We start from the raw sequence: 57671 nt of genomic DNA, 5'->3' as shown, positions 1-57671 counted from the left end.
AAATACCGGGACAAAGAAAATCGCTAAAATCGTCGCAGAAATCATGCCTCCAAATACACCTGTTCCTAATGCATGTTGAGTTTCAGAACTTGCACCTGATGCAATCACCAAAGGAATCACACCACAGGTAAACGCCAGTGAAGTCATAAGAATAGGGCGTAAACGGAGTTTAGCTGCTGCAACTGTGGCTTCAATTAAACTCATGCCTTCTTCTTTGAGCATCTTGGCAAATTCAACAATCAAAATGGCATTCTTTGCCGACAAACCGATAATGGTGATTAAGCCAATTTTAAAGAACACATCATTCATCATCCCTCTCGACATGATCGCAACAATTGCTCCAAAAATGCCCAAAGGAACCACCAACATGACAGAAAGCGGGATCGCCCAACTTTCATAAAGTGCAGCCAATACAAGGAACACGACCAACATTGAAAGTACCAGTAAAAATGCCATTTGAGACTCGGTTTGTTTTTCCTGTAAAGAAATACCCGTCCATTCATAGCCTATACCTTTGGGCAATTTAGCAATCAATTGTTCCATTTCTCGCATTGCATCACCTGAGGAAGTGTCGAAGTTTGGAATACCTGCGATACTTAAAGATGGTCGTCCGTTATAGCGATTATATTGTTGCGGTGCTTTACTCCATTGAGGTGTGACCACTTCAGACAGAGAAACCAATTGTCCGCTTGCGCCTGCTACCTTGAGACTTAAAATATCTTTTAATTGCATCCGTGATTTGGCATCCACTTGAACAATGACTTGTTGCATCCGTCCTTGATTAGGAAAGTCATTGATATACATTGAACCCATTGAGGTTGAAATAATGTCAGAGACATCAGAAAACTTCACGCCCAAAGCATTGAGTTTCTCACGATCAATTTTTAAAGAAATATTGTCCCCTTGTGGTAAACCTTCATTCCAGACCATATAGAACTTTTTATTTTTGGCTGCCATTGCCATCAGCTCGTCTTGAGCTGCCAGTAATGCAGGCATACCTAAATTTCCACGGTCTTGTAAACGTAAACTAAAACCTGAAAACGTACCTAATTCATCAATGGCAGGAGGTAACACCGCCATGGTTGCGCCTTCTTTGCTATTCGCCATGAAAGCGTTGACTGAATTGGTCATCTCTGTCGCCGTAGAAGTACGGTCTTTGAAATCCGTAAGCGTAGTAAATGCCATCGCAACGTTTTGACCAGCACCACTAAAGCCCCAACCTAAGATTGCTGTATTGCTTTTTACATTGGGATTGCCTTTTAGATGCTGTTCAAATTCATTGACAACGTTGCGAGTACGTTCTGCTGTTGCATCTGAAGGAAGTTGGAAGGAGGTCAGAAACCAGCCTTGATCTTCTTCTGGCATAAATGCGGTAGGCCAATATTTCATGCCTGCAAAGGTGATTGCTGTGATCACCACAAAGATCACCATCATTGGAATGGTATGTTTAATGACTTTGAGTAACAGTAATTCATATTTTTTGGTGACTTTATCAAAACTCCGATCAAACCATGCAAAAAAGCCTTTCTTTTGATGGTGACCATCAATTGGTTTTAGAATCGTGGCACATAGGGCAGGTGTTAAGATCAATGCCAAGAGTGCAGAGAATAAAATCGACACAGACATGGTCAGTGTAAATTGCTGATAGATAATACCGACAGAGCCACTGGCAAAGGCCATTGGTAAAAATACCGCAGCTAGCACCAGTGTTATCCCAATGATTGGGCTGGTGATTTCTTTCATTGCTTTAGAGGTAGCTTCTTTGGGTGGCAAGCCTTCTGTCGCCATAATCCGTTCGACATTTTCAACCACCACAATTGCATCATCGACAATAATCCCGATAGCAAGCACCATCCCGAACATGGTCAAAACGTTGATGGAAAAGCCCAAAAGGAGCATCACTGCGAAAGTCCCGAGTAGGGCAATAGGTGCAACGATGGCTGGAATCAAGGTATAACGGACATTGTGTAAGAATAAATACATCACAATAAACACCAAAACCATGGCTTCAAGTAATGTATGAATCACTTTTTCAATCGAAATTTTAACAAAAGGCGCAGTGTCATACGGGATGCTATACTGCATACCTTCAGGTAAATTCAATTTTAATTCTTCAATTTTGGCTCTCACACCTTCAGCAGTTTTGACTGCATTCGCACCAGGACTGAGCTGAATTGCAGCTGCTGTAGCAGGTTGACCATCTTCTAAAATGGCAAAGTTGTAGGCTTGTGAACCCATTTCAACCTCTGCAACATCTGAAAGCTTAATCACGCTACCACTGGTTTTACTTTTTAAACTGATATTTTTAAATTGCTCTACATTGCCCAATTGACCTTGAGCTGACAAAGGAACGGTAATCAATTGTCCTTTTGTCGCTGGAAGATCTCCAAGGCGTCCAGGTGCAATTTCAATATTGTTTTCACGAATTGCCGTATTTACATCGCTGATCGATAAACCATAAGAAATTAATTTATTTGGATCAACCCAGATCCGCATGGCTTTTTCAGCACCAAAAGATTGAACTTTACCAACACCTTCAACACGCTTGAGTTCTTCAACCACATTACGTACCAGATAATCACTCAAATCAACTTCTGAGTATTGTCCATTGGGTGAGTTGATACCGACCAGCATTAAAAAGCCTGATGAAGAAGCTTCTACTTGTAAACCTTGTTGACGAACAACTTGTGGTAACCGCGCTTCCACCGCCTTGATTTTGTTCTGTACATCCACTTGAGCCATTTCAACGTCAGTACCCGGTTTGAACGTTGCAGAAATTTCAGCTGTACCCGAGGTATCGGTTGTTGAACTATAGTAAAGCAGGTTCTTGACTCCCGATAATTCTCGCTCAATCAAAGTGACGACACTATCATTGATGGTTTGGGCAGTAGCCCCTGGGTAGGTCGCACTGATATTGACTTGCGGCGGAGCAACACTTGGAAAGCGTGCAATCGGCAATTTAGGAATACTCAGTACCCCAAATAGAATAATGAAAATCGCTATCACCCATGCAAACACAGGGCGGCGTATGAAAAATTGTGACATCATCATTGAGCTCCTTGTGTTGCAGCTGATTTGGCATGTACAGAGGTATTCGCTGTTGTATTGACAGGAACTTTCCATACGCTTAGCTCAAGTTTTTGGTTAGGTTGGATACGCTCAATACCCTCAACCACCACTTTATCCCCGGCTTTTAAACCTTTATTGGCAATGTAATATTGCTCATATTGTTGTCCCAGCTCGATTGGGCGAATATCTGCTGTACCTTTGGCATTGATCACATAGACTTGCGGTTCGCCGTTGATATTACGTTGAATGGCTTGAGCAGGAATCAGTAAAGCTTGTGGAACAGAAGCGCGGTTAATGTCTACACGAACATACATGCCAGGGAGTAACTTTCTTTCAGGATTATTGACCTCGATACGAATAGTGACATCACCTGTTTCCGGATCTACATTAATGTCTTCAAACAACATTCTTGCTGTAACGTTATAGGGTTGACCATGACTGTTGGAAATTCGGAAAGTCTTTTGATCATTTGCAGACAGTTCACCATTTTGCAATGCAGTTTGTAAGCGTTCATATTCACTGATCGACTGTTTAATATCGACATAGACTTTATCAATCTGCTGTACTGTAGCCATTTTATTGCTATCACCTTGACCAACCAAGGCTCCTTCTGTGACAAAGGATTGTCCGATTCGACCTGAAATCGGTGCGCGAACAGTGGCATATTGTAAATTGAGATTTTGACGTGTGAGTAAGGCTTTCATTTGTGCTACATCTGCAAGTGCCTGTCGATATTCTGCTTGAGCATTACTGACTTCTTGCTTACTGATGGCATTGCTCGGTAGCAATTGTTGATAGCGTTCTAACTGGACTTTTAAACGTGCCACTTCCGCTTCTGCTTTATTGAGCGATGCACGATTGCTGTTTACATCTGCTTGGAATGTTTCCGAATTAATTTTATAGAGCGCTTGTCCTGCCTTTACTTCACTGCCTTGAGTGAATAACACTTTTTCAATAATACCGCCGACTTGGGGACGAATTTCAGCCGTACGGAATGCTTGTACACGTGCTGGGAGATTCTCACTGAAATTGACTGATTGAGGTTGAATGTTGAGTACACTGACTTTTGCAGGTGGTGTTTCTGGTTGAGCTGCCTCCTTGGAGCCACAGCCTTGCATCAGCAGCCCGATGGATAAAAATAATGGAAGTAATAGATGCTTTTGCATTCTGTCCAAGCCTTGGGAGTTTTTGATGTTCACATTATTTTTGATGTTTGTGTAACCTTGATCAGCAAAGTGTGGAAAAAGTGTGGAGAAAAGCAGATAAATCAGCGTATCATGCAGATTGACAGAAATTATTTGATGATTCATTCATGTTTGAAGCCTCATTTTCTTTTGATTGCCGCGATAAACAGATCCTTGTTGTTGAGGATGAATATGATATTGGCGATATTATTGAGCGTTATTTAAAACGTGAAGGAATGCGGGTAATTCGAGCGATGAATGGGCGGCATGCAATAGAAATCCATTCAGCTCAACCGATCGATTTAATTCTTTTAGATATTAAATTACCGGAAATGAATGGTTGGGAAGTACTGAGTAAAATTCGTCAAAAGGCGCAAACCCCTGTCATTATGCTAACAGCATTAGATCAAGATATTGATAAGGTGATGGCACTACGGATTGGCGCTGATGATTTTGTGGTTAAACCATTCAATCCCAATGAAGTGGTTGCTCGGGTGCAAGCAGTGTTGAGACGGACGCAACAGAATGTTTCAGTTCAAAATAGCCACCTCGTTTATAAAAATATAGAGATCAATGCTGAGATTCATAGTGCCTATGTCTATCAACAAGATCAACGCGTTTTACTCAATCTGACCTTAACTGAATATAAGATTCTCAGTTTGATGATTCACCATCCGCACAAAGTCTTTACCCGCAGTGAATTGATGAATCATTGTTTGCCTGACAGTGATGCATTGGAACGAACGGTAGATAGCCATGTCAGCAAGTTAAGGAAAAAACTTGACGAACTTGGGTTGCAACAGATGTTGATCAATGTTCGTGGAGTAGGTTACCGACTAGATCAGCCCTCAGCATCTACCTATTTTGAATCTTGATTGGTTTAATTCAGGTCATTTGATTTTCTGGTGTCGATGTTTAAATGTTGAATATACACGTTTAAATTTGTGTTTCATGCTGTGCCAATATTCTTTACCGAATAAGGCAATGACAATCAATAAGAGAATTTCACCACCAATTGCCATGACTGTCATCACCCAAGCTTTATGAGGAATCTCCAAGAACGGAATGATAGGAAAGGCAATCCAATACGCTACGACAATCGCTAAAAGTATAAAACCGATTTTCTTGCGTAGATTTAGCTTTTGTTTAATCATCTCACTTAACTCTATAACATTTGGTCCTGTTATTGTTTGCAAGGTTTGCGGAGAAATGATCTTTAAAGTGTGGAAAAAGTGTGTAAGATCAGAAAAAATGAACCTAAGATATGGATCAAAACGTGGTGAATAAAGCTGGAAAGCTTATGAAGAATAAGTCAGGAATCAGTAAGCAGCTGTTCATTGCACTCAGTATTGTGAATTTGAGCGTAACATTATTCTCGGTTTTGCTGGGTTATATTATTTATAACTATGCCATTGATGTCGGTTGGATTACTTTAAGTTCATTGCAAGGGGAATGGACCGACTTTCATTTTGTCGATTGGATCTGGTTGTCTACGGTTGTTTTTTGCGGGTCGGTGATTTCATTGATTATCGGGATGCATCTTGCGCAACGATTTATTAAGCCGATTAATTTTTTAGCAGAAGCCGCTGAGAAAATAAGCCAAGGTGACCTTTCAGCACGAGCAGATGACCGCCAGATACATTCTGCTGAAATTTCTGAATTGATGCATAACTTTAATCATATGGCACAAAAACTTGAGCTTTCAGTTAAAAATGCTCAGGTTTGGAATGCTGCAATTGCGCATGAACTTAGAACGCCAATGACGATTTTACAAGGTCGCTTACAAGGCATTATCGATGGTGTTTTTGAACCCAATGTGGTCTTATTTAAAAGCCTGTTAAATCAAGTTGAAGGTTTATCTCATTTAGTTGAAGACTTACGCACATTGAGTTTGGTCGAAAATCAGCAGTTAAGATTAAATTATGAATGGGTCAATACACAGGAAAGTATTGAACGTGTAATTAAACTGTTTGATGATCGTTTGGCTCAAGCCCAACTTATTCCTCAGCTGGATTTGACCACAACACCTGTATATTGCGATCGACGTCGTATTGAGCAAGTTTTAATGGCATTGATTGATAATGCAGTACGATATGCACATGCAGGTCAATTGACTATTTCTTCAAAAGTGATTGATCATAACTGGATTTTACAGATTGGTGACCAAGGACCAGGCATTGCACAAGAGTATCAAGACCATTTGTTCGATCCATTTTTTAGATTAGAACAGTCGAGAAATAAAGAGTTTGGTGGAACTGGTTTAGGGCTGGCTGTGGTACACGCGATTGTGATTGCTCATCAGGGCACGATTAGATATCAAAATAAAGATTCGAATAGTGTTTTTACCATCCAAATTGAGCGCCATGAATAAGCGACGCTGAGCAAAAGTATTGCTAGAAATTGATTGATTTCTGGCAAGGATAAATTAACCTGAGTTAGATAAAAATCCTTGATGAAAGATGATACAGTCAAACCGCCTGACTATTCATACAAGTGATTTGGATGATTCATTTATTTTGTACTTTTTGAATCATAGATGGTCTTGCGATCGTGAGGCGACATGGATGTCGCCATGTTGAGCGGGGGTAAAGGATGTACCCCTCGCTCAACGAAAGATTTTTGTCACTTTTCATCTCTGAAAAGTTAGGCATCGCCTACGCAAAAGAATTTAAACTTTAGCACTAAAGCGTGGCAGTGCAAGCTTTAGATCATCAAACAATCTATTGATCGCCTTCATTTTATTGATCAGAGCAATGAAACTATATTGATGGTTGCGCTTACGGAGCTTCGCTCCTCATCCAAAATCGGATGAAAATCCAGCAAAAATCCACATAGATTTATTATCTTTCAATGAGTTGAAGATTTAATTGCATCGAATTCACGTTAAATTAATTTAAAGGCATACGGTACTCAATCACCCCAGGTTTCTCTGCTACCCAGTCATACAGTTTTTGTGCTGTATGATTACTTTGTTGAGTGTGCCAATACAGGCGTGCGCATCGGGATTTTTGAGCTTGTTGTTTAACATATTCAATCAAATGTTTACCGATCTGTTGACCTCTGGATTTTGGTGAAACATAGAGATCTTCAAGATAACAATAATCCTGCTCAGCCCATGTCGAGCGGTGAATGACATAGTGAACAAAGCCAAATACAGTGTCTCCATGTTTTGCCACAGCACAATAAACAGGTTCGGCATCATTAAAAAACCGTTGCCAAGTGGTTTGAGTGACTGTACTTGGTAAACTGACTTGATAAAATTCTTGATAGGCTAACCAATACGCTAACCACTGCGTGTAGTCCACTTGCGTGATAGGTACAATTTGAATTGATAAATTTTCCACAGATATTCTCCAGTCGGTATAAGTTTGAAAGCAGAGAAAGTAGTGTAATTTTGCTGTGGTATCTTCATAAGATACAGTTTTGATATTTTTGAGAGTACCAGTTTCTTTGAGATGTAAAAAAGGGAGTCTTAGTCTCCCTTGTTTTGGTCAGGTATGTAATAGAATTCCATACTGTCTAAATCACATCTATGGCGAATAGTGGGTATGATAAAAGTGTAATCGTAAAACAATGGCTTATCTTTTAAATTTTCCATTTAAGATCGCATAGGACATTAATCCAATAACTAGTCCCCAAAAAGCCCCTCCAATCCCCAACAGGTGAATATTTGCAGCAGTGGCTAAAAAGGTGATCAGTGCAGACTCACGTGTGTCCTGATCATGCATTGCATTTGTCAAACTTCCTGCAATCGTTCCCAGTAAAGCAAGTCCAGCCAACGTTGCAATAAAAACACTCGGGAAAGCACTAAAGAGGCTTGCAAGCGTTAGCCCAAATATTCCAACCAAAATATAAAATATACCTGCAGCAATACCTGCAATCCAGCGTTTAGATGGATCAGTATGAGATGCTTTCCCTGTACAAATCGCAGCAGTGATTGCGGCAAGATTAAATGCATGAGAACCAAAAGGAGCCATTAAAAAAGAGCCCAAACCAGTGATCGTAAATATCGGTTTTAAACTGGTTTGATAACCATCATTTCTAAGTACCAAGATGCCCGGCATATATTGACCTGTGAGTGTGATTAAAAATAAAGGCAGTGCCACACTCAAAAGTGCATTGACTGAAAATGCAGGTACGGTAAAGACAGGCGCAGCCAATTGCAGTTCAAATGCTGAGAAGTCAATACGGGATTGTAAAATTAAAAATATCAAACCTAGCCCAAGTACACTGACAACAGCATAGCGAGCAGAAATTCGTTTAGTCAGCATGTAAACAAATAGCATACTGATCGCTAAGACGGGATCAATACTGATATTGGAAAATGCAGAAATGCCGAATTGTAATAAGATTCCAGCGAGCAGACCTGAACAAATGCTTGGAGGGATATAAGCAATCAGTTTTTCAAAATATCCCGTCATGCCTAAAATCACAAAAGCCAGTGCAGAAATCAAATAAGCTCCGATGGCTTCCGCATAAGGAATGGTGAGCAATGCTGTAATCAAAAAGGCGGCTGCTGGTGTTGACCATGCCGTAATAATTGGTTCTCGACTGATCCAACTTAGTAGAATGCCTGAAATCCCAACACCAATGGAAATAGACCAAACCCATGAAGCAGTCAGTTCAGCACTTAATCCTGCTGCTTGAGCAGCTTGAAAGATTAGAATAAAAGTACCACCATAGTTGACAATCACCGAAATCAATCCTGCGACAACAGGATGAATCAGATCAGAAGAAAATACTCGAAATGGGCGCCGTTGAGCGTGCATAAGTCAACCCCAAAGATTTTTAATCATGTGTTTAGAGCCCAATCACTTGAGTAAAAGATGTCTTTTTTCTCAATGATTTGGAATGGTCCGATTAAGTGTAGTTTTGATTGTGGTATTTTTATAAGGTACACTTTTGATATTTTTGACAGTACCAGTTTTCTTATGCGTTCACCATCTTCAGCTGTTTTTCCACATTTGATTTTGCCAGAAGGACAGATCAAAGATGGCTTATATCGTGTTTTGCGTGATGCTATCTTGGATGGACGTTTGCGGGCAGGAAGCAAACTACCTTCAAGCCGTGCTTTGGCAGAGATGATGTCTATTTCTAGAAACTCAGTTCTGGCTGCGATAGAACGTTTACTGGATGAAGGTTATTTGCAGACCAAACCGAGTTCTGGAACCTATGTTGTTGAAATTATCCCTGATCATTTGATCAATTTACCCTTGGATACAAATTCGACTTCAGTCCAGCCTCCTCAGCAATTAAAGGTTAATCCGCACATCGCAAATTTGTTGCCCGCATGGCAAAAACAAAATGTTTCTGGACAGGGAGAGAAAATCTTTCATGTCGGTGTGGGCTGTACTGATTTATTTCCACACCGACTCTGGGGAAAGTTGCTGGGAAAAGCATGGCGTCAGTCTTACCGACAGTTGGGGCAGTTTCATGATTGTCGAGGCTATTTACCTTTACGCCAAGCCATTTGTGACTATGTCCGTTCGACTCGAGGACTCAACTGCCATGAACAGCAGATTATTGTGGTCAATGGCACACAGCAGGCGATTCATTTGGCTGCATATGTTTTATTGCAAGCGCAAGACCAAGTCTGTTTGGATGAGCCTGGTTATGATGCAGCATTGAATATTTTCCGCAGCTTTGGCATGACTGTAAATCCAATAGCGAGTGACGATGATGGAATGAAGATCAATGAAATCATTCAACATTATCCAGACAGTCAGCTTATTTATACGGCACCATCACATCAGTTTCCACTTGGAGGAACTTTAGGTTTGAGTCGCCGATTGACGTTGCTGGAATGGGCAGTGAGTCAGCAAAAATGGATTTTTGAGGATGATTATAACAGTGAGTTCAGATATGGCACGCATCCTATTCAGGCTTTACAAGGTTTAGATCAACATCAACGAGTGATTTATTCTGGAACATTTTCAAAAATGATGTTTCCAGAGTTCCGTTTAGGATTCATGGTCGTTCCAGAAGCATTGATTGAGACATTTAGTCTCGCCAAATACTACACCGATACACGAAGTGCTTATCTGGAACAAGCTGCTTTGGCATTGTTTATTCAAGAGGGGCATTATGCGAGGCATGTACGAAAAGTACGCAAAGCTTGTTATGAACGACAGCAGGTGCTTATTGCAGAAATCCAACAACGACTTGCGAATGTCTTGACTGTACAACCGACAGATTCCGGGATTCATTTGGTGTGTTGGCTCAATCAAGGATGGACAGAACAAGATTTCCTAAAAATATGTGCAGAAGTTGATTTAGCTGTACAGCCTTTATCTCGTTACTGCCAAAGTCCTCCTCAAAAAGCAGCAGTTTTATTTGGCTATGCCGCGCATAGCCCTGAGGAAATCCGCTTTAATATTCAACGCTTAGCACAGCATATTGAATCATATTGATGTTATACAGGTCAGGTCAAAGTAGTTTTAAAAAACGATCACGGTGTTGGCTTTCCTGTGGCAATAATTCCAGTACTCGTTGTATGGCGTCAATTCGTTCTGGCATATGGCGAATAATTTTGAGTAATGGATCAATATCTTGCATTTGATAGATCAAATGACTTAAACGAGCATCGAAACAATCTCGCCATGTGGTCAATAATGGACTTTCTGATTTTGCGAGGAAACTACCTTTGTACAATGAAAATGTGCTGGCTAGAAAACCAGCATTGAGTGATTGTTCTGCTCGGATAAAGTCAGTTTGAATTTCACAAATCAGTTTGTAGGGACGCGATAAAATACAATTCGGAAGCAAGGTTCTGAGTTGTGACATTTCTGCCTTTAATGTTTTTTCGCTGATGTCACGATCGCCATACAGTGCATAATGCAATTCATCTAAATTTATTCCATCCGGATGCAAAATGAGAATGCACAAAATTTCAATTTGTCTGTGAGTCAGGGTTAGAAGTTGTTGATTGAACTGTACTTTAGGTGTACCAAAAACTTTCAGATACAGCATATTTTTTTGTTCAAACTGGATTGCGCGTTGAACCAATTCGGCACATCGCTCGACAGCCAATACACCAAGCGAGGTATGTTTTTTATATTTGGTGGATAAATTAATAATGCCGTGAAATTGACCAGAAACAGGGTCAACGATTGGCGCTGCATAACAAACCCAATCTTGTACGCTATTCATTTGATTTTCATGAGAATACACACAGCTGGAAATATGATTATTCAGCGCTAGACCGATTGCATTGGTACCAACAGCTTGAGTTGACCAATGACCCCCTTCAACAAAATGGACTTGTTCTGCGGACGAAAGCATAGAACGGCTACTCCATGTCCATAATAATGTTCCATGATGGTCAGTGATCCCAATCGCCATTTCTGAGTCATCTGCAATTTTCAATAAATCTGCATAGTTATGTTGGATTGAACGGCGAAATAATGATTGTTCCTGCTCCATGGGCAGGCTTAAAAGTGGCGCAGCATTCATTGGCGCGATATTGAATAAATGTGTGGTTTGTAATGTTGATGTTTGATTACGCGATTGATTCAATAGCTTCATATCATATTCCTTTATGATGCGCGGTTATCGCCATTAATATGTTGTATTCATTGTATAGTTTGGTTTTGACATCACATTTAAGACATATTAAACCCAGTAAAATGATGGCATTAAAATTCAGGTATTTTTGTCTTGATCTACATCCACTTTAAAATGTCAGAGCTCAATTTAAAATGAGTTTTCTGCGCATAAATGTTAAATAAAGTTACCCATCCAAAGCTATTCAACTTTGATCAAAGATGCTGAGTTTTAGCCACTTTTTAAGATATTTTCACGTTTAAATGGCTGAGGAACAGGCTCGCCTTTATATTGACGATCGGCAAAGTAACTCGAACGCACCATAGGTGCACTCCAGATATTTTTAAATCCTAATAATTGTCCATGTGTCTGATAATGTTCAAACTCTTTCAACGACACAAAACGGTGAATGGGGGCATGGGACTTTGACGGCTGTAAATACTGACCAATCGTCACATAATCAACCAAATGATCACTGAGATCATTGAGTAGAACAATGACTTCTGCTTCTACCTCTCCCAATCCCACCATCAAACCACATTTAGTCGCGATATCAGGACGCAAATGTTTAAACTTTTTAAGCAACTCAAGAGAATGTTGATAGTCAGAGCCTGGACGCATTGCCCGATATAAGCGTGATACAGTTTCAATATTATGATTAAATACATCTGGTGGTGTTTCACTAAGAATTTCAAGTGCAAGATCTAGCCTGCCACGAAAGTCAGGAACTAAAATTTCAATCAATGTATCTGGGCTACTTTGGCGAATTTCTTTAATACAGTCGACAAAATGTTGCGCGCCACCATCTTTAAGATCATCTCGATCTACAGAGGTAATCACCACATATTTCAAATTTAAGTTTTTAACAGTTTCCGCCAAATGTTTGGGTTCATCAGGATCTAAAGTATTTGGGCGACCATGCGCAACATCACAAAAAGGACATCGGCGTGTACAGATGTCTCCCATAATCATAAATGTTGCTGTTCCACCTCCGAAGCATTGCGGTAGGTTGGGACAAGCGGCTTCTTCGCAGACAGTATGCAACTTTTGTTGGCGTAATAAGTCTTTAATGCGTTGTATTTCTTCTGGATGGCTGATTTTGGCACGAATCCATTCTGGTTTCTGAGGGATTTGTTCTGTAGTGATGATTTTAACTGGAATACGTGCCAGTTTATCAGCACCTCGTAATTTTTCACCTGTGGTGATTGAACGTTTTAAATCCATTTTAAATAGTCCATTAAATAAAATAATAAATATAAAGTGACATTTTTATTTAATATGTCAATTATATTTATAATATTTTAACTGTGAATAAATATATGCAAAATGCTAATATTATAAAATAAAGGTTGGTTAAAGGTTTGGTTTTTTAAGTTTTTGAAAATTATAAAAAATTACAAATATTTTTTGTTTTGCAAGTCATTGTTTTTAATGTTTTTAGTGTTGGTTTTAAACTGATATTTTTTTAGTCTAATATTAATTTTTATTGAAATAATTTTATATAAATATACAGGTTTTAAATACCGATGTTTAATTTTAAATATCTGGTTTTTTACTTCTAGACGTGAACATTAAGGATTAAGGATATGCAATTAACGGAAGAGCAATTGCTAGCAGCATACCGACGGATGCGAGATATTCGTGAGTTTGAGGATCGACTGCATGATGAAAACAATACAGGTGATATTCCCGGCTTTATCCATCTTTACAGTGGTGAAGAAGCTGTAGCCGTTGGAATATGTGAAAACTTGATGGACAAAGATTTTATTACCTCTACACATCGTGGTCACGGGCATTGTATTGCTAAAGGCTGTGATATCCACGGGATGATGTTGGAAATTTTCGGTAAGGATGACGGACTTTGTCGAGGTAAGGGCGGTTCAATGCATATTGCCGATTTGGACAAAGGCATGCTTGGCGCCAATGGTATTGTGGGCGGAGGACCTCCTTTGGCAATTGGTGCAGCTTTGACTGCTAAAACTTTAAAAACGGGTGGAATCGGTTTGTCTTTTACAGGTGATGGAGGCTCTAACCAAGGTTTAACTTTTGAAGCCATGAATATGGCAGTGGTCTTAAAATTACCTGTTATTTTTGTTTTTGAAAACAATGGTTTTGGTGAAGGCACGGCACATGACTATGCCGTTGGCAGCAAGGATATTGCGGGTCGTGCAGCTGCTTTTGGGATGCCGGCTGAAAAAGTAGATGGGACAGATTTCTTTGCTGTTTATGAAGTCGCTCAAAAAGCCATTGAGCGTGCACGTCGTGGCGAAGGTCCGAGTGTGATCGAAACCATCACCAATCGTTTTTACGGGCACTTTGAAGGTGATCCTGGATTAATTCGTTCAAAAGAAGAACTTGATTATGTCAAAGAACATAAAGACCCACTGAAAATTTTTCGTGAAAAAGTCAAAGGAAAAATTGAGGACGCCAAACTGGATGCGATTGATGCAGAGTCAAAAGCCAATGTGGATGCAGCGGTAGCAAAAGCACGTGCAGCCAATTATCCAGAAGCTTCTCAACTTCTCACCGACGTTTACGTCTCTTACTAAAGGAATAGTAAAGCAATGCCAAATAAAAGTTATCGAAACGCGATTAAAGAAGCGATTGAATCAGAAATGCGTCGTGATCCCACGGTGATTGTGGTAGGTGAAGACGTACGTGGTGGTCATGGTGGCAAAAACACAGATGACAATAAACTTGAAGGTTTTGGTGGTGTGTTGGGTGTCACCAAAGGTTTATGGACTGAGTTTGGTTCAGAACGTGTAATTGATACGCCAATCACTGAGTCAGCCATTATTGGAATGGCAGCAGGTGCAGCAGCAACAGGTTTGCGCCCAGTAGCAGATCTGATGTTTATGGATTTTTATGGCGTTTGTCATGACATGTTATATAACCAAGCCGCTAAATTCCGTTATATGTTTGGTGGAAAAGCCAAAGCACCCTTAGTGGTAAGAGGCATGATCGGAGCCGGTTTTTCTGCGGCTGCTCAACATTCACAATCACCTTACAACGTGTTTGCCGCTGTGCCGGGTTTAAAAGTGGTTGTACCATCCAGTGCCTATGATGTGAAAGGCTTGCTGATTCAAGCCATTCGGGATGATGATCCAGTGGTTTTCTGTGAACATAAGTTGCTTTATGACATCAAGGGAGAAGTGCCAGACGAGTCATATAGCATTCCATTTGGTGTAGCCAACTACACACGTGAAGGGACGGATATTACCATTATTGCATTGAGTTTAATGGTACATCGCGCCAATGAGGTTGCTGATAAATTAGCAAAAGAAGGCATTTCTGTTGAAGTCGTTGATCCACGTACGATTTCACCTTTGGATGAGGATGGGATTTTAGAGTCAGTCGCGTCTACAGGTCGCGTGGTCATTGTGGACGAGTCGGCTGCGCGCTGTGGTTTTGGGCATGATGTTGCCGCATTGATTGCGCAAAAAGGTTTTCATTATTTGAAAGCACCGATTGAGTTGGTAACACCACCACATTCTCCTGTACCTTTCTCACCCGTTTTAGAAAAAGAATGGTTACCAAGTGTAGAGCGTATCGAACAGGCTGTACGTAAAACGTTGGAGGCTTAGGATGAGCGAAATCAAAACTTTAGAAATCCCAAAATGGGGTTTGTCCATGGAAGAAGGGACAATTGCGCAATGGCTGATTCAAGAGGGGGCGCAATTTAGCAAAGGACAAGAAATTTGTGAAATTGAAACCACCAAAATCGTCAATGTGCTTGAAGCGCCCTTTGATAGTACCTTGCGTAAAATCATTGCCAAAGCAGGCGATACTTTGCTGGTGGGCGGATTAATTGCGATTTGTGCTGATTCACAAGTTTCAGATGCAGAAATTGATGCTTTTGCCCAATCTTTAACGGGCACATCGACAGTCAGTGAAAAGCAAACCGATACAAATGCATCAGAAAGAACATTAGAAAAAGTATCTGCGACTCAGGTTGAAACAACAGTCGCTACTGTGACTCAACAGAACTCAGCTCCTCAACAGAGTAGTGTTGTAAATACTCAGAAATCTGTTGATCAAGGTGGTTATTCAATTCCCATCGTATTGCAGGGTTATCAACAGCGTGACGAGATTTTTGCGACACCGCATGCTTTGAAACTGGCTGAAAAGCATCAGGTCAATTTGGCAAAAATTACTGGTACAGGACGACAAGGGCGTATCAGTGTCCATGATATTCAACAAGCCGTTCAAGCTGCTGGAGGTTCATGGCCAGATATTCGCCAGCAAGTCAGTGCTAAAGTAGCAAAATCTAAAGCAGATGACAGTCTAGTGTTAGCAACACCTGTTGCACGCCGTTTAGCCAAACAATGGGGCATAAATCTGCATGATTGTCGCGCATCAGGCACCAGAGGTCGAGTCTGTAAAGAAGATGTAGAAGCCGTTTATCAGCGTGAAAACCCTGTACAGACACAACAATGCGATCAGGACAATACAACGCAATCAGCAAAACCTACCACAATTGCCATGAACGGTATGCGTAAAGCCATTGCATCACGACTACAGGAAGCAAAACGTAATGCACCACATTTCCGTTTAACTGTAGATCTCAATGTTGAAGCAATCCAAGCATTACGCCAGCAAATCAATAGCACTGTCCCCCAAGTGAAGTTGTCGATTAACGATATGCTGATTAAAGCCGCTGCCGCTGCTTTGATGAAAGTACCGCAAGTCAATGTACAATATGATGAAAAGAATCAACAGATTTTACAGTTTGCACAAGCCGATATTTCTGTTGCAGTGGCGATCGAGAATGGATTGATCACACCGATTATTAAAGCGGCCGATAGTAAGTCTTTGGCACAAATTTCAAATGCAATGCGTGATTTGGCGACACGTGCCAAAACTGGAAAATTAGCGCCTGATGAATTTCAGGGGGGGAGTTTCAGCATTTCTAATTTAGGCATGCTCGGCATTCAGCAATTCGATGCCATTATCAATCCACCTCAAGGTGCAATATTGGCGTTAGGTGCAGCAGAAAAACGTGCGGTCATTGAACAAGACTCGATTGTGATTCGTCAAATGGTTACAGCAACAATGTCTTGTGATCACCGTGTGATTGATGGTGCATTGGGGGCGCAATTCTTGGCAGCATTTAAGCAGTTTGTTGAAAATCCTGCATTGATTTTAGTGTAGGAGATTAAATATGTCAGAGACACAATTTGATCTTATCGTGATTGGTGCAGGTCCAGGTGGTTATGTTGCTGCGATTCGTGCAGCACAGCTGGGCTTAAAAACCGCAATTGTTGAAAAACAACATTTGGGTGGGATTTGCCTCAATTGGGGGTGTATTCCCACGAAAGCACTGTTAAATGGAGCAGCATTGGCGCAACAGTTTAAACATTCGGAGCAATTTGGTTTTCGTTTGGGTGCAGTTGAATTTGATATTCAGCAATTGGTTCGACATAGCAGACAAGTTTCAGAGCAATTGGTGCAGGGTATTGGACAGTTGTTGAAGAAAAATCAAGTGACAGTTTTTAATGCGACTGCACGATTCACTGCCAAAGAACAGTTAGAGCTGACTGATACGCAGGGACAAAAACAACAGATTTCAGCACCACATATTATTGTCGCAACAGGTGCTAAAGCCGCCAACTTAGCGCATATCCCTGTAGACGGTGAGCAGGTGTGGAGTTATCGAGAAGCCTTAGTTCCGACACAATTACCTCAATCCTTATTGGTGATTGGTTCTGGGGCAATTGGAAGTGAGTTTGCAAGCTTATATCAAGACTTGGGCTGTCAAGTGACTTTGGTGGATATAGCCAAACAGATTTTACCCAGTGAAGACCTTGAGGTTGCTCAATATGTACAAAAGCAATTTGAACAGCAAGGAATGAGGGTTTTAACAGAAGCTACTGTACAAAAAATCGAACGGGATCATGACTTGGTACATTGCCATATTGAAACGGCACAAGGGGTGCAAGTTGTGACTGTAGAAAAAGTGCTTTCAGCAATAGGTGTTCAACCGAATACACAGCATTTAGGTTTAGAAGCACTGGGAATGGAATTTGAACATGGTTTTATCAAAGTTGATCCATGGTGCAAAACCAATGTTGCTGGTGTTTTTGCAATCGGTGATGTTGCTGGTGCACCGTGTTTGGCACATAAAGCCAGTCATGAAGCTATTTTATGTGTGGAAAAAATTGCAGGTCTTGAACATGTACATGCACTAGATCGTACTCAAATCCCTGGTTGTATCTTTACCCATCCGCAAGTGGCGAGTATCGGTTTGACTGAACAGAAAGCCAAAGCAGCAGGATTGAATATCCATGTCGGTAAGTTTCCATTGCAAGCCAATGGTAAGGCATTGGCGTTGGGTAAAATGGCAGGCTTTGTCAAAACCATTTTTAATCAAGAAACAGGTGAGTTGTTGGGCGCACACATGGTTGGGCACGAAGTCACTGAACATATTCAAGGCTTTGCTATTGCCAAATATTTAGAAGCTACAGATGATAGTCTAGCGCAAGTAATTTTCCCACATCCTACTTTATCTGAGGCGATGCATGAGTCGGTCTTATCGGCAATGCAACGTGCAATCCATATCTAAGGAGTCACAATATGCCTAAAGGTTTAAACAACAAAGTTGCACTGATTACAGGTGCAGGACAAGGAATAGGACGAGGCATTGCCTTACGTTTGGCACAAGAAGGCGTACATATTGCACTGGTGGATCTTCATCAAGAAAAGTTAAATGCTGTGCAACAAGAAATTGAAGCATTGGGTGTAAAAGCCACCACATTTATTGCCGATATTGCTGATCCAATACAGATCAGTGAAGCTATTGCACATACAGAATCATCTTTAAATGGTTTTGATATCATGATCAATAATGCTGGGATTGCGCAGGTTAAAGCTTTAGCTGAAGTTACACCCAGCGAGTTTAACCAAATCATGAATATTAATGTGGGTGGTGTACTTTGGGGAATTCAAGCCGCAGCGAATAAATTTAAACAACGACAACAGCAGGGAAAAATTATCAATGCCTGCTCGATTGCAGGGCATGAAGGTTTTGCTTTGTTGGGTGTCTATTCTGCAACGAAGTTTGCTGTCAGAGCATTGACACAAGCTGCTGCCAAGGAGTATGCCAGTGCAGGTATTACGGTCAACAGCTATTGTCCGGGAGTCGTGGGAACAGATATGTGGGTCGAAATTGACCAACGCTTTGCTGAAATCACAGGTGCACCTGTAGGCGAAACTTATAAGAAATATGTTGATGGCATTGCTTTAGGTCGAGCTGAAACCCCAGATGATGTGGCTGCTTTGGTTGCCTTTTTGGCAAGTGAGGATGCAAATTATATTACTGGTCAATCTATTTTGACTGACGGTGGCATGGTCTATCGTTAGAGTCTGAGGACATTTCAACAATGTATTGGGTGATCGGTTAGAACGACATAAACAAGGCATGAGATGCAGATATTCGCGATGTCTTGGTTAAGTTTTCTATTATCTTTATAAGGAATAGTTCTATGAAAGCGGCACGTTTTTATGACAAAGGGGATATTCGTATTGAGGATATTCCAGAACCTCAAGTCCTTCCCGGAACTGTGGGAATCCAAGTCGCATGGTGCGGCATTTGTGGTACAGATTTACATGAGTTTATGGAAGGTCCGATCTTTATTCCACCTTGTGGGCATCCGCATCCAATTTCTGGCGAATCTGCACCTGTGACCATGGGGCATGAATTTTCAGGTGTGGTCTATGCGGTCGGTGAGGGAGTAGAGGATATTCAGGTGGGGCAGCATGTTGTGGTCGAACCTTATATCATTGCAGATGATGTACCCACGGGCCCCAATGATCATTATCACTTGTCAAAAAATATGAACTTTATTGGTTTAGGTGGACGGGGTGGTGGTTTATCGGAAAAGATCGCTGTACAACGACGCTGGGTTCATCCGATTTCTGACAAAATTCCATTGGATCAAGCTGCACTGATAGAACCTTTATCTGTAGGGCATCATGCTTTTGTGCGAAGTGGGGCAAAGGCTGGTGATATTGCTTTGGTCGGTGGTGCTGGTCCCATAGGATTATTACTTTCTGCAATTTTAAAAGCCAAAGGTTTAACAGTCATCATCACTGAACTGAGCGCTAAACGTAAAGAAAAAGCTTTAGAAGCAGGTGTTGTGGACTATGTGCTTGATCCATCACAAGTGGATGTGGTGGCAGAAGTGATGAAACTGACTCAAGATAAAGGCGTAGATGTTGCATTTGAATGTAGTAGCGTCAATAAAGTCATGGATACTTTGGTTGCAGCCATGAAGCCTACAGGTGTGGTGGTGATCGTGTCAATTTGGAGTCATCCTGCCACTATTAATGTGCATAGTGTGGTGATGAAAGAATTGGATATTCGTGGCACGATTGCTTATGTCAACGATCATCAAGAAACCATACGTTTGGTTGAGCAAGGTAAAATTAATCTAGAACCATTTATCACTCAACGCATTGCTTTAGATGATTTGGTATCGCAAGGATTTGAAACTTTGATTCATAACAATGAATCTGCGGTAAAAATTATTGTACATCCTTAAAGGGGTAAAAGCACTTGAATAGACAACAGCGTCTTTGAACAATCAAACTGTAATGATCAGCTATCAATCCTATAGATATTAAAACGGTCTTCTCCCTTTGGGAGAAGATAAAGGATGATGGGCTTTTATTTGTTGAATGATGCTTTGAAACCAGTTTATAAAAGTGATGAATGGTGTAAAAAGCAAAATGACTTAAATGGTTAAGTGAGATTTGATTCATCAGATTGAGATCAAATATGAGAGAAATTGTGCGTATATTTCCATAATTATGAATTTAAAATTAAATAAATTTTAAATAAAAAAAGCTAAAATTTTTATGAAATTATTTTTTTAAATATGATTAAAAGACATTAATTATCAAAAATTAATATGAATTTTTAAATGATTTTAAGTCAATATTTCAAGTAAATAATCATGATATTTATTGAACAAAAAATAATCTTGGGTGAAAATGCTCATGCTTAAAATGAAAAAAGAGGGAAGCTTATGTGGATATTCTTGAATCAAAAAATAAAGTATTTACTGTCGATATGCAGCCTATTAATGTTCAGCAGTTTAAGCCATTTGGCGTGGGCTGAAGGTAATTGTCCTCAGGGTATGTATCCAGTGGGTGGGCAGGGTGTCATGGGATGCGCACCAATTCCTAATTACGGTGGTGGAGGGGGGGGCTATCAAGCGCCAACTTATTACACTTATGCGGTTGTCGGAGCAATTGCTTCAGGCAGTAATGGGGTAGTTGGACATTCTTTCGCTAAAGTATTCCGTGGAGATCTCCGTGCAAAAGCTGTAAAAGACTGTCAGGAAAAGGGTGGAACGCACTGTGAGGTTTGGTTTACTTACCAAGAAACCCAATGCGCTACCGTCGGTCAAGCGAAGGGCACAACCAAATTATATGGACAAGTCACGGGTAGAGATCATACATTTAGAAAGAAATTTGGACGTGAGAGTGTGTTATCACAATGCCAACGTGACGGTTTTAGAAAAGATCAATGTGAGGTCGTTTACGAGCGTTGTAGCGGCATCATGTAATACTAAAATGTATTTTTTAAATGGGCTGACAAAGCTATAAATATAAAAACTGATCAAAAATTTCAAAATCATTATTTTTAGAATATTATGTGCATTGTCAGCTTATACAGTATTTTTCTATTAAAATTATAAAACCTTAAAATATGATCTGGGTTGATAAACAAGATGATCATCCTTGGTACACATCTTTCAATATTGTAATCTTTGTTTATATACCGACATATAACTTGAATATTCATTTAAAAAAATAAGGTATTTTGCATGATTCAAATATAATTAGCATAAATTAAACACACTTTGTAAATGCTGACGACATAGTTTCAGCATTGTTTGTCTTGTTGAATTTGTTCATTTTCTTAGCAGGATAAACAAGGAAGTAGAATAATGAAGAAGGCACTCTTAATTTTGGGATCAATGGGTATGTTAGCGAATATGCCTGTTTTAGCAGCTGATTTAAGTATAGGCGATCCTAAAACAGAATCAGGGGAACTGAAACTCACAGGCGCAATTCGAACACGCTATATGTACAAAGATTATGTTGTCGAGGCAAATGAGGGCTCTAAAAATCAGGATTGGCAACTTGCAGATATTAAAGCTGTTTTGACTTATGAAAACCCCAATTGGATCGCTTCGATGGATGTTCGCTGTTATCAATACAGTCGTTTATGTGATGCTTGGTTTTTAAAAGATGCATGGGCAGGCTATAAGTTTTCAGATCAGCAGCGTTTGTCTGTCGGGTTTCAATCTGTAGATTTTGGTTTTGGTCGATTATGGGGCAATAGTTATTATGAAACATTGCTGAACACAGTAGGTTTTGAAGACATTCAAAATCTAGGGCTAAAATATCAATTTAAAAATGATCAATACAATTTTAATTTAGGTTTCTATCCTACTGATGGTGGAAATTATACAGGCACATCCAAAGATGCAAGTCGATACAGTGGTAATTTTGTTCAAGCAGATGATTTAAGTCAGGGTACAGATATTGAAGAAAAAAATATGTGGATCACTCGTTTGTCTAGAAAGTTTGATTTGGACAAATCACAAAACTTTTCGACTGAAATCGGTGGTTCATATTGGTATTCAGAATTAGAAAACAATCGAACTCAACAAGATGGACATCGTCGTACATGGGCTGTATTTAACACTTTGAACTACCAAGCATGGCAATGGCTATTTTTGGCAGGTGAGCAAAATATTAACAATGCGGACAATTTGCTACCAAATAGTTCGACTATGGGAGCCTTCGATTATCCATACCAAGTGGCAAATAAAGGCAAGTTTATGTCTAATGAAATTAATTATACATTGGCACAGCCTTTTCATCAGTTGGAGAATATAAAACCTTATTTGGCTTATAGTCGCTACTTTAAAGATCAAACAGGTTACCAAGATTCAGATCGACTCACCGCTGGGGTCTATTTTAACTACAAAGCAATTGGCATTCAGGGCGAATATATTTGGAGTCGCAATGATCCGATGACTGGAGGCGGTGCAAACGGTCTTGCACAAGGGGAAAGTAATCAGTGGAATAAATTGTTTTATTTATCACTAGGCTATTATTTCTAAACAAAGCGTGACCATTGGGCCAGCTTTATCCAAATAAGCTGGCTTTTTAATTGAACTGAGGTTTAAAAAGAGTGATGTTTAATGGGTGCCTATCTGGGAATGAGCTGTTGGTGATCAAGCGTTAGCTGACTCTCAAAATTAGTGCGCCGATTAAAATAATACAGGATGATAGAATTCGGGTGATCGTAGCACGTTCTTTTAAAATGAAAATCGCAATTAAAGTCGCAAATAAAATTGAAGTTTCACGCAATGCAGCAACGACGGCAACAGGTGCGAGTGTCATTGCCCACAAGGCGAGACCATAAGAGAAAAATGAACCGATTCCACCGATTAAACCAAGATGCCAATTTAAACGGAAATAATTCCCCATCTGTCGATACTGCATTTTTAAGGCAAAAATAAAGAAAATCAGTCCAGAAAGTACAAAGCTCCATAAAATATAGGAAATAGCTGATCCAGAAAGGCGAATCCCATGTCCATCCACCAAGGTATAACTCGCAATCAAGATTGCATTTAGCAAGGCTAAACCAATCCCTTTTCGTCCCTTTTTAGGTGCGGCGAAGATCATGGATAAAATGCCGATGGAAATCGTGATGATACCAAGCCATGCATAGAATTCGAGCTTTTCATCCAGCAACAATGTCCCTAAAACAGCAACGATAAGCGGTGCAGTACCTCGCATTAACGGATAGGTCAGTCCCATGTCTGCGATATGATAGATTTTTGCGACCATACCAAAATAGACAATTTGTATCGCTGTAGATGCTAAAATATAAGCCCAGCTTGCACTGTTGGGCATCGGGAAAAAGGGCAGCAATAGCATGGCTAAAACTGCTGCTGATGCTGTAACCAGTACGGTGGTTAAGAACTTATTTGAGCCCGCTTTGACAATCGCATTCCATGTTGCATGAAATACTGCTGCCAGTAAAATTAGACCAAATATCGTTGTGCTCATAGTTTAAGTGTCAGTAGATCATCAGTTTTATCAAGCTGATGATTGATGATATTTAAAAAAACAAAAATCTAAGCATACCTATAAAAATACCTTCTCAGCGCTTTGTTGAACAGATTCTACAGGTTGAATCAACTGTCCTCGTGATAGGTTTTGGATATGTTGCAAACGATTCAATAATTCATTTTGAATAAACAAAATACAGGTTTGTAATTTGGATGAACTTTTCAAACGTGATGGATAGACTGCCCATACATCTGCATCTTGCCAATATTCAGGAAGAATATGTTGTAATTGACCACTAATCAATTCATCGGCAACATCCCAAATTGAACGTAAAATAATCCCGTGACCTTCTACAGCAAGCTGATGAATAATTTCACCATTGTTTGAAATAAAGCGCGGTGTAACATGTACAGACATATCTTCTGAGGCGTGACGTAATTTCCATAATACAGAGGATTGATCACGCTCACTAATGGTTAAGCAGTCATGATGTCGTAAATCTTCTAAATTTTCAGGCGCACCATTTTTAAGGATATAACTGGGTGCAGCACAAAAAATTCGAAAATTAGGCACCAGTTTTTTTGCAATCATATTGGGTGCAATTTCGTTACCAATACGAATATCCAAATCAATACTGTGTTGAATCAGATCCTTAGTATTATCAATGGTATCAAACTGTATCTCCAGTTTTGGATACATGGTCATCAGTTTTGACAAGATGGGCGCCACATGTTTTCGACCAAACCCAAAGCTGCTGACAATATCCAGATGTCCTGTTGGCGTACTTAATGGGTTATTGACCAGTTCACTAATCTCATCAAACTCGTCCAAAATATGCGCAACACGATCGAGTATAAGTTTGCCATCTTCCGTCAAACTGACATGGCGTGTACTTCTATGAAACAATTTACAATTTAAATTGGTCTCTAAAATGTTGATCCGCTTACTAATAAAAGCAGGCGAAACGCCAAGCTCATCCGCAGAATCGACAAAACTCTTACGTTTTGCGACTGTGCAAAAAACCTTTAAATCCGATAGGTTAGGTAGATTATTCACGATCCGTGTCCATTGGGGTGATAGTTTTCTTATTGATCATTTTTGCTGAAAACAGCATGTTTACATCTAAGGATATTAACCAAAGGTGTAAGGGAGCGTTATGGCAAAAAAGTATAAAGTTGCCACGATTGCAGGTGATGGGATTGGTTTAGAAGTTCTACCAGAAGGAATCAAGGTTGTAAAGGCAGCAGCTGATAAATATGGTATTGAACTTCAAATGGATACCTTTGATTGGGCAAGCTGCGATTATTACCTTGAACACGGCAAAATGATGCCGGATAACTGGTTTGAGGTTTTACAGCAATATGATGCAATCTTCTTTGGTGCTGTAGGTTGGCCTGAAAAAGTACCCGATCATATTTCACTTTGGGGCTCATTGCTGCAGTTCCGCCGTCGTTTTGATCAATATGTGAATTTACGCCCAGTTCGATTAATGCCAGGGGTGAAATGCCCACTTGCAGGTAAACAGCCAGGTGATATTGATTTTTATGTGGTGCGTGAAAACAGTGAAGGCGAATATTCCGCAATAGGTGGCAAAGCTTTTGAAGGCACTGATCGAGAGTTCGTATTACAGGAAGCGGTATTTACTCGTCATGGGGTAGATCGCATTTTGAAATATGCATTTGAATTTGCCAGTCAACGTGATGCTCAAAAGATCACAGCTGCAACCAAGTCCAATGGAATTGCTGTCAGCATGCCATATTGGGACGAACGTGTGGATGAAATGGCAAAACAATATCCGCAAATCAAAGCAGATAAACAACATGTTGATATTTTAGCTGCCCGATTTGTACTACAGCCTGAACGTTTTGATGTAGTGGTTGCATCGAATTTGTTTGGCGATATTTTGTCTGATTTGGGACCTGCTTGTACAGGAACGATTGGTTTAGCAGCATCTGCAAATCTCAATCCTGAACGTAAGTTCCCGTCATTGTTTGAGCCTGTACATGGTTCTGCTCCAGATATTTTTGGTCAGCAAATTGCCAACCCGATCGCTGCAATTTGGTCAGGTGCCATGATGTTGGATTTCTTGGCAGATGGGGATGAACAGGTGATTCAGGCAGGGCAAGACATTATGCAGGCGATTGAACATATCTTGGTTCATGGACCTAAAACGCCGGATGTTGGCGGAACTGCAAAAACTTATCAAGTTGGAGATGCCATTGCATCATTTGTAACTCACGAGAAAATGGATTTATTCGCTATGGAATAACCACCATATGGAATGATCAAAATCCAAGATGGATTGAATAGATATGGATAATCAAAATACAAAACTCTATACAGATAAGACCTTAGCTATAACCAGTCTTGCCGTTGTATTTATTTCGGTGGCTGGTTTAGCGATCTACTCATCTGAATCAATAGAATTGGCTTCTAAATGGATGCACTGGACGACTTCGGTATTTACCACACCGGTGCTTTTATTTGCTTTTTTATCAATTATTTTTACCTTTGGTTTGGCATTTAGTAAATACGGCAAAATCAAGTTGGGAGAGGGAAAACCTGAATACAGCACCATGTCGTGGATTTTTATGTTCATTTTATCGGGCATTGGTTCTTCGACATTGTATTGGGGCTTTTTGGACTGGGCATATTATTACCAAACCCCGGGCTTAAATTTAGCACCCGAATCTGCCGAAGCACTCAAATACAGTGTGGCATATTCATTCTTTCACTCTGGTTTAAGCGCATGGTCGATCTATGCACTTGCGTCTATTTCACTGTGCTATAGCTATCATGTGAGAAAGAATAAAGGCTTGAGCTTGGCTTCGATGATAGAGGCGGTCACAGGGTTTAAGTCAACAGGACCCGTTGGACGTTTGGTTGATTTAATGTTCTTGCTGTGTATGTTTGGTGCCTTAACCATTTCATTGGTACTGACCGCAGTGACCTTTACCAATATTTTGTCGCAGCTAACCGGTATTCCAAATACCTTTATGACCAAGGTCGTCATCATTTTTGCGGTATCGATTTTATTTGCCTTGAGTTCTTATGTTGGTATGGACAAAGGGATGCAGCGTCTCAGCCATATGGTTTGTCTGGGTGTGGTACTGTTTGCAATCTATGTCCTGTGCTTCGGACCGACCCAATTCATTATGAATAATTCATTGATGAGTTTTGGTCTTATGGCAACCAACTTTGTTGATATGAGTTTATTTACAGACCCGATGGGCGATGGAAAGTTCACCCGTGAATGGACCGTTTTCTATTGGTTGTGGTGGATTTCTTATGCACCGGGTGTCGCACTTTTTGTTACCCGAGTTTCAAAAGGACGCACCATTAAAGAAGTGATTCTTGCCATGGTGATTGGTGGTAGCGTTGGTTTATGGTTCATCTTCGGTGTATTTGAAAACTACAGTGTATATAACTTTATTCATGGCATGGTGAATGTTCCCCAAGTCTTGAGTCAGCAAGGCGGTGAAGTTGCGATCAGTCAACTGTTGGGGCTTTTACCAGCAGGCAAGCTGATGATGTGGATTTTCCTCGGCATTATGGTGATTTTCCTTGCAGCGCATATGGATGCGGTTGGTTATGCCGTCTCAGCAACCTGTACACGTGGCTTAAGTGAAGGACAAGATCCATCACCAAATGCTCGATTATTCTGGTGCTTGATGCTGACCTTGGTACCGATTGCGATGATTTTTTCTAAAGCACCTTTAGACACTATGAAAACGGCAACGATTGTGACCGCCTTGCCTTTTATCGTGATTATTCTGATACAGACGTATGGCTTAGTGAAATGGTTGATTGAGGATTATTCAAAGATTCCATCACATCTGATTGAGCAAAGTAGCTTTAATGAATTGCAATCATTGGATCATGCAGAAGCCAATAAGCATATGCATATTGATGTTGCCATTGAACCGATTGCAGATAAGGCAAGTCAAAAGGAATTGTCATGACAGCACAATCGAACATGAACTATGAATTAAGTGAAGAAATGCAAAGCTTAGTGTATTGGAGCAGTATTTATTCACCTGCGGATCAGGATATTGATTCAATACGTGCTGCCTATGATGCAATGTGTTTACATTACACTTTGCCAAGAGATGACACAGTCAATATTGAAGATAGAGTCGTACCGCATATCACGCATCCAGTGAATGTTCGATTGTATTCACCATTAGGTGAAGCACCAGAAAAAGGGTGGTCATGCGTTGTTTATATTCATGGCGGTGGTTGGATGGTGGGAAATTTAGATTCACATGAATTTATCACCCGTTATCTGTGTCGTGATCTCAATGTTGTGGTACTGAGTATCGATTACCGATTAGCGCCTGAACATCACTTTCCAGCAGCTTATGAAGATTGTGAAACGGTTTACCTCTGGCTTAAACAACATGCGATTGAATGGAGTATTAATCCAGATCAAATCGTACTAGCAGGAGATAGTGCAGGTGGTAATTTAGCAGCATCACTGGCAGTTCAGTCACAACATACGGCAAATCAAGCATGTGGTCTTGTACTGATTTATCCAAGTCTAAGCACCCAGTTTGATAGCGAATCTTGCCAGCTACATGGACAAGCACCGTTACTGAGCGTAGCGGACATGCGTTATTACTTAAAAGCTTATGCACCCAATGAAAATGATTGGCAAGACTTACGTTTATCGCCGTTGTTCGCACAGGATTTTTCTGGTATGCCAGCGAGTTTTATTGCTGTAGCAGAGTATGACCCTTTAAGTGATGACGGACGTATTTTTGCTGACAGCTTAAAACAAGCCAATATCGAAACGGAATTTTATCTTGGAAAGGGATTGCTACATGGCAGTCTACGCTTAGTTCGTGATTGCCCAGTCGTACAGGATTTATATCAGCAGATGCTGAGTTCAATAAAGCAAATGCTCAATTGATTTGGGCATCAGCCAATTTTTAATGAAACGGTCGTTAGGACAAAAAGAGTTTAATGGAGTAAAACCATGAATGCAGTTGAAAAATTACCCGAAGATTTCTGCTCAAACCCAGATGTAGCATGGACCTTCCCAAAAGTGTTCTATACATCTTCTCAAGTTTTTGAACGTGAGAAAGAAGAAATTTTTGCAAAAAGCTGGATTTGTGTGGCACATGGCAGTGAAGTTGCACAAGCCAATGATTATATTACCCGTAAGGTGATTGGTGAAAACATCATTGTGATCCGTGGTAAAGATAATATTTTACGCGCTTTCTATAATGTATGCCCACATCGTGGTCATGAGTTGCTCAGTGGCAGTGGTAAAGCAAAAAACGTGATTACCTGTCCATACCATGCATGGACATTTAAGTTAGATGGTAGCTTGGCTTTGGCACGTAACTGTGACCATGTTGAGTCATTTGATAAACAAAACTCAAGTATGGTGCCGTTAAAGGTGGAAGAGTATGCAGGTTTTATTTTTATCAATATGGATGAAAATGCAACTTGTGTAGAAGATCAGTTACCTGAATTTGCCCAAAAGCTCAATGAAAGCTGTGCAGTCATCAAAGATTTAAAACTTGCAGCACGTTTTGTCACTGAAACACCAGCAAACTGGAAAGTGATCGTTGATAACTATATGGAATGTTATCACTGTGGTCCTGCACATCCTGGTTTTGCAGATTCAGTACAAGTCGATAAATATTGGCACACCACACATCAAAACTGGACTTTACAATACGGTTATGCACGTTCTTCAGAAAAATCATTCAAATTAGATCCATCTGTTCAAGACCCAACCTTCAGTGGTTTTTGGACTTGGCCATGCACCATGTTTAATGTTCCACCAGGCAGCAATTTTATGACAGTGATTTATGAATTTCCTGTTGATGCTGAAACGACCTTACAACATTATGACATTTACTTTACCAATGAAGAACTCACTCAAGATCAGAAAGATTTGATTGAATGGTATCGTAATGTATTCCGTCCTGAAGATTTAAATCTGGTTGAAAGTGTGCAACGTGGGTTGAAATCACGGGGATATCGTGGTCAAGGTCGTATTATGACTGATAGACAACGTTCAGGTATCAGCGAACATGGTATTGCATATTTCCAAAATCTGGTTGCGCAATACCATCAGTAATTCATCAATTTAGAGGTGCGGCAAATCTAGCCGTACCTTCTTTTCACTTTATAGGATCATGACATGACAAGTTTGCAAGGTCGTCAGTTATTTCAACAACGTGGATTGGTCAATGGTCAATGGATCGATGCTCAATCTCATGACACTGTACCTGTAACCAATCCAGCAACAGGTGAAGAAATTGGTGTGATTCCGAATATGGGAGCAGCTGAAGCAACGGAAGCCATTGAAGTTGCTTATCAAGCATTGGCTTCATGGAAAGCGTTAACTGCACAGCAACGTGCAGATTTATTGCTTGCTTGGTATCAGTTGGTGTTGGCGAATGCAGATGAGCTGGCATATATCATGACGGTTGAACAGGGTAAACCTTTGGCTGAAGCATTGGGTGAAGTGAAATATGCGGCTTCATTTATCCAATGGTTTGCTGAAGAGGGAAAACGTGTTTATGGTGATGTAATTCCAACCACCAATAATCAACAACGTTTTATCATCAGTAAAGAGCCTGTCGGTGTAGTAGCTGCAATTACACCTTGGAACTTTCCAATTGCGATGATTACCCGTAAAGCAGCTCCTGCTTTAGCAGCAGGCTGTAGCATTGTGATTAAACCCGCCAATGAAACACCATACAGTGCTTTAGCCTTGGCGAAGTTAGCTGAAATGGCAGGTATTCCTGCTGGTGTAATCAATGTTGTAACCGGTAAATCACAAGAAATAGGGGCGGTATTTACCAGTCATGAAAAAGTTAAAAAATTAACATTTACAGGGTCTACACCTGTCGGTCGTTTATTGATGCAGCAATGTTCAAGCACCATTAAAAAACTGGCATTGGAATTGGGTGGAAATGCACCGTTAATCATTTTTGATGATGCTGACCTCGATAAAGCTGTTCAAGGTGCGATTTTTGCTAAATTCCGTAATGCTGGACAAACGTGTGTTTGTGCCAATCGTATTTATGTGCATGACAAGATTTATCAGGCATTTACTGAAAAGTTTGTGCAAGAAGTGCAAAAATTCAAAATTGGCAATGGTCTTGAAGCAAACGTACAGATTGGTCCTTTAATCAATGAAAAAGCGGTCGTAAAAGCCCAGCAATTGATTGATGATGCCTGTGAAAAAGGGGCGCAAGTGGCTTGTGGCGGTAAACCGCATGCATTGGGGCAAACATTCTTTGAACCCACGGTTTTAACTGGTGTAAATCAGCAGATGGAAATCGTACAAGAGGAAATCTTTGGACCTGTTGCACCACTGATTCGCTTCAGTGAAGAAGCAGATGTCGTTGCACAAGCCAATGATACGATTTTTGGTTTAGCGGCTTATGTCTACAGTGAAAATATTTCGAGAATTTGGCGCGTAGCTGAACAACTCGAATATGGCATGGTGGGAATGAACTCCACCGCAATTTCCAATGAAGTCGTTCCGTTTGGTGGTGTTAAACAATCGGGTGTGGGGCGCGAAGGTTCAAAATATGGTTTAGAAGAATTCATGACCATTAAATATATGTGTTTAGGCTTATAGCAACAACACAGGTTGGTCGATCAGTGAAGATTAGCCAGCCTGAAATCTGCGCTTAAAATTAAGAAATGCTTGTATGAAGCAGCATGTGGTAAAGAGGATTTAGACATGGCAAGTCATTATGAAATGTTTCCATCAGTGGTTACTCGAGTAGAACAACTCACCCCATTGATCAAACGATTTACATTTAAACGTCAGGATGGACAAAATTTCCCTCAATTCAATGGCGGTAGCCATATCATTGTGAAAATGAATGATCAGCTTTCCAATGCTTATTCACTGATGAGTTGTGCTGAAGATCTCTCGACTTATCAGGTCTGTGTGCGTAAGGATGTCGAAGGCAAAGGCGGATCAGTGTATATGCATGATCAGTGTCTAGAAGGGTGTGAAATCGTCATTTCTGAGCCTAAAAATCTATTTCCTCTGGCTGAAAATGGTAGCAAGCATATTTTAATTGCTGGTGGGATAGGTATTACGCCGTTTGTACCTCAAATGGAAGAGTTGGCGGCGCGTGGCGCAGACTACGAGTTGCATTATGCTTTTCGTTCACCAGAACATGCAGCATTATTAGAAGAACTTAAACAAAAACATTCAGCACATATTTTTAGCTATGTCGACTCAGAAGGCAAAAGCCTTGACCTCGATCAACTTATCGCATCACAACCTAAAGCAACACATATATATGTATGTGGACCTAAGCCGATGATTGATGCTGTGATTGATCGCTGTAATTTTCATCGTTATCGTGATGAATATATTCATTGGGAACAATTTGCTTCAACTGTGCCTGAAGAGGGTGAAGCTTTTACGGTGGTACTGGCGAAATCTAATCAGGAAGTTGAAGTACAAGGCAATCAAACGATTCTACAAGCCATTGAAGCATTAAATATTGATGTGGAATGTCTCTGCCGTGAAGGGGTTTGTGGGACTTGTGAAACTACAATTATTGAGGGTGAAGCAGAACATTTTGATCAGTATTTGAGCGATGATGAAAAGTCTTCTCAACAGTCGATGATGATCTGTGTTTCTCGTGCCAAAGGTCGGAGATTAGTACTGGATTTATAAGTTGAATGATGATTTTACTTATAATTTAATGTAGCTATTTATTTTAATAATAGTATAAAAATCTAAGCGCTGTAGCTTAGTCCTTATGGTACTTCTACAGCTCTTTTTAATGTTTCATATAAATATTCATAATCTTTACTTCTTGCATCTTGTAATGTTTCCTTAATTTGCTCATCACTCCAACCTAAATATTTAACATGCGTCAGAAAGCTTGCAATCAAGACTAGACTATGATCACCTTTTCGTAGATAGGTACGTTTCAGTTTTTGTTTGGTTACTTTTTTTAGCAAAACTTTATACCTCCATTTTTTAATAATTTTATTTAAAAAAAGAGGGATAGACTTTCCATATTGCACATGATTTCTTGTCATTTTTAACAAAATGAGTTTTTTTATAGAGATGTTTAGCATTAAATTTTGATGAACTCATCGAAGTCTCAATAGGCTTCATATTTTTTATCAAGATGGCGTTTTCTCCATTCAGATGGTGAAACACCAGTCCACGTTTTAAACGCACGATTAAAAGAGGTTTGATCTTTATAACCAAGTAAAAATGCGATTTCAATAACTAGTAAATTTCTATTTTTTAAATATTTTTTTGCAAGTGTTTGCCTAAGGTTGTTTAAAATGTTTCTAAAAGATAATCCATTTTTCTGTAAATCAATTTGCAATAATCTTGGTGAGGTATTTAAAGATTTGGCAATGGTTTGAATTTTTACATCATTACTTTCTAATGCTTTAATAATACTTAAGTTAATGATCTCTCTAAGTGAATCTTGCTTTGGCATTTTTTGAAGTAGTGCATCTGCATGATTTGAAAGAATCGCAAATAAATTGGGATCAGAGCCTTTCAACTGCGTGTTTAATAACGTATGTGGCAATAAGATTCTTGTCTGCTGGGTATTAAATAGGATTGGGCAGTTAAAATATTGAGTATATTTTTCAATATCGTTAGGTTCGGGAATTGCTAATTCTAAACTATGAAAAATGGGTTCATTTGATTCAATGAGCTGTTTTATATGATGATAGAAAATAGAAACTTGCATTTCTTCGGTAATGATTGTTTCATATAAATATAAGCCAGCTTGAACGTAAGCTGGTTTATCCCATGAAATGGATAAAAAACCATCTTCGATATGAATATTCTTTGGGGTATAGTTAAACCAAAGTTTCTCATACTTTGAAAGTACCTCCATATAATTTTCCAAGGTATCTCCAGATTGAGCCATATAGGCAACCACCCCCATATGATGGGGTTTGATTAGAGCACCAATATCAAGCCCTAAACCTTCTTCATCGCATTGTTTTCGAATGTTTTTTATTTTTTTAAGCCACTCACCAAAAGTGATATGATTATTTAATCTATTTTGACACTCTGGCGGAAAATGAAGCCCTTTTTTTTTACAAAAGTCACTAAGTAGACCGATTAGGCTCTCATTAACACTTTTGGTTTTTAAAAAGGATTTCATTCTTTCTCCGTACAGATCGTTAATAAGTTGATGGGTTTTAATTCATCTTGTTTGGAATTTTCATTTGTATTCATTGTTTACTTCTGACTTTATTTGCATTAAAAAAACCATAGGTACACCAGCAAATCTTTGAATTTACAGGAATGAATTTGAGTTTTTTGAAATAAGAAATGATGCTTAATATTTTGTCTGATCGTTCTCTCTTGTTCAGACAAGCAAACAGTTAAAGTTTAGATATTTATTTTTCATTGATACTCTATTGTAAATTGAGCATTTGCATTGGCCTTTCCTGCCTGTGCTTGTGCCTTGGTCACGATATAATTTGCGTAAAAAAGTGCAGAAACATGACCATCTGAATTGGTAGAAAAAGCCTCACTTTTTTGCCCTAAAGCCAGCCTTTTTTTATCTTGACTTCGAATTTCAATCGCCACATTTTCTGCTTTATTCACTAAAGCATCGATGGCTAAAAGTTCAGCATTATTTGTGTCACGAATGCCGTCAAAGGTCAGCGTCACAGTTCCATTTGGAGGGCAATTACTCATTTCAAAGTGGATTGGAGTTTCTTTAGATTGACTGCCTACCGAGGGTAAATCTTTACTTGCGATACTTCCAAGCTGCACATATTTATCTTGTTCGGAACTTAAAACGCCACAAGTTGCGAGCGTCACAATTCCTGAAAGCTCAATATTTACTCGCCCCAATTCCACATTAGAATCTTGTGCATGAACAAGTTGAACAACATTTGAACCGTAGATCGCTACGATCAATGCCAGAGGCTTAAATAATTTTTGCATTGTTTGCTTTACTCCTTATTCAAAGTCTACTCGAAGGTATCCTCTAGATTTAAAAGGACCAATTTGTGGCGTATTTCCTGTAATACTCACAGGCCAGCTTTTAATAATGACATTTGCTGGCTGTTGTAAAATATTAAAAGGAATGACGCTATTCATATTGTTAGGTATAAGCACTTTGTCATTTTGGTCAGAAAGTTTAAATCCAATATCTGGGTTATCTGAAACCATCATATCCCCAGTGGCTTTTTCCGCTTCTAGTCGAAGTGTCAAAATTGCTTGTGCATTGATATTGGTGCATTGAATAGCCAATGTATGCGTCTGTTTATTGACATTATTGGGTTTATTACCAGGACCAGCTTGGCTAAATGCGTATGCAGGAATTTCCCCAAATTTGATTTCTAAAAAATCACCTGTACCGATTTTACAGCTTTGGGGAACACTCACTGAGCCGCTATAACTGATTCGATAAACAGGCATGTCCAAAGGTTCACCTGAAGCTGTAGTCACATAGACTGTGAACATGGTTTTTTTAGGAATTGGAACGAAGTCAATAAATGGTTTAATGACTTTTAATCGAAAGGTAAAGTTTGAATCCATGACTGGAAAAGGCTGACCTTTACTGACATTTGCGTGCGTACCCATTTGTATATAATTAGCGGGTGGATAAAAATCGCCAGCATAACTGTCAGTAATTTTCATTGCACCAACCAAATAGTCATTGATTGGTAAATATTTGAAGTTATCTATAGTTTCAACCACAGGCAGGTCTGTTATATAACTTCGTTTGGTACGGTTGTTACTGATACTGGCATTATGAACAGGGCAAGTCGCATTCACTTGTGCCGAAAAATTTTTTTTAAGTTCGACAATTTTTCCTACAGCATTATTAGAACTACTGAAGCTATTGGAAAGATCATAAAAAACCTCATCCACAACACCTTGTCCTTTACTATTCCAGCATACCACTGCAAAAGTTTGAGTTGATGCGACCATCAGCATTGCAGAAACTAAAAACTTAAATGTCATATGATCTCTCCTTATTTACATTCAAGATCAAATTGAATAACGGGTTGAGTGAGGTCCATTTCTGAAATATCGTAAGTCGCCAGACATTTACCTGTGTCAGATTCATCCCAATCTATGTGTAATGTCCCTTTGACAGGAAGCCCTGTTAAATACACTCGACCTTCATCGGCAACCATACTGCGTGCTGAACTTTCTGTTTCGATCACACGGCTTGCATAAGGTACAAATTTGCCATTATGAGTTAACGTAATCAGTGCTCTAACCCCTAAACTGGTGTTAAAGGTTGCTCTTGAAATTGCCCCTTTAATCGGTACGACATTTTCTACGTTATTGCTGATTTCAAGATTATTGCTGAAGCTATTTGAGTTGAGTGCAACTCGATTGGCACGATATTCAGTGGCATAAGGAACAATCGCATAACCTCGCCAATCTGTTTTCACACCCGTATAATTTTCAATGTTGACACCTTTAGCCCCTGGCGCTTTGACTAAAATCGAGGTTGAGCCTAAAGGTTGACCAAAAGTAATTCCATCTCGATGCGCTAGGATGCCGCCAGAAGCTGTGTAGGTAAATTGATTGGAATCTTTTTCATAGCTATAACCCGCACCAATGCTACCGTAACTTCCATCATAATTAATGCTGACGGAGCCAATATCACCTTGCTGGCTCACTCGCCCTTGATTAATGCTATAACTCAAGTTGCGGTCTTTGAGTAATGTACCGCTGACACCAGCCATGTATGACTCATTTCCATTGGAATTTTGAGTCGTTGAAAACGTGCTATAAGCATTTTGAATAGGGTGATCTCTGAAATTTGCTTTAGGCCATAACTTGTCCAGAGGGAAGGACAAATTCATGGCATACATCGTGTCACTTTGTTTAAGTTCAGAATATTTGTTATGACTCACTGAAAAAGAGTAATTTAAAGATTTCCAAGAATTTGCATATCCTGCTTGAGCCCACTCATTCTTTTTATTGGTGTTCCAATAGGTTTGTTGATTACCTGATATAAATAAAGAACCATATTTACCCAAAGAATGAGAAATATTGACTTCAAAACGACCTTTCTTTGCATTATATAAATTGTAGTAATCTGTGATGATCGGTGTGTTGGCTTGATTACCGTCTTGCGTTTCGGAAGTGTGATAGCCACTCATGCGGTTATATGCCACATCATTGAGTGTGTAAAAACCTTTGGTTGAGTAACGATAACCTAAAAGTTGAAAGGTTGTTCCTGAACTTAAAAGTGATTTTGAATATAAAAAGCGTAATGATTGTCCGCGACTCGAAGATTGGTCAGCTAACTTACTGTCTGCATGAGTTACATCAAAAGATAAAGCACCATAATTTCCAAGATTTGCACCGAGACCCAGCAAAGCACTCTTATACTTTTCTGCAAGTTGAGTCCCAGCATATACAGAGATACCATTATTTAGACCATGAATTGCAGTAGCTTGAACCAAGCTTGGACGATCTTGTGAGTCTAAACCGCTACGGTATTCACCAAGCACAACGCTATATTTAGTCCGACCTTCACGCTGTAAAATAGGTAGCGTTGAATAAGGAACACGAAAGCTTTGGATCGAACCATCATTTTCTTCAATAGTGACAAGCAGATCGCCACTGATTGATGTTGGATTCAAATCTTGAATATGAAAAGGTCCCGGTGCAACATTCAACTGATGAATCACATAACCATTTTGTTTAATCACCACTTTAGCATTGGTTTTAGCCACACCACGTATAGACGGTGCATAACCTTGTTGACTGTCTGGATACATCGCATCGGCAGTGGATAAGTGTATTCCTCTGAAACCATAGCTATCGAAAATTTCACTACTCGTTGAACCATCACCAATGACTAATTGACTTTTTAAAGGAATAACAAGTGTTTGTAGATAAGTATTTAAATTGTCCCAACGGTTTGTTGTTTGACCTTTATGATCGTTGTAATTCCAGCTACTTGAGTGCCTAAATTGCCAAGCTCCAAAGTTTATACCGTTGTCTAAACGCAAAAATAGACTGTTGGTATCAGTTTTGGAATTATCATAACCAGATAAACTATAGTTGGTAAAAAAGGCATTGATACCCTCGTCCCACTGATCTGGTGGGATATATCCACGGATTTGGTTACGTAACGATGCTTGAGGCAAGCTAATCATTAATTTTTGTTTATCAAATTGAAACTGGCTATTTGCACCTTCAATAATTGAAATAAAATCAACACATTGCTGATTTTCTTCTGACAATAATGGGTATTGGGCAATATTGACACCAAAGCCCTGTAAAGTTTTACTGTCAAAACATGGAAATAACCCTGTAATATCACCTGATTCAGGTTTTTCAGTGAAATTAATATCCCGAGTAAAGACATACTGATCATTTACATAGACATCTACCCGATAGATACCAGGTAATTGATGCGTTGATTTTTCAAATCGGGTTAAATCTGAGATTTGAGTATTGGATAAGTTGTCAGCTAAAAATGCTGGATTAAACACTTGTTCAGCATGACTTGTCCTCACCGTAAAAACGGAAATAAGAACAGTCACGGCTATACCAAATGGGTAGTAGGGAATATTTTTCCTCATACATACAGTGCTGTATGGTATTGAAAATAAATTATTCATAACAATTACTTCAGTTCTAAATCAACTTTAGGTGTTAGACCACCATAGTCATTGACTGTTTGATAACTTAAGTTGTGTCCTGAAGCATTTACAATTTTTGTCTCTGTAAATGGTGTCGCCATAACATTAGGCTGCTTTACGCCATCTAGATAAAGATTGACAAAAGAGACATGGTAGGGCGAAGGATTATTTACAGTGATGTGATCTGTATTTTTCGAAAATTTAAGTGTTTCTAAGCTGGCTTCAGGTTTAGTTTTTAAGTTTATTGGGCGAACAAAAAGCTTGATTCGAGATAATACAGCAAGCTGTAAAATGTTCTTATCTGCTAATGTTGATTTATCAATTGATGGAATTGCTTTCACATTGACCCAAAATACCGATTCTCGATCTTGAGCTAAATTGGGACTGAGATTGACGATTCTGAGTGTATTTTCAGTTTTTGCTTCTGCAACAAATAAAGGTGGAGTGATAAGAAAATCCTTAGATTTCTGGTCTAAGCTATTTTCAATCCATGCATTAATTAAAAAGCGTTCTTTGTTATTGCTGTTAATAATAGCCAATGAAATTTGTTTTGCATCAGCTGGATAAATCACTCGTGTAGAACCAAGAGAAATCCCACCAAAACCGTCATTATTTGCAAAACTTGAAGATGCTAAACAGGCTAAGGTTATATTTAAAATGCCTTTTTTTAATAAGTTGAAGTTCATATACACCCTTAGAATTCATTTATGGATAAAAAATTGAAATTAAAATATTCGGTGACTGATTCAGTGAGCTTTTCAGTGTAGGTTGAAGAAATATATTGACACTTTTTGTTGAAATGGCGCCGTAATGCGTCTTGTGGTCGAACTGAGAAATAAAGCTTTGACCACGACTCATGGATTCAAAATTCTGAATATTTATCTCTTTATCAAGATCATTTTTAGCTTGAGGGGATTTAAAAAAAATCTCTGGAACTTGTTTATTTTGCTTAGACAAACCAATTGCAAGATTATCGTAGATGCTATCAGTGCATAACGAAAAATGAAGTTGAATAGGGGATTGTGGAGCTTCAATCACATCTTGAACTGTTTGCTCAAATGAAATTGAGCAACTTTGATTAACTAAAGCTCCATAAAAGTGAGCTCTTCCACCAAATACATAACTGTCTGCATATAAATGAGTATTGAGTAATACTCCAGCAATTAAAATCACATATTTTTTCATGGGTAAAATAAGCTCTGTGAACGAATGAATAAATAATTACTTGGATTTAAAAGATTATTCGTATTTCACAACGAATGTTGCATCAGCATTGGCTTGACCAGGTGTAGATGCACCTGTTGCAACATAACGAGCACTGAATTGAAGTGTGTTATCACCAGCAATCAGTGTTTTAGGTGTTGAGAAACCTGAACCAGTAACGCCTAAGATTTTTGATGTATCATCAGCGAGTTCGATCCCAACATTTGAAGCTGCTGTTGAGTTAGAGCCACCCGCAGATACTGAAAGTAAATTTGCATTTGATGGTACAGACTGACCATAAAATGCGACTGCAGCAGTTGCTTGAACTGTTGGATCACAGTCAACAAGTTTAATTTGGAAAGGAACTGGCGTGGTTTTGTCACCTGCAACAGCCAAACGTGCAGTACGATACTGCCCTAAATCAACGGTTTGATTTGCAGATTCTGTACTTACTGCACATGCTGCATTGACGATTTCACCAGTAAAATGAACTGTACCGCCATTCACAGTTACAGGATCGGCAGCAAAAGCTGAAGCAGAAAGAGTTAATGCAGATAAAGTTGTAATGCTTAATAGACTCAATTTCATAGTAAAACCTATTTATTTTCGATAAGGTTAATTTTCGATTTTTAAATTTATTGAGTTCATCTTTTCATGATTTCAATAAATCACATTTGGTCTCACTGTTAGTGAAAATAGTGATGGAGTTAAACAAATGTGAGTTCATCGTAAAGTTTATTGTGTGAAATATCTTTGTACTTTTAAGATGATTATTTGTATTTAACGAATATTGTATTTTTTCAATAGTTTAAAATTTTTGTTATTAATCAATAACTTATTATTTTGTATTTTTAATTTTTTTTATAAATTATCTTTAAAACTACATTTTTTAGATGAAAAACATGATTTTTATGGGGAAAAATATTATAATTTCGACAAATTAATATTTGAAAATAAAGAAATTATCTTAAATTGATATTTAAGATGTTTTAAGTTTGAGTAAAGTCTTGATATATGAAAAAGAAACTAAAATATGAATAATAAAAAATAGATTGATTCTTAGGGGTAATTATACTTTTTGAAGGTGCATTTAATTCTAGCAACTACAGTGGTGAAGCATCAGTTCGACGATCATTTTATTCTATGGCTCTTTTCAATGTTGAATACAAATAGTTGTAGTTTTGACTTCTTGCATCTGCCAATATCTTTTTAATACGTTCATCACTCCAACCCAAGTATTTTACATGGGTGATGAAGCTTGAGATCAAGACAAGGCTCGGGTCACCTTTTCTTAAATATGTTCGTTTAAGTTTACGCTTTTCTGCTGATACATTTAGCACTTTAATATCCTCAAGATTTTTATTTAATATATTGCAGAAATAAGTCTAAAACTTTCCCTCTTATGCACGATTGCTTGGCATTTAAAGCATAAAAATTATTACACTTACTGAGTTGGATACAGATTTTAAAGCCTATGATTTAATCACTGAATTTGTTGTTCAGTTTCTGAATAAATACTTGGCAAATTTTTACAGTAGCGTAGTTTAATGCTTTTAGAAACCATGTATTAAACATAATGATATAAAGTACATACACGTAAATCATAGATGATTATTATTTGAATTTTCACCAACATAAGCGATTGAGCAAGAGTTTTGCTTTTGGCTTAGCTTAGAGATCTATTCATTACAGTGTTTATTGAAAAGATTATCCTTTGAAGGAGTCTTGGAGATTAAAGTGAAATCTAATTTTGAGTAAAATATGTGTTTAAGTTTGCTTCAATCGAAAAATGAGTATCAACCACGACAAGCATTTCGCAGTAACTAACATATTTTCCTTTTAAATTTCTATAGGCTACATACGTTTATCAAGATATTGCTTTCTCCACTCAGAAGGAGAAAATCCTGTCCATCCACGAAAAGCACGATTGAATGAGGTTTGATCTTTATATGCTAATAAAAATGCAATTTCAGTGATCGCTAACTTCTCGTTTTTTAAGTGCTTTTTTGCCAAATTTTTCCGTGCATTGGCAAGGATTAATTTGAAAGATGAACCTCTGTCTCTTAAATCTCGTTGTAACATCCTCGGAGTAAGATTTAATGAGCGAGCAACAAAATGAATTTGAACATTATTATGCTCAAGTGCTTGGATCACACTTAAATTTACCAATTCAACAAGTGAATCTTGTTTCGGCATTTTTTTAAGTAAAATATTGGCATGATCTGACAAAATTTCAAATAATGTCGGGTCATAGCATTTGAGTTTAGCCTTTAATAGCGTATTTGAAAAAACGATTTTGGTTTGTTCTGTATTAAAGTAAACAGGGCAGTTAAAAAGTTGGGTATATTTTTCAATATTCTCTGGCTCTGGAATTGCCAAATCAAGACGGTGAAAAGCATTTTCAGCAGAATCCATCAATTGTTGTAAGTGATGATAGATAATAGAGACTTGCATCTCTTCAACAATTGACGTTTCTTTAATATATAAACCCGCTTTTACATATGCTGGTTTTTCCCAAGAGATTGAAAAAAAATCTTCATCAAAATCAATTTTTTTAGGGATGTAATTGAACCAAAGACGTTCATACTTCGACAAAATTTCGATATAGTCAGCGAAGGTGTCACATGACTGGGCAATATATGCCACGATACCAATGTGTTTGGCTTGAACCATGGCGCCAATCTCTAAACCTAAGCCTTCTTTGGGATATTGTTCATTGATGTCTTTGATTTTATTGAGCCATTCTCCAAACGGAATATGATCATTAAATGTGCTGTTATAGCTTTTAGGTGAATCTAAGCCATGTTTTTTACAAAAATCATCTAATAAAAGTGTTAAACTATTACGAACGCTTTTAATTTTTAAAAAAGACTTCATAATTTCTCCAAGTTTCCAATTGACTTGATCGTAAATTGGGCTTAATATGCTGAAAAATTTGTAAGGGAACTTCACCCATCAAATTTAGGTAAACTGATTTGGTTGCCTAAAAAATTGACAAGCCGTACTATTGATAAAATCAACCTGATTTACCAAAAATTGAAATATAGTTAAGACTTAAAACTGCATATTCTTTTGCTCTAAATCATATACATGCTCCTAAAATTGAAGGGTGGTAATTATATACCTGTTGGTAAAATTTAAGCATGATGTTTTCTCATTCATATTGAATAGAAAATTGCATTTTTGCATTGCCAATACCAGGCTCTGCTGTGTCCTTAGTCACAATATAATTGGCATAAAACATCAATGATGCATTTCCATTGGCATCGGCTGTGATTGGCTTACTTTTTGTCCCCAATACAACCCTGTTCTTATCTTTGTCGCTAATTTCAATGGCAACATTTTTGGCTTTTTTCGGCACATTATCTATGGCAAGTAACTGAGTATCGACAGTATCATTGGTTCCTGTAAAGGTGATAGTGACAAGACCATTTGCGGGGCAGCTGCTGACATCAAAAGGAATCTGAACGCGTGGGGAACGATCATCTTTATACATTCCTTTGCCCAGTCTGATGGTTCCGAGTTCTATTTTTTTATCTTGTGCAGTACTTAACACGCCACAGGTCTTTTCTGTAACAGTACCTGAAAGGTTAAGATTAATTGCATCTAATTTTATATTATTTGCATTTGCTGTTAAGGAGTAACTTAAATAAAAGACGCTCATTACAGATATGATATATTTACTTAGATTTTGCATCTTATTCTCCTAGGGAAAGTCAATCCGTATATATGCTCTGGAATTAAAAGGACCAAGTGCAGGTTTGTTTCCTGTTACACTAACTGGCCATGCTTTAAAAGATATGGTCGCGTTTTGGTTTTGATTCAACTGAAATTCAGAAAAACTGGATAAATTGTTTGGAATCAAAGTTTTGCCATTGAGGTCTGAAATTTTAAAGCCGACATCATTATTGTTAGAGACCAACATATCCCCTTGAGATTTTTCAGATTCAATACGGAAGGTGAGTGTTGCCGCAGCATTCATGTTGGAACACTGTACGGAGACACTTCTGGTTTGTGGATCGATAGAAGCGGGTTTATTGCCTGCGCCTGCTTGGTTAAATTCAGAGGCAAGAATGTCACCAAATTTAATATCTAAAACTGTTCCAGAATCAATGCTACAAGACTGTGGTGCAATAATTTGTCCAGTATAACTAATGGTATATACGGGGTAATAGAGTGGGTCAGTAGGGGAAGTGGTCACATAAACGGTAAACATGGTTTTTGATGGAATGGATACACTGCCTACAAAGGGTTTAACCACTTTCAGGCGAAAGCGTAAGTTTGAGTCATTTACAGGAAAAGACCCTCCCGTACTTACGTTAGGATGACTACCCATATTTATTCGAGCTGGAGGATGAAATGTACCAATAGCACTATCATTAATTTGCATTGCACCCAACAAATATTCATTGATTCGTATAAATTGATAAGCACCAATTTTTTCAACGATTGGCTCATTGGTTACATAAGCACGATTAGTAAAATTATACGATGTACTTGATGGATCGCATCGGGCTTCAAGTGTTTCGGAAAAATTCCTGATCAAATCTTTTATTTGTCCTGCGGCATTATTACTCGAAGTAAATGTATCCGATAAATTGTAATTAACTGAATCAACAAAATTCTTTCCTTTTGCATTCCAACATTGTTTTGCAAAGGATTGAGTTGAACTAATGAACAGGAGTGAGAGTAATAAATATTTGAATTTCATCGTGTAGAGCTTGTGGCTTAAAAAATTGCGAATAATCTGAGAGCATATTTCAGCAGCATAAAGGGTTAGAGCATTTAACTTTGGACTGAATGCTGGCGTATATAAATACCCTTGATACGTTAAATATCGAGGTTTGATTGGACTGAACACGTATGTCGTGTGATTTTTCATATTTCAATCCTATGGGAAATCAATTCGGATAAATGCTCTGGAATTAAAAGGACCAAGTGCAGGTTTTTTCCCTGTTACACTGACTGGCCATGCTTTAAAAGATATGGTCGCATTTTGGTTTTGATTCAATTGAAACTCAGAAGTGCTTAATAAATTATTTGGAATCAATACTTTATTATTAAGATTTGAAATTTTAAAACCGATATCATTATTGTTTGAGACCAACATCTCGCCTTGAGACTTTTCTGATTCGATACGGAAGGTGAGTGTTGCTGCAGCATTCATGTTTGAACATTGAACTGAGACACTTCTAGTTTGTGGGTCGACAGAATTGGGTTTATTGCCTGCACCTGCTTGTGCAAATTCAGAGGCAAGAATATCGCCAAATTTAATTTCTAAAACCTTGCCTGAATCGATGGTACAAGACTGTGGTGCAATAATTCGTCCACTGTAGCTAATGGTATATACTGGATAGTAGAGTGGATCGTTATGTGATGTGGTGACATAAACAGTAAACATCGTTTTTGATGGAATTGATACATTGCCTACAAAGGGTTTAATTACTTTAAGGCGTAATGTTAAATTTGAGTCTCTTACCAGAAAGGGATTACCGTCATCAACATTGGGATCTCTGCCCATAGATTTGCGCGCAGGAGGATAAAATTCACCTATCGCACTATCATTTATTCGCATTGCTGCCAGCAAATATTCATTAATTTGCATATACTGGTAATCACCTTCTCTTTGAACAATTCCTTGCTCGGCTATATATGCACGAACAGTTATACTTTGCCCCCCAGGATACGAAGCAGATGTGCATTGGGCTTTGATGTCCGTGTTAGGATTTATAGTGATCTCATGTATTTGCCCTATAGCATTATTACCCTGAGAAAAGGTTCTCGATAAGTCATAATTAACTTTATCGACTATATTGTAACCTTTGGCATTCCAACATTGTCGTGCATAAGATTGGGTGGAACTGACCATAAGAAGCGAGAGTAGTAAGTATTTAAGTTTCATTTTGTTCAGCCCCTTATTGACATTCAAGTTCAAATTGAACAACAGGTTTAGTCAAATCCATTTGAGAAATGTCATAAGCTGTGCTGCATTTTTCACTGGAGTTTCCGCCCCAATAAGCTTCTAAGGTGCCTTTAAGTGGTAAGCCAGTTAAGTAGACACGACCGTCATCAGCAACCATACTACGGGTAGAACTTTCTGTTTCGATCACACTGCTGGCATAAGGTACAGGTTTGCCATCATGTGATAAGGTCACCAGCGCCCGAACACCGATACTGGTATCAAAGGTTGCTCGAACAATGGCGCCTTTAATTGGAACGACATGTTCAACGTTGTTACGAATTTCCAGATTATTACTAAAGCTGTCTGAGTTCAGTGCGACACGGTTAGAGCGATATTCATTGGCATAAGGCACAATCGCATAACCACGCCAGTCAGTTTTAACGCCAATTTGATTTTCAATATTGACGCCTTTTGCCCCAGATGCTTTGACTAAGATAGAGCTTGAACCTAAAGGTTGACCAAAGGTAATCCCATCACGATGTGCAAGCACGCCACCTGATGCGCTATAGGTAAACTGATTGGAATCTTTTTCATAGCTATAACCCGCGCCAACATTACCGTAGCTGCCGTTATAGGTCACATTTAAAGAGCCAATGTCACCTTGTTGGCTGACTTTGCCTTGGTTAAAGCTATAACTTAAATTTCGATCTTTCAGCAAAGTACCACTGACACCTGCCATATAGGTTTCATCACCATTCGAGTTTTGTGTACTTGAAAACGATGCATAACTATTCTGGATTGGATTGTCAGTAAATTTTGCCTTTGCTAACACCTTGTCTAAAGGAAAAGAAAGGTTCATGGTATACATGGTGTCAGTAATGTCACGCGCAGAGTATTTATTGCGACTGACCGAAAATGAATAGTTTACGGTTTTCCAAGAGTTAGAGTAACCTGCTTGTAACCACTCATCTTTTTTATCGGTGTTCCAGTAAGTTTGTTGGTTTCCTGAAATAAATAGAGAACCGTAGTCTCCAAATGAGTGTGAAATATTGAGTTGGAAGCGACCTTTTTTGGCATTATTTAAATTATAGTAGTCTTCAATATTGGGAAGATCAGTTTGATCTTTACCTGTATTGTAGCCACTCATGTTTTTATTGGTGACATCATTTAAGGTGTAGAAACCTTTGGTCGAATAGCGATAGCCTAAAAGCTGAAAAGTGGTACCCGAGCTTAGTAGTGATTTTGAATATAAAAAACGTAATGATTGACCACTAGATGAACTTTTATCTGCTAACTCACTGTTGGCATGGGTAATATCAAACGAGAAAGCACCGTAGTGTCCAAGATTTGCACCTAAACCCAATAAAAAACTTTTATATTTTTGGGAAAGCTGAGTACCAGAATAAACCGTCATGCCACTGTTCAATCCATGGATCGCTGTTGCTTGTGCGATAAAAGGATTGTCTTGGTTTCTTAATCCACTTCGATACTCACCAAGCGCAATACTGTATTTGGTACGATCTTCACGTTGTAAAATAGGTAGTGTTGAGAACGGCACTTTAAAGGTTTGTAGAGAGCCATCATTTTCTTCAATGGTCACGACCAAGTCACCATTTAAAGACGCTGTATTGATGTCTTCAATTTTAAAAGGACCAGGCGCAACGTTGATTTGATGAACCACATAACCATTTTGCTTAATGACCACTTTGGCATTGGTTTTCGCAACACCATGGATCGAAGGCGCATAGCCTTGTTGGCTATCTGGATACATGGCATCAGATGTAGACAAATGAACACCTCTGTAGCCAAAGCCGTCAAAAATCTCACCTGAAGTTGTACTATCACCGATGATGAGTTGACTTTTGATTGGGGCTACGATGGTTTGCGCATAAGTGTTTAAGTCATTCCATTGGTTTGACGATTTGCCTTGGTGAGAGTTGTAACTCCAACTTCCAGAGTGCCTAAATTGCCATGCGCCAATATTGAGCCCATTGTCCAAACGTAAAAATGCGCTATTGGAATCTGTTTTAGAGTTGTTATAACCTGAGATATTATAATTGAGAAATAAACCATTGATGCCTTCATCCCATTGATCTGGTGAGATATAACCTCTGACCTGATTCATGAGCGATATTTGTGGCAGACTAATATTGAGTTTTTGTTTGTCAAAGTGGAATTGGGTTGTTGCACCTTCAATAATCGAGGTGAAATCTACACATTGTTGAGTGGTATCTGCAAAGCCTTCATATTGGGCAATATTGACACCAAAACCCTTTAAGGTTTTGATGTCTAAACAAGGCAATAAGCCTGTAGAGTCCTGAGCGTCAGCACTCTCAATAAAATTAATATCACGTGTAAATGCATATTGATCATTGACATATACATCGACACGATACACACCAGGTAACTGATGGGTGGACTTATCAAATCTGCTTAAGTCGGAGATTTGTGTGTCAGGCAACCCATCTGACAGGAATTCAGGGTTAAACACTTGGTCAGCATGACTCTCTCTCACCATCACTGCGGATATAAGCATCGTTATCGCCATACCCATCGGGTATCGCTTAATAATTTTCCTTATACGTAACGTATTGGATGATGTTAAATGTAGAGTATTCATATGCTTACTTCAGTTCTAAATTCACTTTAGACGTTAAACCACCATAATCATTGACTGTTTGATAGCTCAAGCTACCGCCAGAGCTGTCTGCGATTTTTGTCTGCGTTAATGGAGGGGCCATCACATTGGGTAATTTTTTGTCATCTAAATAAAGATTGACAAAAGACACATGATAGGGAGATGGGTTATTGACTGTAATACCGTCAGCAGTTTTAGAAAACTTGAGTGTATTCAATGAGTCTTCAGCTTTAGTGGTTAAACCTGTAGGTCGAATAAAAAGTTTGATGCGAGATAAAACCGCAAGCTGTAAAACATTCTTATCGGTCAATGTTGACTTATCAATCGAGGGAATCGCTTTGACATTGATCCAAAACACAGATTCACGATCTTGAGGGAGATTCGGTGCCACATTGATAATACGTAAGGTATTTTCAGCGTTCGCTTCAGCAACAAATAAGGGTGGAGTAATCAGAAAATCTTTAGATTTATTCTCTGAAGAATCTTCTACCCATGCATTGATCAAGAAGCGCTCTTTGCTATTGCTGTTAATGATCGGCAAAGAAACTTGTTTTGCATCGGTTGGATAAATCACACGGGTTGCACCCAGTGAAATACCACCAGAACCATTGGTGTTTGCAAAACTTGTCGCAGTCATACAGGCTAAGGTTATACCAAGAAGACCTTGTTTAAATAAGTTCAAGTTCATATAAACCTTTAGAATTTACTTATGGATAAAAAATAGAAATTAAAAAATGTGGTGGTTGAGTAGGTGAATCTTCAAAAGGCTTATTTAAGTAAACACGTACACTTTTTGGTGATTCATCGTCATAATGTTTAGGTAGATCAATATGTTGGATAAATCTTTCACCTAAACGTTTATGTTCAGCACTTTGAATATTAATTTCTTTATCAAACTCACTTTTTGTTTGTGCTGTGGTGGTAAACATCTCTTTTTTTAACTGATTGGGTTCAGATAAACTGATGATGAGATTGCTATAGTAGTCAACAGAACAGGTTGAAAAGTTAATTTGAATAGGGGATTGGGGAGCTCTAGTCGAAGTATCAACTATACTCTCAATCGAAATTGAGCAACTTTGATTGAGTAAAGCCCCCAGAAATTGAGCTTTTCCACCAAATACATAACTTTCAGCATAAATATGAGTGCTAACCAATATCCCAGCAATCAGGGCTATATATTTTTTCATGGGTAAAATAAGCTCATTTAGTCAATTGCTTAGAAATTATTCCCGAAAGAATAATTACTCATATTTCACTGTAAAGGTTGCATTTGCATTTGCTTGACCAGGTGTAGTGGCAGCATCTGTAGCTACATAACGTGCACTGAACTGAAGCGTGTTATCACCAGTAATCAGCGTTTTTGCTGTTGAGTAATCCGCACCTGTTAAGCCCAATACTTTTGCAGTGTGGTCCGCAATTTCAATACCGACATTTTTTGCTGCGGTGCCGTTTGCATCAGCAGCAGACACTGCTAATAGTTTAGCGCCAGCTGTACCACCTACAGCATTACCTTGGAAAGCAACCGCTGCAGTTGCTTGAACTGCAGTGTCACAGTCGACAAGTTTGATTTCAAAAGGTACAGCAGTTGTTTTATCACCAGCTTTGGTAAAGCTTGCTGTACGAATTTGACCGAGTGTTACGGTTTGATTTGTAGAACTTGTACTTACTGCACATGCAGCATTGACAAGATCGCCTTTAAAGTTGACTGTTCCACCTTTTACTTCAACAGGAGCAGCTAAAGCAGAAGCAGAAACACCGAATGTAGAGATTGCGATTAGACCTAATGTACTAAATTTCATAGTAAAACCTATTCGTTAAAAAAATTGATATTCAACACTTTCTTTTTTGTTTATTGACTTCATTTGTTATGGCATCAATAAACGCTGTTTATTCGTACTGTTTTTTAAAAATAGTGACAGATGTAATAAACACACGAACATATTGATATTTACCGCAAGGGAAAACTTTGTATTTTAAACGCGATTAGATTGTATTTAACGACGATTATTATTTTTGTGACTTTATTTTTATTAATTATTATTATTGTGAATTAAGTCTCTAATTTTGTTTATTTTTAATGTTTAAAATCATGATTTAAATTTAAAATTATTATTTAATATTATGTAGATAATGAAAATTATATGTGAAAAATATTATATTTAAAATGGTTTTGAAATATTAATTTATTACGGTATTGTAATTTTATAAAAAGGCATGCATTTGTTTAGTATTTTTTAATTTAAATTAAAATTTATTATTGTGGTTTTTTAAACAGAAACTGGTGATTGAGAATTTATTTGTTTGAGATGGTGGTTTTTGAATAATACATATTTAAAAGGCTTAAATGAAAATACTTTTAACCCGTTTAAAAAATAATTTTAGCCCATTCTTTGGATGACTTGATGCCTCATTTGTTTAAAAAAAATTAACGATCATATAAGTTGTGTGTGTATTGATGTTTTGATTATATTTGCATTCATTAATTGTTATATTATAACATAACAATTAATTATTGATAATTGAACATTGTCTTTTGAGCTTGGATTTTAGTGAAATGAAACGATGCTACTTTATTGGATTGATTGGATGCGTTTCGGCATGTAGCCAAAACGCATTAGACTCAAAACAACAGTTCATGACGATCAACCAGTCTTTATCCAAGCTCGTTAGGACAAATCATCAAGTAGATAAACAGCCTATCAAAAACGTGCCGGCTTCTTTTTTGGTGTGGGAGCAAGATGCAGTTAACCAACAAGCGATTGAACATTATAAAAAATTTTTAAAACAACAAGGTATACATACTTATGTGCCTAATTTTGAGTTTTTCCAAACTGCGAGAGATTGGCAAAGATGCAATGCAACTGAATTTGAAATTCCTCCTCAAGCGTTGTGGCGCAATATCGTGCCTACACTCAACATTCTGGACCAGCTGATTGATCAGCAGATTTTGAATGATTTCACAGTGACTTCGGTTTATCGAAATTTAAATCTCAACCGATGCGCCAATGGTGCAAGCGCTTCAAAACATATTTTTAATGCGGCTTTAGACTTTCGAATTGGTTCTGAAATGCCAGATGAAAAAGAATTGGTTGTTATTCAAGGCACAAAAATAAAACTTTGCAAGTTTTGGCATGACTATGGTCAACAACTCAATATGGGTTTAGGCGTCTATCCATCGGGGCAAATCCATATTGATAGTGCAGGTTATCGCACTTGGGGAGCAGATCATCGTTATCACTCATCTCCATGTATGAATACTTTTCTAAACAATCATAAAAAGCAGGATCAATAAAAATGAAACAAGCTCAGGCGCAGCAAATGCTTTTGCAAATTTTACAGGCAGAACATAAGGCAATGAGCGCATATCAACTTTTGGAAAAAGCCAAGCCTTATGGTTTTCAAGCCCCTATGCAGATTTATAGAGTACTTAAACAACTGTGTGAGCAGAAACTTATTATTAAACTGAATAGTTTAAATCTATATATCGCCACAGTTGCAAATTTGGAAACGCCTTATCAAATCTTAACGGTCTGTACCCATTGTCAACAGGTGCAAAGTATTGTCATTCCCCATTTTGACAGATGTGTCAAACAATCCTTAAACGCAAAAAAATTTAACGCCAAATGTGAATATTTAGAAGTCCTCGGTCAGTGTTTTGCGTGTGTATCGGCGCATGAAAACCATACAATTTTAAAGTGAGAATGCCAATGAATAACTTATTAGCCACTCCCCAAAAGCTTCCTGTCACTGTTTTATCAGGTTTCTTAGGTGCTGGAAAAACGACTTTACTGAATCATATCTTGAATAATCGTGAGGGTCGCAAGATTGCAGTGATCGTCAATGATATGTCTGAGGTCAATATTGATGCTGCTTTAGTTCGAGAGGGCGGTGCAGAACTTTCACGGACCGATGAAAAGTTGGTTGAAATGAGTAATGGTTGTATTTGTTGTACCTTAAGAGAAGACTTATTGGTTGAAGTCCGACGTTTGGCAGAGGAGCAGCGCTTTGATCAATTGGTGATTGAATCTACAGGTATTTCTGAACCTTTACCAGTTGCAGAAACCTTTACTTTTGAAGATGAAAATGGCATTTCACTGAATGAATTTGCCCGTCTTGATACGATGGTGACTGTGGTTGATGCCTATAATTTTTTAAAAGACTATAGCTCTCTGGATAGTTTACAAGCGAGAGGCGAGTCATTAGGGGAACATGATAGTCGTAATGTGGTTGATTTATTGATTGATCAAATTGAGTTTTGTGATGTGATTGTGCTGAATAAAATTGATTTGATTCAGCCACCCGAGCAGGACAAGCTGTTTAAAATTTTACAATCGTTGAACCCCCGAGCAAAAATTGAAGTTTCTGAATTTGGTCAAGTGAATTTGGATCGAATATTGAATACTCATTTATTTGATTTTTATGAAGCCGCACAAGCGCCGGGTTGGCTTAAAGAACTGCGCGGTGAACATACCCCCGAAACAGAAGAGTATGGTATTCAAAGTTTCGTTTATCGTGCCAGACGACCATTTCATCCGCAAAGGTTCTTTGATTTTATTCAAACTGAATGGCAAGGTGTCATTCGTTCTAAAGGTTACTTTTGGTTGGCATCAAATCCTGAGTTGGCAGGATCTTGGTCACAAGCAGGTGCGTTGGCAAGACATGGTGTGGCTGGATATTGGTGGGCAGCCGTGTCTGATGAACATTGGCCAGAAGATCAGCACAGTCTGGATGTCATTCAGGGAAACTGGGATGAACAAACAGGTGATGCTCGCCAAGAAATTGTTTTAATTGGACTGGATATGAATCAATCTGAATTAATTAATCAATTGGATGCATGTTTGTTGACGGATACAGAAATGGCATTGGGTGCAGAAAAATGGCAAACTTTTGATAATCCATTTAGTGATTGGGCGGATTCTATCGCAACCCATTAATCCATGATGTATAGCTCAGTCAGTGTCTAGTTGTGAGTATGGTTTAAAATGAGTGCTTTTAGTCAAGCACTCATTTTTTAATCCAATGAAAATCTTAGATTAAATTAAAACTTTGCTCTTAATGTAAGGGTGACATTACGCGGTTCACCCCAATAAACGCCGTTATAAAAACCGACATTTAAGTAGTATTTTTCATCAAATAAATTATTGATATTTAGACTTGCAGTCAGCTCATCACTCAATTTATAACTAGCAAAAGCATTTGCCAAGTAATAAGCCTTTTGAGTGACTACACCACCATTGTAGGCATTTGCAGGTGCTCCTCCCCATCTTTGTGAGATTTCACTTTGCCAGTTGACGCCACCACCTATCGTCAGTTTTTCTGAACCTGACCAAAGACTTTCAGGCAGGGTATAACTGCTAAATAATTTCACTTGGTTTTGAGGAATATTGCTTAAAGCATTAGCGTTTGCAGAACTGACACTATTGACATAAGTATAACCAAAACTTAGATTCCAGTTTTCCTGTAATTTACCAATGGCTTCTAATTCAAAACCATTGACTTTAAGCCCTTTGCCCGTTGACATATAGGCAGTATCCATCTCATCAACTTTAGCAATGGTGCCGTTTTTTACACCTTCGCGGTATTCAACATCTTCTACAGCAAGGTCTTTGACATCTGACCAAAATAAAGCCGCACTGGTCAATAACTTACCGTCCAATAAATCCGCTTTTAAACCAAGCTCACTGGTACTGCCCATTTCGGGATCTAAATAGTCACCAAAGCGATCTCGTCGTGTAGATGGATTGAATACTTTGGTATAGCTGGTATAAGCAGTATAAGTATCATTGAGGTCATATAGAATCCCTGCATAGGGGATGAGCTGGTCAAAATTACGTGGCTTTGTAGGAGAAACAGCAGCGTTAGGATCCCATTTATCGACTTTGTAATCATAGGAACTATAACGCGCGCCTACAATTAACTTAAGCGGGTCAGCCAGATTTAAACGTAAAGTTGAATATACGCCGTAAAGTTCTGTGGTATTGGTACTACCTGCACCATTTTTTTCATAACTTGGTTTTTTAATATTGCCAGTCCACTCTCGATAATCTGGTATAGCTGTTGGATAAGGAGGGGGAGAGTTGTTGAGATCAGTTTTTACACCCAAGGATGTACTTTCACTCTTAAAACCACTATATCCAATGATTAAATCATGTTGGCGGTTTAACAATTGGAACGGACCTGTCGCATAAAAATCAATATTGAGCTTTTTACTTTCAGCATAAGGGCTGACCATACTCCATAGACTTAAACCTTTACCTGTGCTTGGGTCTGGAAAACCACTCCCACCATAAGCCACGATCCAACTGTTATCCGAAGTGCTGTGGGCAATTGCTGCTTTTACCAACCAATCATTGGCAAAAGTATGTTCTATATCTGCAAAAACTGTTTTATCTGTATTGGCAATTGAGCTCCAGTCCGCAGCCAAACTAAAGTTTCGCGAAAAATTTGCTTTACTTCCATCAGCATTGAAATAGGGCACTGTTCCCCACGTTGAGCCTTTAGGGTCATTGTCTTGATATTGGAACCCAACAGAGGCAGTTGTGTTTGCCGTTAAATCTGCACTGATAATCCCCATCGCGGCTGTTGACTTTAGTTTATAACGATCCATATAGGATTCTTTGTCAGTATACGCTGCCATGAATCGGCTTCTAACACTGCCATCTTGAGTGAGTGGAATAGAAACATCGGCTTCAACACGGGTGTTGTCCCATGAGCCATAGGTGGAGCTGACATTGCCCTTAAACTCTTTTTCAGGACGTTTACGAACCATATTGATGGTTGCAGAAGGGCTTCCTGTTGAACCTGTTAGACCTGATGCACCTTTGACGACTTCAATACGGTCAAAGAAAAAGCTGTCGAAGCGAGGAGCGTTGTCACCTACAGGCATACCATCAATTTGTCGGTTGCTGATTGCAAAGCCACGGGAATAGTAGTTAGAACGTTCACTGTCATTCTTTGTTGCTGTTACACCGGGAGTGGCAGCAAGTACATCATCCAAAATAGTGAGACCACGTTGCTCAATTTGTTCACGTGTGACTACACTGACAGATTGTGGTGTTTCTTTTAAAGATAACTTGAGTTTCGAAGATGATCGTGATGAATTGGCTTTATAACTGCCACTTCCTTCAGTTTTTTCATCTTGGGTATCTGCTTTGACGGTAATGGTTGGGAGAACAGACAGATCAGTATTGGATGGTTGTTCTTGTGCAAAAGCAGTATGGGAAATTGCACCACATATCAAGAATGACTTGATTGCAATGTTTAATGCCGTTTGTCGAAATTGCTTGTCCATAATAGTGATAAATTATGTGAATAAGAATTGTTATTATTATCAATAAGATTACAAAAATCTACGAAAATGTCATAATTTATGAATAATTATTTTGATTTTTAAAGAGAAAAAAAGATTTAAATCTATATAATATATTGTTTTATATGTAATTTTTTAAAATTAAATACATGAAAATTTATTGTTCATTTCATTAAACTCATAATGATTAAATGTATCAGAAAGTAAATTGATTGGGAGCAAAATTGTTCCAAAAAAAAGATTGACATTAAAGTTAACTTTAAACTTAAAGTAGAACTATACCCAATGAGGCGATAAAAATGAAAGTCTTCGAAAAATTGATATTTCCAAATGGTTCTGAGATTGCCAATCGTATAGCGAAAGCTGCGATGGAAGAAAATATGGCAGATTTAAATCACGCACCTTCTGAAGCATTGATGCGTTTATATCAAGCTTGGGCTGATGGTGGTGCAGGACTGATTATTACAGGCAATGTCATGGTGGATCGTCGTGCAATGACTGGACCTGGTGGTGTGGTACTTGAAGATGATAAACACTTGGACATTTTTAAACGTTGGGCTCAGATAGCACGTTCTCAAGGGGCACAAGTTTGGTTGCAAATTAACCATCCTGGTCGCCAAATGCAGTCCAATCTGGGGCAAGCAACTTGGGCACCATCTGCTGTTGGATTAGATTTAGGCAAAATGTCAGATCGTTTTAATTTACCAATTGAAATGACTCAAACGATGATTGATGAAGTGATTCAACGTTTCGCTAATACTGCTCGGTTAGGCGAAAAAGCAGGTTTTACGGGAGTCGAAATCCATGCAGCGCATGGCTATCTATTGAGCCAGTTTTTATCACCGCTCAGTAATAAACGCCAAGATCAATGGGGCGGTTCACTTGAAAATCGTGCACGTCTTTTACTTGAAATTGTCAAAGCAGTTCGAGCAGTGGTCTCAGATCAGTTTACGGTGGCAGTGAAACTTAATTCAGCAGACTTTCAGCGTGGAGGTTTTAGTGCTGAAGATGCTCAACTTGTAGTCGAAATGTTGAATGAATTGGCGGTCGACTTGGTTGAACTTTCAGGTGGCAGTTATGAAGCCCCTGCGATGCAAGGACAAGCGCGAGATGGTCGAACATTGGCACGTGAAGCCTATTTTTTGGAATTTGCGCAAGAGATTCGCAAGATTGCCAAAATGCCCGTGATGGTCACAGGTGGTATTCGCCGTAAACAAGTTGCTGAACAGGTGATAGAGAGTGGTGTCGATATGGTTGGAATTGCTACGGCTTTAGCCATTGATCCAAACTTACCTAATGCATGGAAGCAAGGACAAAATATAACACCAACTTTGAAAGCAATTTCATGGAAGAATAAAACGCTTGCATCACTTGCCAATATGGCAACAGTTAAATTTCAGCTACGTAAACTCAGTTTAGGTAAAACGCCCAATCCTCAAGTGTCCCCCTTATGGGCATTGATTTTACAGCAAACTGCGATGGCACGTCGTACTCGTCAGTATAAGCATGCGATGGCAAATATCTTAAAAGCGAGAGGGTAAGATGAAACAAAATCATGATTTGAATTGGATGATTTATGGTGCAAATGGTTATACGCCTGCTAAATTGATGGGTTATCAGTTCGTTACTCAGCTTCGAGGTTCAGGCGAATTGGTGATTTGTTAATATTCAAAAGTTGAGTGAAGTAAGATGTCGATTGAGTTGTACTTCTTATTCACTCTTAATTGACTCAAAATGTATGAATAAAGAAAAACCAGATCAAGTGATCTGGTTTTTTATCAGGTGTGACAAGTTTTCGAAAAATTAATTTAATCTGAGTTCGATAAAAATCATTGATGAAAGATGATACAGCCAAACCTCCTGATTATTCATACAAGTGATTTGGATGATTCATTTATTTTGTACTTTTCAATCATAGATGGTCTTGCTATCGTGAGGCGACATGGATGTCGCCATGTTGAGCGGGGGTATGAGGATGTACCCCTCGCTCAACGAAAGATTTTTGTCACTTTTCATCTCTGAAAAGTGAAGCATCGCCTACGCAAAACAATTTAAACTTTAGAAGTAAAGCGTGGCAGTGCAAGCTTTAGATCATCAAACAATCTATTGATCGCTTTC

Annotated in this window: 49 protein-coding genes (1 of these 49 running past the window's edge); 22 read left to right on the top strand and 27 right to left on the bottom strand. The window is 38.7% G+C overall.

Annotated features, from left to right (window positions below):
* Both AAV97_RS10640 and AAV97_RS10635 read right to left on the bottom strand, forming a co-directional pair.
* A protein-coding gene (locus tag AAV97_RS10640; RefSeq protein ID WP_046760544.1) for an efflux RND transporter permease subunit crosses the window boundary here: on the bottom strand, positions 1-3048 show its 5' portion. It extends 75 nt beyond the left edge of the window; 3048 of the gene's 3123 nt are visible here — the first part of the coding sequence; it begins with the start codon at positions 3046-3048; the stop codon falls past the left edge of the window.
* Entirely contained in the window at positions 3048-4235 is a 1188-nt protein-coding gene (locus AAV97_RS10635; RefSeq protein ID WP_046760595.1) for an efflux RND transporter periplasmic adaptor subunit, read from the bottom strand. The genes AAV97_RS10640 and AAV97_RS10635 overlap by 1 nt, the downstream gene beginning before the upstream one ends.
* 146 nt (positions 4236-4381) lie before the next feature.
* Between AAV97_RS10635 and adeR the strand changes: the two genes are divergently transcribed.
* Positions 4382-5128, top strand: a complete 747-nt coding sequence (gene adeR / locus AAV97_RS10630; protein ID WP_046760543.1) for an efflux system response regulator transcription factor AdeR — start codon at positions 4382-4384, stop codon at positions 5126-5128.
* Positions 5129-5143: 15 nt separating this feature from the next.
* Here adeR and AAV97_RS10625 read toward each other — a convergent pair whose 3' ends face one another.
* Positions 5144-5407: a transporter suffix domain-containing protein gene (locus tag AAV97_RS10625; protein ID WP_046760542.1), complete on the bottom strand. Its 264-nt coding sequence runs from the start codon at positions 5405-5407 to the stop codon at positions 5144-5146.
* A gap of 146 nt (positions 5408-5553) precedes the next feature.
* Between AAV97_RS10625 and adeS the strand changes: the two genes are divergently transcribed.
* Entirely contained in the window at positions 5554-6624 is a 1071-nt protein-coding gene (adeS, locus tag AAV97_RS10620) for a two-component sensor histidine kinase AdeS (protein WP_042088332.1), read from the top strand.
* Between the two features lie 517 nt (positions 6625-7141).
* On the opposite strand, the gene AAV97_RS10615 is transcribed toward adeS, so the two are convergent.
* Positions 7142-7597 carry a GNAT family N-acetyltransferase gene (locus AAV97_RS10615; protein WP_046760541.1) on the bottom strand — a complete coding sequence of 152 codons (456 nt, stop codon included), beginning with the start codon at positions 7595-7597 and terminating at the stop codon, positions 7142-7144.
* A 234-nt stretch (positions 7598-7831) separates the two neighbouring features.
* Positions 7832-9022 carry a benzoate/H(+) symporter BenE family transporter gene (locus AAV97_RS10610; RefSeq protein WP_046760540.1) on the bottom strand — a complete coding sequence of 397 codons (1191 nt, stop codon included), beginning with the start codon at positions 9020-9022 and terminating at the stop codon, positions 7832-7834.
* A 162-nt stretch (positions 9023-9184) separates the two neighbouring features.
* On the opposite strand from AAV97_RS10610, the gene AAV97_RS10605 reads away from it, so the two are divergent.
* Positions 9185-10663, top strand: a complete 1479-nt coding sequence (locus tag AAV97_RS10605; protein ID WP_046760594.1) for a PLP-dependent aminotransferase family protein — start codon at positions 9185-9187, stop codon at positions 10661-10663.
* A 16-nt stretch (positions 10664-10679) separates the two neighbouring features.
* Here AAV97_RS10605 and AAV97_RS10600 read toward each other — a convergent pair whose 3' ends face one another.
* Together AAV97_RS10600 and lipA are read right to left on the bottom strand one after the other, a co-directional pair.
* The gene (locus AAV97_RS10600; protein WP_004829600.1) at positions 10680-11777 is read right to left on the bottom strand and encodes a helix-turn-helix domain-containing protein; all 1098 of its coding nucleotides are present in this window, start codon (positions 11775-11777) and stop codon (positions 10680-10682) included.
* Between the two features lie 249 nt (positions 11778-12026).
* Complete coding sequence (lipA, locus tag AAV97_RS10595; RefSeq protein ID WP_046760539.1) at positions 12027-13019, bottom strand: lipoyl synthase; 993 nt, start codon at positions 13017-13019, stop codon at positions 12027-12029.
* Between the two features lie 362 nt (positions 13020-13381).
* Here lipA and AAV97_RS10590 point away from each other — a divergent pair, with 362 nt between their 5' ends.
* The 8 genes from AAV97_RS10590 (at position 13382) to AAV97_RS10555 (ending at position 22933) form a co-directional block, all read left to right on the top strand.
* Positions 13382-14344 carry a thiamine pyrophosphate-dependent dehydrogenase E1 component subunit alpha gene (locus AAV97_RS10590; protein ID WP_046760538.1) on the top strand — a complete coding sequence of 321 codons (963 nt, stop codon included), beginning with the start codon at positions 13382-13384 and terminating at the stop codon, positions 14342-14344.
* Between the two features lie 15 nt (positions 14345-14359).
* Complete coding sequence (locus tag AAV97_RS10585; protein ID WP_004829597.1) at positions 14360-15379, top strand: alpha-ketoacid dehydrogenase subunit beta; 1020 nt, start codon at positions 14360-14362, stop codon at positions 15377-15379.
* A 1-nt stretch (position 15380) separates the two neighbouring features.
* A complete protein-coding gene (locus tag AAV97_RS10580; protein ID WP_046760537.1) occupies positions 15381-16946 on the top strand; it encodes a 2-oxo acid dehydrogenase subunit E2 in 1566 nt (521 codons plus the stop codon).
* A gap of 10 nt (positions 16947-16956) precedes the next feature.
* Complete coding sequence (lpdA, locus tag AAV97_RS10575) at positions 16957-18357, top strand: dihydrolipoyl dehydrogenase (RefSeq protein WP_046760536.1); 1401 nt, start codon at positions 16957-16959, stop codon at positions 18355-18357.
* A gap of 11 nt (positions 18358-18368) precedes the next feature.
* The gene (locus AAV97_RS10570) at positions 18369-19154 is read left to right on the top strand and encodes an acetoin reductase (RefSeq protein ID WP_046760535.1); all 786 of its coding nucleotides are present in this window, start codon (positions 18369-18371) and stop codon (positions 19152-19154) included.
* Positions 19155-19276: 122 nt separating this feature from the next.
* The gene (locus tag AAV97_RS10565) at positions 19277-20335 is read left to right on the top strand and encodes a 2,3-butanediol dehydrogenase (protein WP_005033205.1); all 1059 of its coding nucleotides are present in this window, start codon (positions 19277-19279) and stop codon (positions 20333-20335) included.
* A gap of 543 nt (positions 20336-20878) precedes the next feature.
* The gene (locus tag AAV97_RS10560) at positions 20879-21364 is read left to right on the top strand and encodes a DUF4189 domain-containing protein (protein WP_010590958.1); all 486 of its coding nucleotides are present in this window, start codon (positions 20879-20881) and stop codon (positions 21362-21364) included.
* A 384-nt stretch (positions 21365-21748) separates the two neighbouring features.
* Positions 21749-22933 (top strand): hypothetical protein, encoded by a 1185-nt coding sequence (locus AAV97_RS10555; protein ID WP_046760534.1) that lies wholly within the window; start codon positions 21749-21751, stop codon positions 22931-22933.
* Between the two features lie 121 nt (positions 22934-23054).
* On the opposite strand, the gene AAV97_RS10550 is transcribed toward AAV97_RS10555, so the two are convergent.
* Both AAV97_RS10550 and AAV97_RS10545 read right to left on the bottom strand, forming a co-directional pair.
* A complete protein-coding gene (locus AAV97_RS10550) occupies positions 23055-23888 on the bottom strand; it encodes a DMT family transporter (RefSeq protein ID WP_046760533.1) in 834 nt (277 codons plus the stop codon).
* Positions 23889-23966: 78 nt separating this feature from the next.
* Entirely contained in the window at positions 23967-24947 is a 981-nt protein-coding gene (locus tag AAV97_RS10545) for a LysR family transcriptional regulator (RefSeq protein WP_042086387.1), read from the bottom strand.
* A gap of 100 nt (positions 24948-25047) precedes the next feature.
* On the opposite strand from AAV97_RS10545, the gene AAV97_RS10540 reads away from it, so the two are divergent.
* From AAV97_RS10540 to cntB, 6 genes are all read left to right on the top strand, one after another.
* Positions 25048-26160 carry a tartrate dehydrogenase gene (locus tag AAV97_RS10540; RefSeq protein ID WP_005033195.1) on the top strand — a complete coding sequence of 371 codons (1113 nt, stop codon included), beginning with the start codon at positions 25048-25050 and terminating at the stop codon, positions 26158-26160.
* Between the two features lie 37 nt (positions 26161-26197).
* Positions 26198-27853 carry a BCCT family transporter gene (locus tag AAV97_RS10535; protein WP_139420340.1) on the top strand — a complete coding sequence of 552 codons (1656 nt, stop codon included), beginning with the start codon at positions 26198-26200 and terminating at the stop codon, positions 27851-27853.
* Positions 27850-28803, top strand: coding sequence for an alpha/beta hydrolase (locus AAV97_RS10530; RefSeq protein ID WP_046760532.1), 954 nt, complete (start codon positions 27850-27852; stop codon positions 28801-28803). Before AAV97_RS10535 ends, AAV97_RS10530 begins: the two co-directional genes overlap by 4 nt.
* Before the next feature lie 66 nt (positions 28804-28869).
* Entirely contained in the window at positions 28870-29985 is a 1116-nt protein-coding gene (cntA, locus tag AAV97_RS10525; RefSeq protein ID WP_005033186.1) for a carnitine monooxygenase subunit alpha, read from the top strand.
* Positions 29986-30048: 63 nt separating this feature from the next.
* Positions 30049-31500, top strand: a complete 1452-nt coding sequence (locus AAV97_RS10520; protein WP_046760531.1) for an NAD-dependent succinate-semialdehyde dehydrogenase — start codon at positions 30049-30051, stop codon at positions 31498-31500.
* Positions 31501-31605: 105 nt separating this feature from the next.
* On the top strand, positions 31606-32562 hold the full coding sequence (gene cntB, locus AAV97_RS10515) for a carnitine monooxygenase, reductase subunit CntB (protein ID WP_005033180.1): 957 nt from the start codon (positions 31606-31608) through the stop codon (positions 32560-32562).
* Between the two features lie 83 nt (positions 32563-32645).
* Here the strand turns inward: cntB and AAV97_RS21400 are convergent, their stop codons facing one another.
* The 17 genes from AAV97_RS21400 to fimA (AAV97_RS10435) form a co-directional block, all read right to left on the bottom strand.
* Positions 32646-32972 carry a hypothetical protein gene (locus AAV97_RS21400; RefSeq protein ID WP_228136537.1) on the bottom strand — a complete coding sequence of 109 codons (327 nt, stop codon included), beginning with the start codon at positions 32970-32972 and terminating at the stop codon, positions 32646-32648.
* Positions 32973-32998: 26 nt separating this feature from the next.
* Positions 32999-34030 (bottom strand): helix-turn-helix domain-containing protein, encoded by a 1032-nt coding sequence (locus AAV97_RS10505; protein ID WP_046760530.1) that lies wholly within the window; start codon positions 34028-34030, stop codon positions 32999-33001.
* 245 nt (positions 34031-34275) lie between these two features.
* Positions 34276-34824 (bottom strand): fimbrial protein, encoded by a 549-nt coding sequence (locus tag AAV97_RS10500; protein ID WP_046760529.1) that lies wholly within the window; start codon positions 34822-34824, stop codon positions 34276-34278.
* A 15-nt stretch (positions 34825-34839) separates the two neighbouring features.
* Entirely contained in the window at positions 34840-35850 is a 1011-nt protein-coding gene (locus AAV97_RS10495; RefSeq protein WP_046760528.1) for a fimbrial protein, read from the bottom strand.
* A gap of 11 nt (positions 35851-35861) precedes the next feature.
* Entirely contained in the window at positions 35862-38480 is a 2619-nt protein-coding gene (fimD, locus tag AAV97_RS10490) for an outer membrane usher protein FimD (protein ID WP_046760527.1), read from the bottom strand.
* 5 nt (positions 38481-38485) lie between these two features.
* Positions 38486-39187 carry a fimbria/pilus periplasmic chaperone gene (locus AAV97_RS10485; RefSeq protein ID WP_046760526.1) on the bottom strand — a complete coding sequence of 234 codons (702 nt, stop codon included), beginning with the start codon at positions 39185-39187 and terminating at the stop codon, positions 38486-38488.
* Positions 39188-39206: 19 nt separating this feature from the next.
* Positions 39207-39686 carry a type 1 fimbrial protein gene (locus AAV97_RS10480; protein ID WP_046760525.1) on the bottom strand — a complete coding sequence of 160 codons (480 nt, stop codon included), beginning with the start codon at positions 39684-39686 and terminating at the stop codon, positions 39207-39209.
* 54 nt (positions 39687-39740) lie between these two features.
* The gene (fimA, locus tag AAV97_RS10475; RefSeq protein ID WP_046760524.1) at positions 39741-40292 is read right to left on the bottom strand and encodes a type 1 fimbrial major subunit FimA; all 552 of its coding nucleotides are present in this window, start codon (positions 40290-40292) and stop codon (positions 39741-39743) included.
* Positions 40293-40840: 548 nt separating this feature from the next.
* Complete coding sequence (locus tag AAV97_RS20885; RefSeq protein ID WP_081409737.1) at positions 40841-41044, bottom strand: hypothetical protein; 204 nt, start codon at positions 41042-41044, stop codon at positions 40841-40843.
* Between the two features lie 514 nt (positions 41045-41558).
* A complete protein-coding gene (locus AAV97_RS10470) occupies positions 41559-42581 on the bottom strand; it encodes a helix-turn-helix domain-containing protein (RefSeq protein WP_046760523.1) in 1023 nt (340 codons plus the stop codon).
* Between the two features lie 277 nt (positions 42582-42858).
* The gene (locus tag AAV97_RS10465) at positions 42859-43401 is read right to left on the bottom strand and encodes a fimbrial protein (RefSeq protein WP_042088389.1); all 543 of its coding nucleotides are present in this window, start codon (positions 43399-43401) and stop codon (positions 42859-42861) included.
* A 9-nt stretch (positions 43402-43410) separates the two neighbouring features.
* Positions 43411-44586, bottom strand: a complete 1176-nt coding sequence (locus AAV97_RS10460; RefSeq protein WP_322842833.1) for a fimbrial protein — start codon at positions 44584-44586, stop codon at positions 43411-43413.
* Positions 44587-44595: 9 nt separating this feature from the next.
* Positions 44596-45606, bottom strand: a complete 1011-nt coding sequence (locus tag AAV97_RS10455) for a fimbrial protein (RefSeq protein ID WP_046760522.1) — start codon at positions 45604-45606, stop codon at positions 44596-44598.
* A gap of 13 nt (positions 45607-45619) precedes the next feature.
* Entirely contained in the window at positions 45620-48226 is a 2607-nt protein-coding gene (fimD, locus tag AAV97_RS10450) for an outer membrane usher protein FimD (RefSeq protein WP_046760521.1), read from the bottom strand.
* Positions 48227-48230: 4 nt separating this feature from the next.
* Entirely contained in the window at positions 48231-48932 is a 702-nt protein-coding gene (locus tag AAV97_RS10445; RefSeq protein ID WP_042088393.1) for a fimbria/pilus periplasmic chaperone, read from the bottom strand.
* Between the two features lie 19 nt (positions 48933-48951).
* The gene (locus tag AAV97_RS10440; RefSeq protein ID WP_046760520.1) at positions 48952-49431 is read right to left on the bottom strand and encodes a hypothetical protein; all 480 of its coding nucleotides are present in this window, start codon (positions 49429-49431) and stop codon (positions 48952-48954) included.
* 54 nt (positions 49432-49485) lie between these two features.
* Positions 49486-50043 (bottom strand): type 1 fimbrial major subunit FimA, encoded by a 558-nt coding sequence (fimA, locus tag AAV97_RS10435; protein WP_009586731.1) that lies wholly within the window; start codon positions 50041-50043, stop codon positions 49486-49488.
* Between the two features lie 755 nt (positions 50044-50798).
* On the opposite strand from fimA (AAV97_RS10435), the gene AAV97_RS10430 reads away from it, so the two are divergent.
* Genes AAV97_RS10430 through zigA form a run of 3 tightly spaced genes read left to right on the top strand, consistent with a single transcriptional unit; the run spans position 50799 to position 53178 of the window.
* The gene (locus AAV97_RS10430; RefSeq protein WP_009586704.1) at positions 50799-51536 is read left to right on the top strand and encodes a D-Ala-D-Ala carboxypeptidase family metallohydrolase; all 738 of its coding nucleotides are present in this window, start codon (positions 50799-50801) and stop codon (positions 51534-51536) included.
* A 2-nt stretch (positions 51537-51538) separates the two neighbouring features.
* Positions 51539-51943, top strand: coding sequence for a hypothetical protein (locus AAV97_RS10425; protein WP_009586718.1), 405 nt, complete (start codon positions 51539-51541; stop codon positions 51941-51943).
* An 8-nt stretch (positions 51944-51951) separates the two neighbouring features.
* Positions 51952-53178, top strand: a complete 1227-nt coding sequence (gene zigA / locus AAV97_RS10420; protein WP_009586727.1) for a zinc metallochaperone GTPase ZigA — start codon at positions 51952-51954, stop codon at positions 53176-53178.
* A gap of 104 nt (positions 53179-53282) precedes the next feature.
* Here zigA and AAV97_RS10415 read toward each other — a convergent pair whose 3' ends face one another.
* Positions 53283-55535 carry a TonB-dependent siderophore receptor gene (locus AAV97_RS10415; RefSeq protein ID WP_046760519.1) on the bottom strand — a complete coding sequence of 751 codons (2253 nt, stop codon included), beginning with the start codon at positions 55533-55535 and terminating at the stop codon, positions 53283-53285.
* 317 nt (positions 55536-55852) lie between these two features.
* Between AAV97_RS10415 and AAV97_RS10410 the strand changes: the two genes are divergently transcribed.
* Both AAV97_RS10410 and AAV97_RS21550 read left to right on the top strand, forming a co-directional pair.
* Entirely contained in the window at positions 55853-57094 is a 1242-nt protein-coding gene (locus AAV97_RS10410) for an NADH:flavin oxidoreductase/NADH oxidase family protein (RefSeq protein WP_046760518.1), read from the top strand.
* A gap of 1 nt (position 57095) precedes the next feature.
* A complete protein-coding gene (locus tag AAV97_RS21550; protein WP_265597205.1) occupies positions 57096-57218 on the top strand; it encodes a hypothetical protein in 123 nt (40 codons plus the stop codon).
* The last annotated feature ends 453 nt before the right edge of the window (positions 57219-57671 follow it).

This window comes from Acinetobacter sp. Ag2 (assembly GCF_001005515.1).
GTDB lineage: Bacteria > Pseudomonadota > Gammaproteobacteria > Pseudomonadales > Moraxellaceae > Acinetobacter > Acinetobacter bereziniae.
This window is presented reverse-complemented; position numbering and strand designations above follow the sequence as displayed.

Bases quoted from the DNA above. Each gene is read 5' to 3' on its own strand.
- fimD (WP_046760521.1), bottom strand. From the start codon at position 48,226: ATGAATACTCTACATTTAACATCATCCAATACGTTACGTATAAGGAAA.
- lipA (WP_046760539.1), bottom strand. From the start codon at position 13,019: ATGGATTTAAAACGTTCAATCACCACAGGTGAAAAATTACGAGGTGCT.
- AAV97_RS10460 (WP_322842833.1), bottom strand. From the start codon at position 44,586: ATGAAAAATCACACGACATACGTGTTCAGTCCAATCAAACCTCGATAT.
- AAV97_RS10485 (WP_046760526.1), bottom strand. From the start codon at position 39,187: ATGAACTTCAACTTATTAAAAAAAGGCATTTTAAATATAACCTTAGCC.
- AAV97_RS10560 (WP_010590958.1), top strand. From the start codon at position 20,879: ATGTTCAGCAGTTTAAGCCATTTGGCGTGGGCTGAAGGTAATTGTCCT.
- AAV97_RS10445 (WP_042088393.1), bottom strand. From the start codon at position 48,932: ATGAACTTGAACTTATTTAAACAAGGTCTTCTTGGTATAACCTTAGCC.
- AAV97_RS10625 (WP_046760542.1), bottom strand. From the start codon at position 5,407: ATGATTAAACAAAAGCTAAATCTACGCAAGAAAATCGGTTTTATACTT.
- AAV97_RS10425 (WP_009586718.1), top strand. From the start codon at position 51,539: ATGAAACAAGCTCAGGCGCAGCAAATGCTTTTGCAAATTTTACAGGCA.
- cntA (WP_005033186.1), top strand. From the start codon at position 28,870: ATGAATGCAGTTGAAAAATTACCCGAAGATTTCTGCTCAAACCCAGAT.
- AAV97_RS10415 (WP_046760519.1), bottom strand. From the start codon at position 55,535: ATGGACAAGCAATTTCGACAAACGGCATTAAACATTGCAATCAAGTCA.
- AAV97_RS10505 (WP_046760530.1), bottom strand. From the start codon at position 34,030: ATGAAATCCTTTTTAAAAACCAAAAGTGTTAATGAGAGCCTAATCGGT.
- AAV97_RS10470 (WP_046760523.1), bottom strand. From the start codon at position 42,581: ATGAAGTCTTTTTTAAAAATTAAAAGCGTTCGTAATAGTTTAACACTT.
- AAV97_RS21400 (WP_228136537.1), bottom strand. From the start codon at position 32,972: ATGCTAAACATCTCTATAAAAAAACTCATTTTGTTAAAAATGACAAGA.
- AAV97_RS10550 (WP_046760533.1), bottom strand. From the start codon at position 23,888: ATGAGCACAACGATATTTGGTCTAATTTTACTGGCAGCAGTATTTCAT.
- AAV97_RS10570 (WP_046760535.1), top strand. From the start codon at position 18,369: ATGCCTAAAGGTTTAAACAACAAAGTTGCACTGATTACAGGTGCAGGA.
- AAV97_RS10585 (WP_004829597.1), top strand. From the start codon at position 14,360: ATGCCAAATAAAAGTTATCGAAACGCGATTAAAGAAGCGATTGAATCA.
- fimA (WP_009586731.1), bottom strand. From the start codon at position 50,043: ATGAAATTTAGTACATTAGGTCTAATCGCAATCTCTACATTCGGTGTT.
- AAV97_RS10580 (WP_046760537.1), top strand. From the start codon at position 15,381: ATGAGCGAAATCAAAACTTTAGAAATCCCAAAATGGGGTTTGTCCATG.
- AAV97_RS10520 (WP_046760531.1), top strand. From the start codon at position 30,049: ATGACAAGTTTGCAAGGTCGTCAGTTATTTCAACAACGTGGATTGGTC.
- AAV97_RS10495 (WP_046760528.1), bottom strand. From the start codon at position 35,850: ATGACATTTAAGTTTTTAGTTTCTGCAATGCTGATGGTCGCATCAACT.
- AAV97_RS10500 (WP_046760529.1), bottom strand. From the start codon at position 34,824: ATGCAAAAATTATTTAAGCCTCTGGCATTGATCGTAGCGATCTACGGT.
- adeS (WP_042088332.1), top strand. From the start codon at position 5,554: ATGAAGAATAAGTCAGGAATCAGTAAGCAGCTGTTCATTGCACTCAGT.
- AAV97_RS10605 (WP_046760594.1), top strand. From the start codon at position 9,185: ATGCGTTCACCATCTTCAGCTGTTTTTCCACATTTGATTTTGCCAGAA.
- fimD (WP_046760527.1), bottom strand. From the start codon at position 38,480: ATGAATAATTTATTTTCAATACCATACAGCACTGTATGTATGAGGAAA.
- AAV97_RS10410 (WP_046760518.1), top strand. From the start codon at position 55,853: ATGAAAGTCTTCGAAAAATTGATATTTCCAAATGGTTCTGAGATTGCC.
- lpdA (WP_046760536.1), top strand. From the start codon at position 16,957: ATGTCAGAGACACAATTTGATCTTATCGTGATTGGTGCAGGTCCAGGT.
- fimA (WP_046760524.1), bottom strand. From the start codon at position 40,292: ATGAAATTGAGTCTATTAAGCATTACAACTTTATCTGCATTAACTCTT.
- AAV97_RS10480 (WP_046760525.1), bottom strand. From the start codon at position 39,686: ATGAAAAAATATGTGATTTTAATTGCTGGAGTATTACTCAATACTCAT.
- AAV97_RS10635 (WP_046760595.1), bottom strand. From the start codon at position 4,235: ATGCAAAAGCATCTATTACTTCCATTATTTTTATCCATCGGGCTGCTG.
- AAV97_RS10455 (WP_046760522.1), bottom strand. From the start codon at position 45,606: ATGAAACTTAAATACTTACTACTCTCGCTTCTTATGGTCAGTTCCACC.
- adeR (WP_046760543.1), top strand. From the start codon at position 4,382: ATGTTTGAAGCCTCATTTTCTTTTGATTGCCGCGATAAACAGATCCTT.
- zigA (WP_009586727.1), top strand. From the start codon at position 51,952: ATGAATAACTTATTAGCCACTCCCCAAAAGCTTCCTGTCACTGTTTTA.
- AAV97_RS10465 (WP_042088389.1), bottom strand. From the start codon at position 43,401: ATGCAAAATCTAAGTAAATATATCATATCTGTAATGAGCGTCTTTTAT.
- cntB (WP_005033180.1), top strand. From the start codon at position 31,606: ATGGCAAGTCATTATGAAATGTTTCCATCAGTGGTTACTCGAGTAGAA.
- AAV97_RS10540 (WP_005033195.1), top strand. From the start codon at position 25,048: ATGGCAAAAAAGTATAAAGTTGCCACGATTGCAGGTGATGGGATTGGT.
- AAV97_RS21550 (WP_265597205.1), top strand. From the start codon at position 57,096: ATGAAACAAAATCATGATTTGAATTGGATGATTTATGGTGCAAATGGT.
- AAV97_RS10440 (WP_046760520.1), bottom strand. From the start codon at position 49,431: ATGAAAAAATATATAGCCCTGATTGCTGGGATATTGGTTAGCACTCAT.
- AAV97_RS10565 (WP_005033205.1), top strand. From the start codon at position 19,277: ATGAAAGCGGCACGTTTTTATGACAAAGGGGATATTCGTATTGAGGAT.
- AAV97_RS10590 (WP_046760538.1), top strand. From the start codon at position 13,382: ATGCAATTAACGGAAGAGCAATTGCTAGCAGCATACCGACGGATGCGA.
- AAV97_RS10610 (WP_046760540.1), bottom strand. From the start codon at position 9,022: ATGCACGCTCAACGGCGCCCATTTCGAGTATTTTCTTCTGATCTGATT.
- AAV97_RS10600 (WP_004829600.1), bottom strand. From the start codon at position 11,777: ATGAAGCTATTGAATCAATCGCGTAATCAAACATCAACATTACAAACC.
- AAV97_RS10555 (WP_046760534.1), top strand. From the start codon at position 21,749: ATGAAGAAGGCACTCTTAATTTTGGGATCAATGGGTATGTTAGCGAAT.
- AAV97_RS10530 (WP_046760532.1), top strand. From the start codon at position 27,850: ATGACAGCACAATCGAACATGAACTATGAATTAAGTGAAGAAATGCAA.
- AAV97_RS10430 (WP_009586704.1), top strand. From the start codon at position 50,799: ATGAAACGATGCTACTTTATTGGATTGATTGGATGCGTTTCGGCATGT.